Origin of the sequence: Adlercreutzia sp. ZJ242, from assembly GCF_011038995.1 — a bacterium.
GTDB lineage: Bacteria > Actinomycetota > Coriobacteriia > Coriobacteriales > Eggerthellaceae > CAAEEV01.
The window spans coordinates 1-56,309 of the sequence record NZ_JAAKEE010000013.1; the positions used below are offsets into that span (position 1 = coordinate 1).

General features: G+C 67.5%; 53 protein-coding genes (1 of these 53 running past the window's edge). 8 read left to right on the plus strand and 45 right to left on the minus strand.

The window, feature by feature from the left end; all coding sequences use genetic code 11:
* Positions 1-249 precede the first annotated feature (249 nt).
* The 14 genes from recO to G7Y49_RS04710 all read right to left on the minus strand — a co-directional run bounded on the left by recO (position 250) and on the right by G7Y49_RS04710 (position 14,318).
* Entirely contained in the window at positions 250-1,014 is a 765-nt protein-coding gene (gene recO / locus G7Y49_RS04640; RefSeq protein WP_165171539.1) for a DNA repair protein RecO, read from the minus strand.
* 6 nt (positions 1,015-1,020) lie between these two features.
* Positions 1,021-3,081 carry a PASTA domain-containing protein gene (locus G7Y49_RS04645; RefSeq protein ID WP_165171541.1) on the minus strand — a complete coding sequence of 687 codons (2,061 nt, stop codon included), beginning with the start codon at positions 3,079-3,081 and terminating at the stop codon, positions 1,021-1,023.
* A 182-nt stretch (positions 3,082-3,263) separates the two neighbouring features.
* The gene (gene era / locus G7Y49_RS04650; RefSeq protein WP_165171671.1) at positions 3,264-4,190 is read right to left on the minus strand and encodes a GTPase Era; all 927 of its coding nucleotides are present in this window, start codon (positions 4,188-4,190) and stop codon (positions 3,264-3,266) included.
* Positions 4,191-4,241: 51 nt separating this feature from the next.
* Positions 4,242-4,760: a diacylglycerol kinase family protein gene (locus G7Y49_RS04655; protein ID WP_165171543.1), complete on the minus strand. Its 519-nt coding sequence runs from the start codon at positions 4,758-4,760 to the stop codon at positions 4,242-4,244.
* Positions 4,761-4,769: 9 nt separating this feature from the next.
* Positions 4,770-5,315 (minus strand): rRNA maturation RNase YbeY, encoded by a 546-nt coding sequence (ybeY, locus tag G7Y49_RS04660; RefSeq protein ID WP_165171554.1) that lies wholly within the window; start codon positions 5,313-5,315, stop codon positions 4,770-4,772.
* Between the two features lie 21 nt (positions 5,316-5,336).
* A complete protein-coding gene (locus tag G7Y49_RS04665) occupies positions 5,337-6,302 on the minus strand; it encodes a PhoH family protein (protein WP_165171556.1) in 966 nt (321 codons plus the stop codon).
* A gap of 228 nt (positions 6,303-6,530) precedes the next feature.
* Positions 6,531-7,799, minus strand: coding sequence for a tRNA (N(6)-L-threonylcarbamoyladenosine(37)-C(2))-methylthiotransferase MtaB (mtaB, locus tag G7Y49_RS04675; RefSeq protein ID WP_165171558.1), 1,269 nt, complete (start codon positions 7,797-7,799; stop codon positions 6,531-6,533).
* A complete protein-coding gene (locus tag G7Y49_RS04680) occupies positions 7,799-8,638 on the minus strand; it encodes a 16S rRNA (uracil(1498)-N(3))-methyltransferase (RefSeq protein WP_165171560.1) in 840 nt (279 codons plus the stop codon). The genes mtaB and G7Y49_RS04680 overlap by 1 nt, the downstream gene beginning before the upstream one ends.
* 70 nt (positions 8,639-8,708) lie before the next feature.
* Positions 8,709-9,848 carry a molecular chaperone DnaJ gene (dnaJ, locus tag G7Y49_RS04685; RefSeq protein WP_165171562.1) on the minus strand — a complete coding sequence of 380 codons (1,140 nt, stop codon included), beginning with the start codon at positions 9,846-9,848 and terminating at the stop codon, positions 8,709-8,711.
* A 119-nt stretch (positions 9,849-9,967) separates the two neighbouring features.
* Positions 9,968-11,017: a heat-inducible transcriptional repressor HrcA gene (gene hrcA, locus G7Y49_RS04690; protein WP_165171564.1), complete on the minus strand. Its 1,050-nt coding sequence runs from the start codon at positions 11,015-11,017 to the stop codon at positions 9,968-9,970.
* A 239-nt stretch (positions 11,018-11,256) separates the two neighbouring features.
* Positions 11,257-12,369, minus strand: coding sequence for a radical SAM family heme chaperone HemW (gene hemW, locus G7Y49_RS04695; RefSeq protein ID WP_165171566.1), 1,113 nt, complete (start codon positions 12,367-12,369; stop codon positions 11,257-11,259).
* Positions 12,359-13,330, minus strand: coding sequence for a tRNA dihydrouridine synthase DusB (dusB, locus tag G7Y49_RS04700; protein ID WP_165171568.1), 972 nt, complete (start codon positions 13,328-13,330; stop codon positions 12,359-12,361). Before dusB ends, hemW begins: the two co-directional genes overlap by 11 nt.
* 9 nt (positions 13,331-13,339) lie before the next feature.
* Positions 13,340-13,537: a hypothetical protein gene (locus G7Y49_RS04705; protein WP_165171570.1), complete on the minus strand. Its 198-nt coding sequence runs from the start codon at positions 13,535-13,537 to the stop codon at positions 13,340-13,342.
* Positions 13,538-13,652: 115 nt separating this feature from the next.
* Positions 13,653-14,318, minus strand: a complete 666-nt coding sequence (locus G7Y49_RS04710; RefSeq protein ID WP_165171673.1) for a DNA-3-methyladenine glycosylase — start codon at positions 14,316-14,318, stop codon at positions 13,653-13,655.
* Between the two features lie 252 nt (positions 14,319-14,570).
* Between G7Y49_RS04710 and G7Y49_RS04715 the strand changes: the two genes are divergently transcribed.
* Positions 14,571-15,212 carry a flavodoxin family protein gene (locus G7Y49_RS04715; RefSeq protein ID WP_165171572.1) on the plus strand — a complete coding sequence of 214 codons (642 nt, stop codon included), beginning with the start codon at positions 14,571-14,573 and terminating at the stop codon, positions 15,210-15,212.
* 249 nt (positions 15,213-15,461) lie between these two features.
* Here the strand turns inward: G7Y49_RS04715 and lepA are convergent, their stop codons facing one another.
* Positions 15,462-17,270: a translation elongation factor 4 gene (gene lepA / locus G7Y49_RS04725; protein ID WP_165171574.1), complete on the minus strand. Its 1,809-nt coding sequence runs from the start codon at positions 17,268-17,270 to the stop codon at positions 15,462-15,464.
* Positions 17,271-17,707: 437 nt separating this feature from the next.
* Between lepA and rpsT the strand changes: the two genes are divergently transcribed.
* Positions 17,708-18,208, plus strand: a complete 501-nt coding sequence (gene rpsT / locus G7Y49_RS04730) for a 30S ribosomal protein S20 (protein WP_165171576.1) — start codon at positions 17,708-17,710, stop codon at positions 18,206-18,208.
* 198 nt (positions 18,209-18,406) lie between these two features.
* Here rpsT and holA read toward each other — a convergent pair whose 3' ends face one another.
* The 19 genes from holA to G7Y49_RS04825 all read right to left on the minus strand — a co-directional run bounded on the left by holA (position 18,407) and on the right by G7Y49_RS04825 (position 40,403).
* Positions 18,407-19,375, minus strand: coding sequence for a DNA polymerase III subunit delta (gene holA / locus G7Y49_RS04735; protein WP_165171578.1), 969 nt, complete (start codon positions 19,373-19,375; stop codon positions 18,407-18,409).
* 125 nt (positions 19,376-19,500) lie between these two features.
* A complete protein-coding gene (locus tag G7Y49_RS04740; protein WP_206214555.1) occupies positions 19,501-21,798 on the minus strand; it encodes a DNA internalization-related competence protein ComEC/Rec2 in 2,298 nt (765 codons plus the stop codon).
* A 155-nt stretch (positions 21,799-21,953) separates the two neighbouring features.
* Positions 21,954-22,631, minus strand: a complete 678-nt coding sequence (locus tag G7Y49_RS04745) for a ComEA family DNA-binding protein (RefSeq protein WP_165171582.1) — start codon at positions 22,629-22,631, stop codon at positions 21,954-21,956.
* A gap of 319 nt (positions 22,632-22,950) precedes the next feature.
* On the minus strand, positions 22,951-24,186 hold the full coding sequence (thiI, locus tag G7Y49_RS04750) for a tRNA uracil 4-sulfurtransferase ThiI (protein ID WP_165171584.1): 1,236 nt from the start codon (positions 24,184-24,186) through the stop codon (positions 22,951-22,953).
* Positions 24,187-24,389: 203 nt separating this feature from the next.
* A complete protein-coding gene (locus G7Y49_RS04755; RefSeq protein WP_165055942.1) occupies positions 24,390-24,650 on the minus strand; it encodes a DNA-directed RNA polymerase subunit omega in 261 nt (86 codons plus the stop codon).
* A gap of 6 nt (positions 24,651-24,656) precedes the next feature.
* Entirely contained in the window at positions 24,657-25,229 is a 573-nt protein-coding gene (gmk, locus tag G7Y49_RS04760; RefSeq protein WP_165171586.1) for a guanylate kinase, read from the minus strand.
* A 3-nt stretch (positions 25,230-25,232) separates the two neighbouring features.
* Positions 25,233-25,541, minus strand: coding sequence for an integration host factor, actinobacterial type (mihF, locus tag G7Y49_RS04765; RefSeq protein WP_165171588.1), 309 nt, complete (start codon positions 25,539-25,541; stop codon positions 25,233-25,235).
* A gap of 304 nt (positions 25,542-25,845) precedes the next feature.
* Positions 25,846-26,595 carry an orotidine-5'-phosphate decarboxylase gene (gene pyrF / locus G7Y49_RS04770; RefSeq protein WP_165171590.1) on the minus strand — a complete coding sequence of 250 codons (750 nt, stop codon included), beginning with the start codon at positions 26,593-26,595 and terminating at the stop codon, positions 25,846-25,848.
* Positions 26,589-27,545 (minus strand): dihydroorotate dehydrogenase, encoded by a 957-nt coding sequence (locus G7Y49_RS04775; RefSeq protein ID WP_165171592.1) that lies wholly within the window; start codon positions 27,543-27,545, stop codon positions 26,589-26,591. Before G7Y49_RS04775 ends, pyrF begins: the two co-directional genes overlap by 7 nt.
* A complete protein-coding gene (locus G7Y49_RS04780; protein WP_165171594.1) occupies positions 27,545-28,360 on the minus strand; it encodes a dihydroorotate dehydrogenase electron transfer subunit in 816 nt (271 codons plus the stop codon). Before G7Y49_RS04780 ends, G7Y49_RS04775 begins: the two co-directional genes overlap by 1 nt.
* 4 nt (positions 28,361-28,364) lie before the next feature.
* Positions 28,365-31,592, minus strand: a complete 3,228-nt coding sequence (gene carB / locus G7Y49_RS04785; RefSeq protein WP_165171605.1) for a carbamoyl-phosphate synthase large subunit — start codon at positions 31,590-31,592, stop codon at positions 28,365-28,367.
* Complete coding sequence (carA, locus tag G7Y49_RS04790; protein WP_165171613.1) at positions 31,592-32,968, minus strand: glutamine-hydrolyzing carbamoyl-phosphate synthase small subunit; 1,377 nt, start codon at positions 32,966-32,968, stop codon at positions 31,592-31,594. The genes carB and carA overlap by 1 nt, the downstream gene beginning before the upstream one ends.
* Positions 32,969-33,072: 104 nt before the next feature.
* The gene (locus G7Y49_RS04795) at positions 33,073-34,365 is read right to left on the minus strand and encodes a dihydroorotase (protein WP_165171615.1); all 1,293 of its coding nucleotides are present in this window, start codon (positions 34,363-34,365) and stop codon (positions 33,073-33,075) included.
* The gene (locus G7Y49_RS04800; protein WP_165171617.1) at positions 34,349-35,293 is read right to left on the minus strand and encodes an aspartate carbamoyltransferase catalytic subunit; all 945 of its coding nucleotides are present in this window, start codon (positions 35,291-35,293) and stop codon (positions 34,349-34,351) included. The genes G7Y49_RS04795 and G7Y49_RS04800 overlap by 17 nt, the downstream gene beginning before the upstream one ends.
* A gap of 3 nt (positions 35,294-35,296) precedes the next feature.
* Positions 35,297-35,884, minus strand: a complete 588-nt coding sequence (gene pyrR / locus G7Y49_RS04805; protein WP_165171619.1) for a bifunctional pyr operon transcriptional regulator/uracil phosphoribosyltransferase PyrR — start codon at positions 35,882-35,884, stop codon at positions 35,297-35,299.
* 520 nt (positions 35,885-36,404) lie between these two features.
* Positions 36,405-37,229 (minus strand): hypothetical protein, encoded by an 825-nt coding sequence (locus G7Y49_RS04810; RefSeq protein ID WP_165171621.1) that lies wholly within the window; start codon positions 37,227-37,229, stop codon positions 36,405-36,407.
* 675 nt (positions 37,230-37,904) lie between these two features.
* The gene (locus G7Y49_RS04815) at positions 37,905-38,336 is read right to left on the minus strand and encodes a VOC family protein (protein WP_165171623.1); all 432 of its coding nucleotides are present in this window, start codon (positions 38,334-38,336) and stop codon (positions 37,905-37,907) included.
* 74 nt (positions 38,337-38,410) lie between these two features.
* On the minus strand, positions 38,411-39,214 hold the full coding sequence (locus G7Y49_RS04820; RefSeq protein WP_165171625.1) for an SDR family NAD(P)-dependent oxidoreductase: 804 nt from the start codon (positions 39,212-39,214) through the stop codon (positions 38,411-38,413).
* Between the two features lie 229 nt (positions 39,215-39,443).
* On the minus strand, positions 39,444-40,403 hold the full coding sequence (locus tag G7Y49_RS04825; RefSeq protein ID WP_206214556.1) for a LysR family transcriptional regulator: 960 nt from the start codon (positions 40,401-40,403) through the stop codon (positions 39,444-39,446).
* Positions 40,404-40,757: 354 nt separating this feature from the next.
* Between G7Y49_RS04825 and G7Y49_RS04830 the strand changes: the two genes are divergently transcribed.
* The 4 genes from G7Y49_RS04830 (at position 40,758) to G7Y49_RS04845 (ending at position 46,838) form a co-directional block, all read left to right on the plus strand.
* Positions 40,758-43,337 carry a molybdopterin-dependent oxidoreductase gene (locus G7Y49_RS04830; RefSeq protein WP_165171629.1) on the plus strand — a complete coding sequence of 860 codons (2,580 nt, stop codon included), beginning with the start codon at positions 40,758-40,760 and terminating at the stop codon, positions 43,335-43,337.
* A 2-nt stretch (positions 43,338-43,339) separates the two neighbouring features.
* The gene (locus G7Y49_RS04835) at positions 43,340-44,089 is read left to right on the plus strand and encodes a 4Fe-4S dicluster domain-containing protein (protein WP_165171631.1); all 750 of its coding nucleotides are present in this window, start codon (positions 43,340-43,342) and stop codon (positions 44,087-44,089) included.
* 303 nt (positions 44,090-44,392) lie between these two features.
* Positions 44,393-44,875 carry an NAD(P)H-dependent oxidoreductase subunit E gene (locus tag G7Y49_RS04840; RefSeq protein ID WP_165171633.1) on the plus strand — a complete coding sequence of 161 codons (483 nt, stop codon included), beginning with the start codon at positions 44,393-44,395 and terminating at the stop codon, positions 44,873-44,875.
* Positions 44,868-46,838, plus strand: a complete 1,971-nt coding sequence (locus tag G7Y49_RS04845; protein ID WP_165171635.1) for an NADH-ubiquinone oxidoreductase-F iron-sulfur binding region domain-containing protein — start codon at positions 44,868-44,870, stop codon at positions 46,836-46,838. The genes G7Y49_RS04840 and G7Y49_RS04845 overlap by 8 nt, the downstream gene beginning before the upstream one ends.
* A gap of 306 nt (positions 46,839-47,144) precedes the next feature.
* Here G7Y49_RS04845 and G7Y49_RS04850 read toward each other — a convergent pair whose 3' ends face one another.
* The 3 genes from G7Y49_RS04850 to G7Y49_RS04860 form a co-directional block, all read right to left on the minus strand.
* Positions 47,145-47,630, minus strand: a complete 486-nt coding sequence (locus G7Y49_RS04850; RefSeq protein ID WP_165171637.1) for a hypothetical protein — start codon at positions 47,628-47,630, stop codon at positions 47,145-47,147.
* Positions 47,630-48,139 (minus strand): DUF3990 domain-containing protein, encoded by a 510-nt coding sequence (locus tag G7Y49_RS04855; protein WP_165171638.1) that lies wholly within the window; start codon positions 48,137-48,139, stop codon positions 47,630-47,632. Before G7Y49_RS04855 ends, G7Y49_RS04850 begins: the two co-directional genes overlap by 1 nt.
* Before the next feature lie 127 nt (positions 48,140-48,266).
* Positions 48,267-48,455 (minus strand): hypothetical protein, encoded by a 189-nt coding sequence (locus G7Y49_RS04860; protein WP_165171640.1) that lies wholly within the window; start codon positions 48,453-48,455, stop codon positions 48,267-48,269.
* Between the two features lie 428 nt (positions 48,456-48,883).
* Here G7Y49_RS04860 and G7Y49_RS04865 point away from each other — a divergent pair, with 428 nt between their 5' ends.
* The gene (locus G7Y49_RS04865; protein ID WP_165171642.1) at positions 48,884-49,198 is read left to right on the plus strand and encodes a type II toxin-antitoxin system RelB/DinJ family antitoxin; all 315 of its coding nucleotides are present in this window, start codon (positions 48,884-48,886) and stop codon (positions 49,196-49,198) included.
* Positions 49,195-49,509 carry a hypothetical protein gene (locus G7Y49_RS04870; protein WP_165171644.1) on the plus strand — a complete coding sequence of 105 codons (315 nt, stop codon included), beginning with the start codon at positions 49,195-49,197 and terminating at the stop codon, positions 49,507-49,509. The genes G7Y49_RS04865 and G7Y49_RS04870 overlap by 4 nt, the downstream gene beginning before the upstream one ends.
* A 115-nt stretch (positions 49,510-49,624) precedes the next feature.
* Here the strand turns inward: G7Y49_RS04870 and G7Y49_RS04875 are convergent, their stop codons facing one another.
* The 8 genes from G7Y49_RS04875 to G7Y49_RS04910 form a co-directional block, all read right to left on the minus strand.
* Positions 49,625-51,298 carry an AMP-binding protein gene (locus G7Y49_RS04875; protein WP_165171646.1) on the minus strand — a complete coding sequence of 558 codons (1,674 nt, stop codon included), beginning with the start codon at positions 51,296-51,298 and terminating at the stop codon, positions 49,625-49,627.
* 335 nt (positions 51,299-51,633) lie between these two features.
* Entirely contained in the window at positions 51,634-52,182 is a 549-nt protein-coding gene (locus G7Y49_RS04880; protein ID WP_165171648.1) for a helix-turn-helix domain-containing protein, read from the minus strand.
* 2 nt (positions 52,183-52,184) lie between these two features.
* A complete protein-coding gene (locus tag G7Y49_RS04885; RefSeq protein WP_165171650.1) occupies positions 52,185-52,721 on the minus strand; it encodes a 2-oxoacid:acceptor oxidoreductase family protein in 537 nt (178 codons plus the stop codon).
* On the minus strand, positions 52,718-53,572 hold the full coding sequence (locus G7Y49_RS04890; RefSeq protein ID WP_165171652.1) for a thiamine pyrophosphate-dependent enzyme: 855 nt from the start codon (positions 53,570-53,572) through the stop codon (positions 52,718-52,720). The genes G7Y49_RS04885 and G7Y49_RS04890 overlap by 4 nt, the downstream gene beginning before the upstream one ends.
* Positions 53,573-53,574: 2 nt before the next feature.
* The gene (locus tag G7Y49_RS04895; RefSeq protein WP_165171655.1) at positions 53,575-54,645 is read right to left on the minus strand and encodes a 3-methyl-2-oxobutanoate dehydrogenase subunit VorB; all 1,071 of its coding nucleotides are present in this window, start codon (positions 54,643-54,645) and stop codon (positions 53,575-53,577) included.
* 6 nt (positions 54,646-54,651) lie between these two features.
* A complete protein-coding gene (locus tag G7Y49_RS04900; RefSeq protein WP_165171657.1) occupies positions 54,652-54,858 on the minus strand; it encodes a 4Fe-4S binding protein in 207 nt (68 codons plus the stop codon).
* 82 nt (positions 54,859-54,940) lie between these two features.
* Entirely contained in the window at positions 54,941-55,939 is a 999-nt protein-coding gene (locus G7Y49_RS04905) for a ParA family protein (RefSeq protein ID WP_165171659.1), read from the minus strand.
* Between the two features lies 1 nt (position 55,940).
* On the minus strand, positions 55,941-56,309 hold the 3' end of the coding sequence (locus tag G7Y49_RS04910) for an AMP-binding protein (RefSeq protein WP_165171661.1). 1,416 nt of this gene lie beyond the right edge of the window; only the last 369 of its 1,785 coding nucleotides appear in the window; the start codon falls outside the window, past its right edge — the gene reads right to left on this strand; it ends in the stop codon at positions 55,941-55,943.

Sequence of the window (56,309 nt, forward strand, 5' to 3'; positions counted from 1 at the left end):
AGTGCTCACAGCCGCGCACAGCGCCAAGGTAAAAAGTACCAAAGGGTAAACCTGTCTGAATCCCAGCTAACAGGCCTGTTAGCTGGGGATATGAAGTCGACTACCGTTCGCCGGTGTCAAAGACGGGAGTATACGATAGCGACACCTCAAAAGCAAGGGGAAATCGAAGGGATCGGAGCGGGAGTCTCGCCCGAAGTCGCCCGAAGTCGCGCCGTCCCTCCCCGAAGACGCCACGCCGCGAGAACAGGCTCAGAGCAGGCCGCAGGTGAGGAGGAACTGGACCGACTTGAGGCGAACGCCGAGGTGGGCGGCGGCCCAGGCCTGGCAGAGCTGGAGCAGGTCGACGCCGGCCTGCGCGGGCGCGTCCATCTGCTCGATCTGGGCGAAGGTGGAGGCGATGAGCGCGCACGCCCAGGCGCGGGTCTGCTCGGGCAGAAGCGTCGTCTGGACGCGGGACGCGCAGCGCGCGCACACCACGCCGCCGTCGGGGGCCGAGAAGCGCACCTGCCCCGCCGCCGGCTCCGCCGGGCTCCCGCACGCCACGCACGCCTCCAAGCTCGGACGCAGGCCGGCGAGGGAGAACGCCTTCAGCAGGTGGGCCGCCGTGATGACGGGGACCTGCGCCACACCGGCGCGCGCGAGCGAGTCGAGCGCCACGCCGGTGGCGGCGAAGAGGCGCGGCGCGCAGACGTGCTCGAGCGACACGCGCTCGACGAGCTCGGAGGCGCACGCGGCCCCGGCAGCGCGCTCGACGCTCGTGCGCAGCGCGTCGCGGGCCTTGGCAAGGCGCGCCTCCTTCACGATGTCGAGGCTCCTGCCCCGCGCGCACAGGAGGTCAACCTCGCTGTAGAGCTCGAGGCGGCTCGCGAACGAGCTGCGCGGCTTGCGCGCGCCCTTCGCCACCGCGCGCAGCTGGCTGCCGTCCTCGGCGAGCAGCGTGAGGATGAGGTCGCTCTCCCCCAGCTTCGTCTTGCGCAGGACGAGCGCGCGGGCGCGGTAGGTGGGCGCGGCCACGGCCGATCAGGCGCCCTGCTTCATCACGGGGGTCGTCGACACGATGCTGTCGTCATCGTCCCAGGTGATGGAGCCTTTGAGCGTGGCCTTCCCGCTTGGGTTCTCCACGGCGATGCCGAAGATGAACCCGACCTCGACGCCCTGGATGCTGAAGCTCACCGTGTCGTCGCCGACGTAGGCCAGCTCGAGCGTGTTCGGCTTGGTGTTGTAGACCTTGCCCGCATAGGTGATCACCGGCGAGTCGGTGAAGAAGTTGCGCGTGTACTCGATGAGGTCGGTCGAGCGGTTGTGCGCCACGTAGAGCGTGACCGCCGAGCCCGAGGGGAGCTTCGTGCCCGCCGCCGGGTCGGTGGAGACGGCCGTGCCCTCGGGGATGTCCTCGGTGTTGTACGGAGCCGTGGTCACCTCGTAGCCCTCAGCCTCGAGCGCGCTCGTCGCGTCGGCGGTAGACAGGTCCTTCACCTCGGGAACCGTGTAGGACTGCGCGATCTCCACCGTGACGGGCTCGCCCGCCTTCGCGCGCGTGCCCGGCTCAGGCGTGACCGACAGCGCCGTGCCCTCAGGTTCGTTCGACTTCACGAGCGCGTACTCGACGCGCTCGAAGCCCTCGGCGGCCATGAGCTTCTCCACCTCGGCCTGCGGCTTGCCGACGACCTCGGGAACGATGCGCGCCGTGGCGATGCGCAGCGTGATCTCGCTGCCCTTGCTCGCACGCTCGCCCGCCGCCGGATCGGTCTCGAGCACGAGGCCCTCGACCTCGTCGGACTTCACCTGCGTGGCCAGGGTGGCGAAGCCCTTCTCCTCGAGCAGGTAGCGCGCGTCAGCCTGCGACTTGCCGGCGACGTCGGGGATGACCTTGCCGCCCCAGAGCTCGGCGTTGTAGGTGAGAAGCGCAACGGCCGCGCAGGCGACGACGCAGGCGATGACGATGCCGGCGATGGCCGCCTTGCGGGGACGAGGGCGGGCGGGCTTGTCAGAATCGTCAGCGCGGTCGGCGGATTCGGCGAAGCTGCGGGACGTGGACGGCTGGTCAGCCTGCTCGGCGGATTCGGCGCGCTCAGGCTCAGGAGAAGGCGCGGATGCGGCCTCGATCGGGGTTCCGGGCGCTTCTTCCGCCTTGACCTCAGGCGCGAGCGCAGCTTCGGGTGCAGCCTTGGCCTCAGGTGCGGGCTCGGGCTCTATGACGGGCAGGTCCTCGAGCGCGTGGTGCGTCCCCGGCGCTGCGACGACTCCCTGCTTCTGCAACTCCCTGGCGCGCTTCGTCTGCTCGCGTTCGAGCTTGCGCTGCGCCCTCTTCTGCCGGCGCGCCTCCTTGCGGTCGACCTCGGCGCGGAAGGAGGTGGCGCGCGGCACCGGGTCCTCCTCGATGCGCGGGAGCTCCATGGTGTCGCCGGCGCGACCCGACGACGAGGGCGGCACGTAGCTCGAGTCGACGAGGCGCTCGAGCCCCGAGAGGTCGGCGGTCACCTCGGCCGAGATGCCCTTGGGGCCGAACATCGCGCGCGCCTCGGCGAAGGGGGTGTCGGGACGGGGCTCGATGGCCTCGGGCTTCTTGGCGTCTGCGCCGCGCGCCTCCTCGGCAGCGGGCTTCGCGGGCTTGTCAACCGAAGGGATGTCAAGCTTCGCAGGCGTCGCAGGCGCGGGAGCGCCATCGGGGTCAGCGGTCTCCTTCGGAGCCTCGTCGTCCTCAGCAGGCGCTGATGATGCCTTCGCGGGCTCCGACGCACCCAGCTCGGACGCGTCCTCAGGTGCAATGTCGGGTACCGACACGATGGACGGCACCTTGATGACGGGCGGCACGGCGTCGCGCAGCGCGCGCACCTCGCCGAGCGCCTCGGCGATCACCTGGTTGGGGGCCGCGTCAGCCGGCGCCGATGCATCGGGCGCAGCCTCGGGCGCATCGGGCGTGCTTTTCCCGGCGCAGGCGGCCTGCGCGCTCGCGTCGGCCGCGGCAGACTCCTCTGAGGCGGCCGCGGCTTCAGCAGCCATCGTGCGCAGGTCGAACCCGCACTCGTCGCAGAACTTGGCCTCGGCGCGATTCTCGGTTTTGCAGTTAGGGCATATCATGAAAGGGTTCTCCTCGTTACGGCTGCGCCCATTATAGCCAAAAAGAAACCCCACATGAATTTCGTTGCCAATTCACATCAAGTTCACCTGCGAAAAGGACGCCCGAGGACGGCGCTCGGCAGCGGGAGAGTCCCGCGGCGCCGCACCGCCGTCGAGCGCCGCGCGCCGAGCGGAGGGCGCGCTTACAGCCCCTCGCCGTAGCCGAAGCGGCGGATCTGGTTGGCGTCGCGCCGCCAGTTCTTCTTCACCTTCACGCGCAGGTCCAAGAACACGCGCGTGCCCAGGAGCTGCTCGAGGTCGCGCCGCGCCTCGGTGCCGATCTGTTTGAGGGCGCTCCCCCGCTTGCCGATGATGATGCCCTTCTGGCTGTCGCGCTCCACGTAGACGATGGCGTAGATGCGCGTCAGGTCGGTCTTGCGCACGTACTCCATCTCCTCGACCACCACGCCGATGGCGTGCGGCACCTCGTCGTGGAAGCCCCGCAGGATCTTCTCGCGGACGAACTCGGCGATCATGACCTCGAGGGGCTGGTCGGTCTCCATGTCGGGCGGGAACCACGCGGGGCCCTCCGGCAGGAAGTACGTGACCTCCTCCACGAACGCCTCCACGTTGTAGCCCGTCTCCGACGACAGCGCCACCATGGCGTCCCAGTCGGCGAGCCCCTCGGCGGCCTCGCGCTGGGCGGCGATCTGCGCCTCGGTCGCCAGGTCGCACTTCGACAGCACGCAGATCTTCCTCGCGCCGCGCGCCGCGCGCACCTGCTCGGCCACCCACGCGTCGCCGCGCCCGATCGGCGCCGAGGCGTCGATGAGCATGGCTGCCACGTCGACGTCCTCGAGCGCCTTGATGGCCGAGGTGTTGAGCTCCTCGCCGAGCGCGTCGTGCGGCTTGTGCAGGCCGGGCGTGTCCACGATGATCATCTGGAAGCCCTCGCGCGTGAGCACGGCGCGGAAGCGGTGGCGCGTGGTCTGCGCGGTGTCCGAGGTGATGGCGATCTTCTTGCCCATGACGGCGTTCAGAAGCGTCGACTTGCCCGCGTTCGGGCGGCCGACGAGCGTGACGAAGCCCGACTTGAAGCCGTCGGGCAGGGCGTCGGGCGTGCCGCCCATGGGGTTCTCGGCGAAGAAGGCGTCCAGGTCCATGTCAGTTCTCGTTTCTCGTTAGAGGATGAGCGCGCAGAGGCGCGGCAGGAACACGATCGCGGCCACGACGAGCGAGGCGCCCGCCGCGAGGTACACCGCCCCGGCGGCGCAGTCCTTCGCGCGCTTGGCGAGCTCGTTCCACTCGGGCGACACCAGGTCGACCACCGACTCGACGGCCGTGTTCACCACCTCGAGCGCCATGACGAGCGCGATGCAGACCACCACGGAGAGCCAGCCGGCCTCCGAGATGCGAAGCGCGAAGCCGAGCGCCACGGCGAGCACGGCGAACGCGCTGTGGATCTTGAGGTTGCGCTGCGAGGTGAAGGCGTAGGCGATGCCCTCCCACGCGCAGGAGAACGCGCGGAAGAGCGTGAAGCGCGCGTGCGCGCTGGCGCGGCTGTCGGCGGCGTGGCGCACGAAGCGCGCCTCGTCGGGGGCGCTGTCGCGCGCTGGCGCGGCCTGCGCGGTGGACGTCTCGGATGCGCCCGCGCGGGAAGGCGCGCCCGGCGCGTCAGGTATGTTCGGCTGGCGGGACATGCGCGCTCCTCAGTGCTCGCCGCGGGCGCGGATGGTGTCGTCGCGCACGTGGCGCACGCCCTCGTGCCCCGCATCGGCCCACAGCCCCAGGATCTCGCGCTCGCGCGCCTCCATCTCCTCCGCCTCGTCGTCGGCGATGTGGTCGAAGCCGGCGAGGTGGAGCAGGCCGTGCACGAGCAGGAGCGTGACCTCGCCCTCGAAGGTGGTCCCGTACAGGTCGGTCTGGCGGCGCGCCACGTCGGGGGCTATGACCACGTCGCCGAGCTCGAAGGGAAGCTCGTCGCATGCGGCGCCCGTCGCGCCGTCAGGCGGAAGCAGGGCCTCGTCGAACGCGTCGTCCGCGCCGTCGCACTCGAACGACAGCACGTCGGTGGGGCCGGCCTTGCCGCGGAACTCCTCGTTCAGCGCGGCGATGGCCTCGTCGGTGACGAAGCTCACGGACACCTCGGTGCTCTCGGGCATCTCCTCGGCTTCGAGCACGAAGCGCACGAGGTCCTCGACGGGCAGCGCGCGCAGCTCGTCAGCGCGATGCGCGTAGTCGACGTAGATCTCCATGGGGCTCCTCTCCACCTTGCCTCAGGACCGACTCGCCGCGGAGGCCGCCCGGTCGTAGGCCGCCACGATGGCGGCCACGAGCGAGTGGCGCACGACGTCCTTGCCGGTGAACGTGCAGAACGCGATGTCGTCGACGCCCTCGAGGATGCTGCGCGCCCGCGTGAGGCCCGAGGCCCCGCGCGGCAGGTCAATCTGCGAGGCGTCGCCGGTGATGACCATCTTCGAGCCGAAGCCCAGGCGCGTGAGGAACATCTTCATCTGCTCGGGGGTGGTGTTCTGCGCCTCGTCGAGGATGATGAAGCTGTCGTTCAAGGTGCGCCCGCGCATGAAGGCGAGCGGCGCGATCTCGATGGTGCCCGCCTCGATGAGCTGGTTCACGCGCTCGGCGTCGCACATGTCGAAGAGCGCGTCGTAGAGCGGGCGGATGTAGGGGTCGACCTTCTCGGTGAGGGTGCCGGGCAGGAAGCCGAGGCTCTCCCCCGCCTCCACGATGGGGCGCGTGAGGATGATGCGGCCGACCTCCTTGCGCTTCAGCGCCGCGACCGCCATGGCCATGGCCAAGTATGTCTTGCCCGTGCCGGCCGGCCCCATGCCGAAGGTGATGGTATGCGCGCGGATGGCGTCGACGTAGCGCTTCTGCCCGGTGGTCTTCGGGCGCACCGCGCGCCCGCGGTACGTGAGCAGGACGTCCTCGCGCAGCGCCGTGGGCGAGAACTCCGCCGTGCGCATGAGGTCGAGCGCGTGGCGCACGTACGCGGCGTCGGGCACGTCGCCGCCCTTCACGAGCTTGACGAGGTCGGAGAAGATGGCGGTGAGCGACTGCACCTCGACGGGGTCGCCGACGAGCGAGATGGCGTTGCCGCGCACGGTGATGCGCGCCTCGTAGGAGTCCTGCAGCGTGCGCAGGATCTCGTCGGCCTCGCCGACCACGAGCGCCATGCTCACGCTGTCGGGGATGGTGAGGGTAATCTGTGTCTGATCGGTCATGCGGCTATTGTAGCAGAGCGTAGAGTCGTACGGTCCCGGGTAGCGCCTCGGGAGCCCGGGCAGAGCTCAGTCGCTCGGACAGTCCTGCTCGCACGGAAGCGCCGCTGGCGCTTCCGGCTCGTGCGGAACTCGCTTGGTGAGCACCGCCCGAGCTCCCGAGGCGCCGGACCCCCTGCGACATCACTAAAACCAAGGGATATAAGAAGAACCTTTTTGGACTGCATGATGTTAGAGCTTCACTTGGATCAGGGCGCCGGGCTTTGCGTTGGCGGGGGCGGTTGCCTCGTGGTAGCTCTCGGTCATGGCGCGGCCGGATTCCTCCACGAGCGCGAGCTCGCTGGTGCCGGCGCGACGCGCCCGGTCGGCGGCGCGCAGCTCGTCGGAGAGCGCGCGCAGGCGGGCGGCGCGCGCTGCCTTCACGGGCGGCGGCACCTGGTCGGCGCGCGCGGCGGCAGGCGTGCCTGCGCGCTGCGAATAGGGGAACACGTGGATCTTGCTGAACGCGCAGGCGCGAGCGACCTCGAGCGTCTCGGCGAACTCCCCCTCCGTCTCGCCGGGGAACCCCACGATGACGTCAGTGGTGAGCGAGAGCGCGGGCACCTGCGCGCGCAGGCGGCCCACGAGGCCCTTGAACTCCTCGGCGGTGTACGGGCGGTCCATCTCGCGGAGCACCTTGGTGCTGCCCGACTGCAGGGGCAGGTGCAGGTGGCGGCAGACGCGCCCGTCGGCGCGGGCGAGCAGGCTCGCGAAGTCGTCGTCGACGTCCATGGGCTCGACGGAGCTCACGCGGAAGCGGCACGGCGGCTCGCCGGGCTCATGCAGGCGCGCGGTGGCGGCGAGGAGCTCTTCGAGCAGCGCGGCCAGGCCCTTGCCCTCCCAGCGATACGAGCCGAGGTTGATGCCCGAGAGCACGACCTCGCGCACGCCCGAGGCGGCGAGCGCCACGGCCTCGGCGAGGACCTCGGGCGCCGGCCGGCTCGTCGCGCGCCCGCGCGCCACGTGCACGATGCAGTAGGTGCACGCGTTGTCGCAGCCGTCCTGCACCTTCACGCCCACGCGCGTGCGCGACGAGAAGAGCGCGAGGCCAGGCTCGCAGGCCGTGGGTGTCTCCGCGGCGGCGGCGCCCGCGCCCGCACGTGGGGCCTCGTCCGCCGCAGGCCCCGTCTCCGCGCGAGCGGCGTCGGCGAGCCACAGGCCCATGCCGGCCTTGGGGACCACGCTCACGCGCGCGTCCATGGACGAGAAGGCGTCCTCGTCCATGGCCGCGGCGCAGCCGGTGACCGCCACGCGGGCCGACGCGTTGGCCCGCAGCGCATGGCGGACGGCCTTGCGCGTCTTCTTGTCGGCCTCGGCGGTGACCGTGCACGTGTTCACCACGATGAGGTCGGCCTCCTCCTGCGGGGCCTCCACGCCGCCCGCCGCCAGAAGGAGCCGCTCGAAGCCGTCCGACTCCACGCGGTTCACCTTGCACCCCAGGTTGACCACGGCGAACCGCATCAGAGGCCCCCCGCCCCGAGCGCCTCAGACGCCCCGAGCGCGCCGCCCGCGTTGCCCATGCCGCCGAGCTCGTAGAGGACGAGCGCCGGCGCCACGACGCCGGCCGTCTCGGTGCGCAGGATGGACGGCCCGAGCGACACGAGACGCGCGCGGGGGTTGCACGAGAGCAGGCGCTCCACCTCCTCGGGGGCAAGGCCGCCCTCGGGGCCCACCACCACGGCCACGCGCGCGTCGGCCGCCACGGCGCAGCCCGCATGCGCCAGCGCGTCGGAAAGCGCCGCGCGCATCGTCGCCGTTTGGGGCGCCTCCTCCCAGCACACGAGCACGGCGGTGGCGTTCGCCACAAGCTCGCACGCCTCGGGCAGGCCCAGAGGCTCGCTCACCTCGGGCACCGCGCGGCGTCCCGCCTGCATGGCGGCGCTCTTCGCGACGGCCTGCCAGCGGCTCCGCTTCGCAGCGGCCTTCTTGGCGTCCACCTTCATCACCGAGCGCGCGCACTTCAAGGGCACGAACGCCTCGACGCCCACCTCGGTGGCATGGCGGATGACCGTCTCCATCTTGTCGCCCTTGGCGAGCCCCTGGAGCAGGATCACGCGCGGGCCGTCGTCAGGCGCGTCGAGGCGGCGCGCGATGCGCACGAGCGGCACCGCGTCGTCGAAGGAGACGACCTCGCACTCGAAGTAGTCGCGCGCCGCGTCCACCACGGCGACGTGCTCGCCGGGCGCGAGGCGCAGCACGCGGGCGTGGCGCGCGTCGTCGGGCGCGAGGCGCAGCGGGAACACCGCGGCGCCTTCGCCGGCGAGCACCTGGTCATCCAGGAAGAACTGGTGGAGGGACAAGGAGTCTCCTTTGCAACGGGAGGAAGGCGAGCGCCGTCGGCGAGGCCAGCGGCGGCCGGGGTCCTTCAGGCTAGAACATGTCGCGGAGCTTCTGCAGGGGCGAGCGGGCCTCCGAGACGTCCTCGCCCATCTCGTCGGCGAGCTCCTCGAGGATCTCGCGCTCGCGCTTCGAGAGGCGGCGGGGGATCTCCACCTCCACGTGCACGTACAGATCCCCGCGCGCGTCCGAGCGCAGGCGCGGCATGCCGAAGCCCTTGCAGCGGATGACCTGGCCGTTCTGCGTCCCCTCGGGGATGCGCACCGGCACTTCCTCGTCGTCGAAGATGCCGTCGACCTCGATCTCGGCGCCGAGCGCCGCCTGGACCATGGGCACGCTCACCTGCACGTGCAGGTCCTCGCCGTCGCGCTCGTAGAACTCATGCGGCTGGATGCGCACGGTGACGATGAGGTCGCCCGCCGCCGCGCCCTGCATGCCGGCCTCGCCGAAGCCCGACACGCGCAGCTGCTGGCCGTCGCGGACGCCCGCGGGCACCTCGACCGACACCTTCTGGCGGTCGGGCACGCGGCCCTGGCCCTCGCACTCCGGGCAGGGGTTCTCGATGGACGAGCCCGTGCCGTGGCACTTCGGGCACGTGGAGGACGACTGCATGTCGCCGAGGAAGGTGCGCTGCACGGTGACCACGCGGCCCTTGCCACTGCACTCCGGGCACGTGACCTCGCGGCCGCCCTCGCCGAGGCCCGAGCCGTCGCAGTCGGGGCACGGCGCCAGGCGGTCGTACACGATCTCCTTCTTCACGCCGCGCGCGACCTCCTCGAGCGTCAGGCGCAGCCCGATGCCCATGTCGCGGCCCTCCTTGCGCACCGTGCGCCCGCCCCCGGCGCTCCCGCCGAAGAAGGTGGAGAAGATGTCGCCCATGCCGCCGAAGCCGCCGCCGAAGAGGTCCTCGAAGTCGACGTAGCCGCTGCCGCCGCCGTACGGGCTCGAGCCCGCGGCGCCCGGGATGGTGCCGAAGCGGTCGTACTGCGCGCGCTTGTTCGCGTCGGAGAGCACGTCGTACGCCTCGTTGAGCTCCTTGAACTGGTCCTCCGCGTTGGGAGCCTTGTTCACGTCGGGGTGCAGCTCGCGCGCCTTGTGGCGAAACGCCTTCTTGATCTCAGCCTCAGAGGCGTCCCGCGAAACGCCGAGCACCTCGTACAAGTCTTTAGCCATGGGTTCGTAATGCCTTTCTGTCACCTATCTCGAACGCGCGGCCCCGAAACCGGCCGCGCCTTGTTACCTTGCTGCCTCGAGGGGTCTCCCCCGCCGTCGCTCTCGCCCGCGCCTTCGCCTCACTCGTCCCTCAGCACGTGCTGGGCCGCGCGCACGGCGCGGATGACGCGCGTGTAGTCCATGCGCGTCGGGCCGATGACGGCGACGATGCCCTCGCCCTCGCCGCGGCCGTAGGTGCTTGCGATCACCGACACGCCGGAGAGCTCGACGGCCGCGTTCTCGCGCCCGATGCGCACCATCACGTGCTCCCCCTCCGCGCCGGGCGCGTCGTCAGGCGCCTGCGCGGGCTCCGCGGGCGCGGACGCCTCGTCGAACACGTGCAGGAGCACGGAGTCGTCCTCGAGCACCTGCACGAGGGGAAGGAGGGCGCTCGAGCTGCTGAACTCGGGCTTGCGCAGAAGCGAGCTCATGCCGAGCCGGTGCGCCCGCCCGATGTTGTTCTCCTGCAGACACGCGATCACCTCGTCGAGGATGAGCTGCACGAGCGGGTCGCGCAGGGCCTCGTAGGTCGGCGCGTCGAACCCCTCGCGCAGCTCACGCACCGACTTCCCGGCGAACAGGCGCCCGAGCAGGTTCTGCACGCCGGCGAGCTCGTCAGGCGTGACCTCCTCGGCGAACGCGACGCTGCGGTTCGCCACGCGGCCGTCCTCGGCCACGATCACGATGAGCGCGCGGTAGTTCGACAGCGAGATGAGCGAGAGCTGGCGGATGTGCGCGGAGAACGACGGCGCCATCACGATGGAGAGGCAGTCGGTGAGGCGCGCGAGCGCGGCCGAGGTCTGCTCCATGAGCGCGTCGAGCTCGCTGGCGCTTGCGCGCAGCTCGTCGACGATGTCGCGGTGGGGGTGCTCCTCGGCGGCGAGGCCGTGGCTCAGAAGCTCGTCGACGAAGGCGCGGTAGCCCGCGTCGGTGGGGATGCGGCCGGCGGAGGTGTGGGGCTGCGTGATGTAGCCCGCGTCCTCGAGGGCGGACAGGTCGTTGCGCACGGTGGCCGGGCTCACGCCGAGCTGATAGCGCTCGGTGAGCGTGCGCGACCCCACGGGCATCGCCCGCTCGACGTACTCCTCGATGAGCGCGCTCAACACGCGCTGCCGCCTGTCGGATAGCACGGCACTCCTCCTTCGGCGCTTGGCCGCCTTCCGGCCTTCTGCCTTCTCCTCTCCTGCCTGCGGGCACGTGGACGCAGGCCGCGCAGCGCAAGCTCTCGCAGCATTTTAGCAGCCTCGGCCCCCGAGTGCTAAACGATTGGAGGGAACCGCCGAAAATTCAACGCAAGCGCCATAATGCGCAGGCGCGCGGCGCCTCGGCGCAGACGTGTACGCGGCACGGCGCCTCGGGTGCGCCTGCGCTACGGGGCGAGGTCGAAGATCCGCCCGTAGAGCTCGTTGCCGCACAGCCAGCCGCGGCTCGTGGGACGCCAGCGACCGCCTTCGTGCACGGCCAGGCCGTCGCGCGCAAGGCCCTCGAACACGCCGCGCGCGGCGGGCAGGAGCGCCGAGGCGCGCGCCAAAAGCTCGTCGCTCACGCCGCGCGACATGCGCATGCCGAGCATGAGGTCCTCGGCGAGCATCTGCGCGGGGTTCAGGTCGTCGGTCACCTGGCCGTCCTGGCGCCGCATGCGGCGCGTGGCGTTCTGCGTCATCGTGGCGGCCGACAGCCCGAGCCCGAGGTAGGGCTTCCCCGTCCAGTAGGCGGTGTTGTGCCTGCTCTCGAAGCCCTCCCGCGCGTAGCTCGCCACCTCGTAGCGGTGAAGCCCCGCGCCTTCGAGCACCTCCGCGGCGGCCTCCATGTGCTCGGCCTCCACGTCGTCGTCGGGCTCCATGAGCTCGCCGCGCATCACCATGCGCGCGAACGGCGTGTGGTCCTCGATGGTGAGCGGGTACACGCTCACGTGCGTGACGCCGAGGCGCACGGCCTCCTCCGCGCTCGCGCGAACGTCCTCGGCGGACTGCCCGGGCAGGCCGCACATCACGTCCACGCTCACGTTCTCGAAGCGCGTGAGCGCGGCGTCGACGGCGCGTCGGGCCTCGTCAGCCGTGTGCGCGCGGCCGAGCACGCGCAGCAGGCGGTCGTCGAAGCTCTGCACGCCGATGGACAGCCGGTTCGCGCCGAGCGCCCACATGTCGCGCACGAGGCGCTCGTCAAGGCTCTCGGGGTTGCACTCGACGGTGCACTCCATCTCAGGCGTGAGGTGCATCGACAGCCCGAGCGCGTAGAGCAGCTGCGAGAGGTGGCGCGACCCCACGTGGCTCGGCGTGCCGCCGCCGACGTACACCGTCTCCACGCCCGCGAGCTCGCCCTGCTTGCCCGCGCGGCGGATCTGCATCACGAGGTCCTCCACGTAGCGCGTGATCTGAGGGTCGTCGGCGGGCACGGCGCGCGTGGCGAAGTCGCAGTACAGGCAGCGGCTCACGCAGAACGGCACGTGGAGGTAGAGCGCCTGGTACGGGTCATGAGGCATGTTCGCTCGCAATCTGCTCGAGCTCGTCGAACACGCGGCCGAAGTCCTCGAGCGTGGTGCAGTAGTTGATCTTGCCGCGCGCGGCCGCGGCGCCGGGAAGCCCCGCCACGTACCACATGGCGTGCTTGCGCATGCGCACGATGTTGCGCCCCTCGCGGCACGCGAGCAGCGCGGCATGGCGCCTCGCCATGGACAGGCGCGCCGCCACGTCGGGGCACGCGGGCTCCGCCTCCCCCGCCAGCGCGGCCTTCACCTGGGAGAACAGCCACGGGTTGCCCTCGGCGCCGCGGGCGATCATCACCGCGTCACAGCCGGTGGCCGCGCGCATGCGCACCGCGTCGGCGCCTGAGCGGATGTCGCCGTTGCCCACCACGGGGATGGACACGGCCTCCCTCACGCGCGCGATCGCGCCCCACTCGGCGCTGCCACGGTAGAGCTGGGCGGCGTAGCGCCCGTGCACGCAGACGGCGTCGGCGCCGGCGTCCTCCATGCGCCGCGCGAACTCGGGCGCGGTCTCCTCGCCTTCGCTCCAGCCGCGGCGGAACTTGCAGGTGACGGGGTGCGCCACCGCGGCCTTCACCGCGCGCACGATACGGGCCGCCACGTCCGGGGCCTTCATGAGCGCGCTGCCGTCGCCCTTGCTCACGATCTTGCGCGCGGGGCAGCCCATGTTGATGTCGAGGTACGCGAGCGCCTCGCCGAGCTCGTCCTCCACCCAGGCGGCCTGGCTCGCCATGGTGTCGGGCTCGTGGCCGAACAGCTGCACGCCCACGCTCCTCTCGCCTGCGGCCAGCGCGAGCAGATGCCGCGTCTTCTCGTTGGCGTACGAGAGCCCCTTCGCCGACACCATCTCGGTGAAGGCCAGGTCAGCCCCCTGCTCCAGGCACAGCGTGCGAAACGCGACGTCGCTCACGCCCGCCATCGGCGCCAGCAGCACCTCGTATTTGCCGAACAGAGCCATGCGGGCGCCCTAGATCGAGGCGCCGCTGCCGATTGAGCCGACGATCACCACGAACACGGCTACGAGCACCACGGCGATGGCGACGACGACCGCGAGCGCGCACCCCGCGCCGCGCATGCCGCGGGAGCGGGCGCGGTCAAGCTCCTCGGCGCACTTCTTCTCGTCGAAGGGGTCGTTGAGCCAGTCGTATTCCCGGGTGCTCTTCATGGGTCTCCTTGTCGCTTTCGCCGTCGGTTTCACCAGAGACTGTCAGGGTACCCCAAATCGCGTCCTCCGTGCCGAACCTGCGCAGAATCACCCCGAAACACCGCTTGCTGGCGCGTCAGCGCCCCTTCGGGGCGTAGTCGCGGTCGTATCCGGGGACGTCCATGTGCGATATCTGCCAGAAGTACAGGCTCGCGACGGTGCAGTAGGGGCTGAAGCGCCGGCGGTACCTCTCGAACAGCTCCCTGCTGACGTCGCGGTGGTGGTAGACCATGCGGATCCCGCGGTGTATGCCGACGTCGTCAAAGGCGAACACGTTCATCCTGTTCATGCTGAAGATCAGGACCATCTCCGCCGTCCACCTCCCGACGCCCCTCAGCGACGTGAGCGCCTTGACGGCCTCCTCGTCGCCCATGCGCGCCAGCGCGTCGAGGTCGAACTCGCCTGATCGGACCGCGTCGGCGAAGGACTTGATGTAGCCCGCCTTGCGAAACGTCATGCCGCAGCTCTGGAGGGCGTCAACGCTCAGGGCGCCGACGGCCTCGGGCGTCACGGGGTCGCCGGCCTTCACCGCGAGGCGGCCGAGGACGGTCTTGAGCGCCGACGTCGAGATCTGCTGGCCGACGATGCTCTTCACGACCGAGGCGAACACGTCCCCGTCTGCGGGACGGCGGATGCTGCCGACGGCCTCGATGGCCCGCGCCAGCTTCCTGTCCTTCGACATCAGGTACGCGGTTGCCGCGGCGTCGTATCGGACGAAGCCCGGCTCATCGCAGCTGTACATCACGCGCCCTCCCCTCAAGATGAGACAAGGGTAGTTTACGCGCCCCTTTGCGCAGAAGCCAGGCAGCGCGGGGAATCCGGCTCGCCGAAGAAGCGAGAGGCGGCCACGGCGTCAGACAGGCGGCATGCTCCTCCGATGAGCCCGCTTCTGCGCCGCAGCATGGCATCGCAGCTGACAGCCTCTGCTCCGAACTGGCTGCGCAAGCGCTACAATGGCGCTTGGACGAAACAGCGACGAGAGACGAGGAGACGCATGAAGGTCCTGCTCATCAACGGAAGCCCGCGCCGGGAGGGCAACACGAACCGCACGCTCGAGGAGGCGGCCGCCGCGCTGCGCGCCGAGGGCGTCGAGGCCGAGATCGCCTGGATCGGCAGCAAGCCGGTCCGCGGCTGCATCGCCTGCGGCGCCTGCGCGCGCAGCGGGGAGAGCCGCTGCGCGTTCGACGACGACTGCTGCAACGAGCTCATCGGGAAGGCCGCGGCGGCTGACGGCATCATCGTCGGCTCGCCCGTGTACTACGCGGGGGCCGCGGGCTCGCTCATCGCGCTGCTCGACCGCATGTTCTACGCCGGCGGGTCGCTCCTGCGCTTCAAGCCGGCCGCGGGCGTGGGCGTGGCGCGGCGCGCCGGCGCCGTGGAGGCGGCCGACCAGATCAACAAGTACTTCCAGATCAACTGCATGCCGGTGGTCTCGAGCACCTACTGGGGCCTCGCCTACGGGCGCACCCCCGGCGAGGCGGAGCGCGACGGCGAGGGCCTGCACACCATGCGCCAGCTCGGCCGCAACATGGCCTGGATGCTGAAGAGCCTCGAAGCGGCGCGCGAGGCCGGCATCACGCCGCCCGAGATCGAGCCGAAGGTGATGACGCACTTCGTGAGGGACGACCTCGCCTAGCGCGAAACCGCATCCCCTCGCAGGGTGCGGCGGGAGCCCGGGCGGTGCTCACCAAGCGAGTTCCGCACGAGCCGGAAGCGCCGGCGGCGCTTCCGTGCGAGCAGGACTGTCCGAGCGACTGAGCTCTGCCCGGGCTCCCGCCGCACCTCCCGGGACTGCCCGAGCGATCGAATACCACCCAGACCCCCGACGCGACGCGCGGAGCTGTTCGGCGTCCCAAGCCGCCAGCGGGCGACGCCAGCTCGCAGGCTACTCGTCCACCTTCAGGATGGCCATGAACGCCTCCTGCGGCACCTCGACGCTGCCGATGGCCTTCATGCGCTTCTTGCCGGCCTTCTGCTTCTCGAGCAGCTTGCGCTTGCGCGAGATGTCGCCGCCGTAGCACTTCGCGAGCACGTCCTTGCGCTTCGCCTTCACGGTCTGGCGCGCGAGCACGCGCCCGCCGATGGCGGCCTGGATGGGCACCTCGAACATCTGGCGCGGGATGATCTCCTTGAGCTTCTCGCAGAGCACGCGCCCGCGGTCGTACGCCTTGTCGCGGTGCACGATGAACGACAGCGCGTCGATGGGCTTGCCCGACAGCAGGATGTCGAGCTTCACGAGGTCAGAGGGCTTGTAGCCCAGAAACTCGTAGTCGAGGCTCGCATACCCCTTCGTGTTGGACTTCAGCTTGTCGAAGAAGTCCATGATGAGCTCGGACAGGGGTATCTCCCAGAGCATCTCCACCGTGGTCGGCGACAGGTAGTTCATGGTGACGAAGGTGCCGCGGCGGGCCACCGTGAGGTCCATCACCGCGCCCACGTAGTCGGGCGGGATGAGCACCTTGGCCTTGAGGTAGGGCTCCTCGATGCGGTCGAGCTCGCCGGGGTCGGGCATCTCCTGCGGCGAGTGCAGCGACACGCACGCGCCCGTCCCCTTCCGAAACGCGTGGTACTCCACCGAGGGCGCCGTGGCCAGAAGGTCGAGGCCGAACTCGCGCTCGAGGCGCTCCTTGATGACCTCCATGTGGAGCAGGCCGAGGAAGCCCACGCGGAAGCCGAAGCCGAGGGCGTGCGACTTCTCGGGCTCCCAGATGAGCGCCGGATCGTTGAGCGAGAGCTTCTCGAGCGCCTCCTTCAGGGGCTCGTACTGGTCGCCGTCGATGGGGAACAGGCCCGTGTACACCATGGGCTTGGCCTCGCGGTAGCCCGGCAGCGGCTCGTCCACGCCGCCCTCCATGAGCGTGATGGTGTCGCCCACCTTCACCTGGCGCACGTCCTTGAGGCCCGTGACCAAGTACCCCACCTCGCCGACGGAGAGGTCGGGCAGGGGCGTCTCCGCGGGACGGCGCGCGCCCACCTCCTCCACGAGCACCTCGGTGCCCGTTGCCATCATGCGGATGCGGTCGCCCTTCCGCATGGAGCCGTCGACCACGCGCACGAGCGCCACCACGCCGCGGTAGGGGTCGAAGTAGCTGTCGAAGATGAGCGCGCGCAGGGGCGCCGCGGCGTCGCCCACGGGCGCGGGGATGTTGTACACCACGGCCTCGAGCAGGTCGTGCACGCCCTCCCCCGTCTTGCCGCTGGCCAGAACCGCGTCGTCGGCAGGGATCGCCAGGCCGTCCTCGATCTCGGCGCGCACGCGCTCGGGGTCGGCGGCGGGCAGGTCGATCTTGTTGATGAGCGGGATGATCTCCAGGTCGGCGTTCATGGCCATCATGGCGTTGGCCACCGTCTGCGCCTCGACGCCCTGCGTGGCGTCCACCACGAGCACCGCGCCGTCGCACGCCGCCAGCGAGCGCGACACCTCGTAGGTGAAGTCGACGTGCCCCGGGGTGTCGATGAGGTTGAGCTGGTAGGTCTCGCCGTCGTCGGCCGTGTAGTTCACGCGCACGGCCTGGCTCTTGATGGTGATGCCGCGCTCGCGCTCGATGTCCATCGAGTCGAGCAGCTGCTCCTGCATGTCGCGCGCCGAGACCGTGCCCGTAAGCTCCAGGATGCGGTCGGACAGCGTGGACTTGCCGTGGTCGATGTGCGCGATGATGGAGAAGTTCCTGATGTGGGAGGGGTCGAAGCTCATGTATCTTCCTCTGGCGTGTTCCTCATGTAGGCGCGGGCTCGCTGCGCGCCTCGCCTGTCTCTTATGTCAGTCGAGACGCTATTGTATCGTGACATGCGCGATTTTTTTCACATTCTTCGTGCCTGCGCGCAATTTCTCTGGTATTCTACTGCCTTGCGTATTCAGCGATACGTGCGGGCATGCCGAAGCGTGCCCCATCCGCAGACGTGGCTGCACATGAGGATTCGAGTCGCTGGATGACCAAACGGTCGCAAGGCAGAAAATCCCGCCTGCCTTGAGCACGCTCCCTCTCTCTGAGCGAGCGTGCACTTGCGCGCCTCTTCGCGCGCCCGTTGGCATCCCGCCCCGGAATCCTCACGTGCACCCACCTCCTGCAGCGCTGATGCGCCCGGTCGCTGACCACCTGCTCAACGCGTTGATTCACAAGGAGGATCGAAATGGCAAACATCAAGTCGCAGAAGAAGCGCATCATCACCAACGAGAAGGCGCGCATGCGCAATCGCGCCGTCAAGGCCGAGCTGAAGACGGCCACCCGCCACGTCAAGGACGCCGTGGCCGAGGGCAACGGCGCCGAGGCGTACGCCCGCGCGCTGGCCGCCTGCCGCCTCATGGACAAGGCCGTCTCCAAGGGCGTCATCCACAAGAACCAGGCCGCGAACCGCAAGAGCGGCATCATGGCGCTCGCCAACACCATCGTGACCGACGCCGACCGCGCCGCCTACGTGAAGCCCGAGCCCAAGAAGCAGGAGAAGACGGGCAGCAAGAAGGCCGCCGCGAAGGCCGCCCGCAAGGAGGCCATGGCCGCCGCTTCCGCCGAGAAGGCGAAGCGCCGCGAGGCCCACATGAAGGCCGTCAAGGCTGCCGAGGCCCGCAAGGCCAAGGAGGCCGAGGAGGCTGCCAAGGCCGAGGCCGCCGAGGCTGATGAAGCGGCTGAGTAGCTTCATCGCGCCGGGCGGCACGCGCCCGCAGCAAGGCTGACGCAGGGCCCGCGACCATGAGTCGCGGGCCCTGCTTCGTTTGGGGAGCTCATGCGAGCGAGGGGCGCTCGTGCGGGCGGACGCGTGGGATGGCGCAGGTGGGCGCGTGGGATGGCGTGCGAAGGGGCGTGCGGCGCAAGCGCGCTCGCAAGCTGCCGCCTAGCGCTTGAGGGTGGCGACGAGCCAGTCGCAGAAGGCCGCGTCCGGGTCGGCGCCGCTCTTCATGGCGCGCTCGGCGTCGCGGGCGGTGCAGATGGCGCGGCGCAGCTCGGAGGACGTGAACTGGCGCGCCCACGTGGCGTGGTGCTTGCACTTCCAGTCGGGCATGCCGAGCGCGCGGGGAAGCTGCGCCACCGAGCCGCGGCGCATGAGCGACTGCGCGCAGAGGAGCTCGCGCGTGCGGTTCACGCACATGGCGATGAGCGCGTGGGGCGACGCCGACTCCATCATCTGCAGGTAGCGCAGGCACTTCTCGAGGTCGCGCGCGGCGAACGCGTCGACGAGCTCCCACGGCTTCACCTCGGCTGTGCGCGCGACGAGCGAGATCACCTCGTTCTCGTTGACGGCGTCGCGGCCGCGGTGCGCCAGCGCGATCTTCTTGATCTCGTTGTCGAGGTGCACCGTGCTCTCGCCGACGAGCTCCACGAGCTTCGAGGCGGCGCCCTCGGTGAAGGTGACGCCGTGTGCGGTGGCCATGGCGCGCACCTGGCGCGGCAGCTCGTAGCGCTTCGGCGGCGTGCAGTCGATGACCGCGCTCTTGCCGACTGCGGCGACCGCCTTGTACAGGCGCGTGTTCTTCGCAAGCTTCTCGGCCTCCATCGCGAGCACCGTGGTGGGGCTCGGCGCCTTGAGGTAGGCCACCACCGCCTCGGAGTCGGCCTTCTTGAGCTTGTCGGCGTTGCGCACGTAGACGAGGCGCTTCTCGCTGGCGAAGGGCATGGTGTTGCACGCCGTGACGACATCGGCGCCCGCGACCGCCTCGCCGTTGAGGTCCTCGGAGTTGAAGGAGAGGTCGCCGTACGCCTCCATGCGCGTGCGCAGGCGCGCGAGCACCGCCGCGCGCTTCAGCGCGTCCTCCCCCACCACCAGGTAGGCGGGGAGCAGCTCGGTGTTCTTCGGGGTTGTCATGCATCCCATTGTACCCGAAGCGCGGCGCCGTCCCGCAGGACAACGGCGAGGAACCTGAGAGGTGGCGGACGGGGCGGCAGAGGCCCGGCTCTTGCCGCGGGAAGCGAGCCGAACCTCACCGCTTCTCATCCAGGGCGCTCGGTGGTGACGCGGAGGGAGCCCTTGGCGAAGGAGAGCCGGGCGTCACCCGTCTGGTCGGTCCTGATGATGCGCGCGCCTGCGGCCCCAAGGCGCGTGAGGGCCTCCTCGCTCGGATGGCCGTAGCGGTTGTGGGCGCCGCAGCTGATGAGCGCCACGCGCGGAGCGAGCGCGGCGGCGAGCTTCTCGGTGAGCGCGACGCGGGCGCCGTGGTGGCCCACCTTGAGGACGTCGACGCCGCGCAGGCCCTGCTCGTCCACGATGCGCTCCACTTGCTCGGACTCGGCGTCGCCGCAGAAGAGCGCCGTCCAGTCAGCCGCGCCGTCCCCGTCGGCGTCGAGCGAGGCGAGCACGCAGAGGCTGTCGGCGTTGCCGCCCTCGTCGGCAAACGCATGCGGCCAGACGGCCTTGAGCGTGAACCTCCCCACCTCCAGGGCGTCCCCCGGCTCCATGCCGCACACGCCCTGCGCGCCTGCGAGGCGCTCCGCCTGCAGGCGCAGGCGCTCGCAGGAAACGCAGGGACACGTGAGCACGCCCGCGGCGACGCACACGCGCCTCGTGTGCGCGACGCCCTCGAGCACTCCCATGCTGCCGCAGTGGTCGTCGTCGGCGTGCGACACGATGAGCGCGTCGACGCCGTAGACCCCGTTGCGCCCGAGCGCCCTGCGCAGGAGCGCGTCCTGGTTCCCCGTGTCCACGAGCACGGACGCGCCGCCGCTGCGCACGACGAAGGCGTCGCCCTGGCCGACGTCGAGCATGATGATCTCGTCACCCCGGAAGGAGGGCGCCACCACCAAGGCGAGCGCGAGCGCTGCGGCGAGGACGCCGCCGCCTGCGGCAAGCGTGCGCAGGCGCGGCTGGGGCCAGGCGATCCAAAGCGCCGCGCACGCCGCGGCCGAGAGCGCGACGGCAGGTGCCAGGGAGAGGTCCACGGCGACGCAGGCGTAGGGCAGGCGCGCCAAGAGGGCTACGAGCGCCTCGAGTGGCAGGCACGCCGCGCGCGCCGCCCCGACGGCGAGGGGCGCCGCCGCGGGAAACGCGCACGAGACGACGCCCGCGATGAGGCTCGCCACGCAGCCGAGCGTGAAGAGCGGTGCCGCGAGCACGTTGGCCACGAGCCCGACGAGGGGAAGCTGCGCGAAGAGCGCCGCTGAGAAGGGCTGCGTGACCAGGTTCGACGCCGCGGCGAGTGCCAGGGGCTGCGCGAGCGGGCCCTGCAGGGCGCGCGGAAGCGGGGCGAGCCACGAGCGGAAGAGCCCCGCGAACAGCACGATGCCGAGCACGGAGCCCGCCGAGAGGAAGAGCGACGCCGAGACAGACGCGGAGGGATCGAGCGCGACGAAGGCCATGATGCTCAGCGCGAGCGCGTTGAGCGAGGAGGCGCGCCGCCCTGCCGCAGGCGCGACGAGGGCGAGCAGCACCATGGCCGCGGCGCGCAGGGCTGAGAGCGGCACGCCCGCGAGCACGAGGTAGGCGCCCACCACGCCCGCGCTCAGCGCCAGGCGCGCAGGGCGGGGCGCATGCAGGGCGCCGAGCACCCATCCGAGCAGGGCGACGACGAGGGAGAGGTGCGCGCCCGACACCGCCACCAGATGCGCGAGCCCTGCCGCCTGGTAGCGCGCGTAGGCGCCTGAGTCCCTGACGGTGTCGCGGTACCCGCACGCGAGTGCCTGCAGGATGCCCGCCTGCGCGCCGCCGTAGGCCCCGAGCGCCCCGATGGCCTGCATGCGCAGGGCGCGGACGGGCGCGAGCGGGCCTCTGTCCTCGAGCATCCGAGGCGACCTCGCGCGCGCCGTGGCGCACGCGCCCTCGCCCCAGAGGAAGGCTTGGCGCTCCTCGGGAGCCTCCTCGAGGGCGCACGTGGCCTCGAGCCTGCTGCCAGCGAGGAGCATCCCGGCATCCTCGCCGAGCATGAGGCTCACCTTCACGCGCGCGCCCGCATCATCCTGCGCCCACGCGAGCGCCTGCGCGCCGAAGGAGCCCGAGCGCGCGTCCTCGGCCAGCGTGAACGTCCACGTGCGCGCATTCCCGACGAGAGGCTCGGACGCAGCCCGCACGGCGTACGCGCCGCATCCGGCGCAGCAGGCGCCCAGGCAGAGCCCGAGCAGGACGCACCATATCGCCGCCCGGCGCCGACGCGCCAGAAGCACGCCGCAGGCGGCGGAGAGCGCGGCGCCCGCCACGCCGAAGGCGCCCGCCGCCGGCTTCGGAAGCGAGCCGAGCAGCGTGTAGGCGCCCGCGCAGGCGGCCCACAGCGCGAGCGCGACCACGAGCAGCGGAGGCACGCTCGGCCTGGGCGGCACGCAACCCGCTGCTTCCGATCTGGGCGCCTTGTTATCCGCCTGATCCGCCGCCCCCGGCCCGGGCGTCCCAAAACCCGCAGCCCCCAAGCCGGGCGCCTCATGGTCCGCCGCCCCCGGCTCGGGGGCCTCGCGGCCCGCTACCCCACGCATATGCGGTCTTTGAGGCCCTCGAACTTCTTGTCGCCGATGCCGGAGACGCGCTTGAGGTCCTCGATGGTCTTGAAGGGGCCGTTCGCCTCGCGGTCCTTGACGATCTTGAGCGCCGTGGCCTCGCCGACGCCGTCGAGCGTCACCAGCTGCGCCACGTCGGCCGTGTTGATGTTGACGCGCCCTCCCGCCGCGCTTGAGGGCGCGCCGCCCGCGCCCCCCGCATCGGCGCTCGGGCTCGCGACGGCAGCCGCCTGGTCAGCCGAGGGCACGATGATCTGCTCGCCGTCGCTGAGCACGCGTGCGAGGTTCACCGCGTCATGCGCCGCGCCGTCGGCGAACCCGCCCGCCGCCTCGACGGCCTCGGCGACGCGCGCCCCCGCGGGCAGGTAGCACACGCCGGGGTGCGCCACGCACCCGCCCACGTGCACGCAGATCTGCGGCGCCTCCTCTGCGGCAGCCGACGCGGAGGAGGCGGCCTCGGAGGCTGAGGCGTCCGCTGAGCCCTTGACGATCTCGAAGGATGAGCCGCTTGCGCCAAGGGCGCCGAAGGCCGCGCAGAGCACGATGAGCAGCGCGGACGCAAGAACGCCCGCGATGACCGCGGGCTTCGCCCCTCCCAGATGCAGGCGCGCACGCCACGAGTAAGCTGAGTCCTGGAATCCCATGCGCTCCCCTTCCCTCGTCTCCCAAGGACAGGGTAGCGGCGCCGTCGGGCAGAAAGACGGCGGAAACGTGGCGGGGCCCTCACGCGAGGGCCCCGCTCATCGGGCATGATCCAGGCGCGCCTGACGCGTCATGGTCGCACGCACACCGCACGTCGCTCGCGCTTCAACCGCGCGCATCTAACGTACGTGCCGCACCACAGCCGCATGCATCTGGCGCACTTGACGCGCCACGACCGCGCGCAGCTGACGCGCCTGCCGCATCGCGGCCGCATGCGCCGAGCGCGCCGGCCGCGTCGCCACCTCACGCGTCAGCCATACGTCAAGCGCAGCTGACGTGCGCTGACGCCTCCTTCTTGCGGCGCTTGTAGGCCGCGCACGCGTAGTCGTGCGCCTCGGCGGCCTCGGCGAGCTCCTCGACCCACTGCTCGATCGGCAGCTGCGCCTCGGCGGCCTCGACGTCGGCGAGCTTCGCATGCGTCTCGGGCGCGCGCGGCATGAACAGCGTGCAGCAGTCGGGCGCGTCCTGCGAGGATATCTCGAAGGTGCCCAAGCGCTGCGCCTGCTCGATGATCTCGATCTTGTCAGTGCCGATGAGCGGGCGGAACACCGGCAGGTCGACCGCGGCGTCGGTGGCGCGGATGTTGTCGAGCGTCTGCGAGGCCACCTGCCCCAGGCTCTCCCCCGTGACGAGCGCCCCGGCGCGCTCGCGGCGCGCCAGGCGCTCGGCCACCTTGAACATGAGGCGGCGGTACAGGATGATGCGCAGCGACGGCGGCGCGAGCACGGAGATCTCGCGCTGGCAGTCGCCGAAGGGCACCACGTACACGCGCGCGATGCAGCCCGTCTTCTCGAGCACGCGCGCGATGTCGTCGACGAGGAACTCCGAGGCGTCGGAGGTCTGCGGGCGCCCCGAGAAGTGCACGCCGACGCACACCGCGCCGCGTCGCGCCATGCGCCACAGGGCCACCGGCGAGTCGATGCCCGAGGACAGGAGGCTCACCACCACGCCCGAGCTCCCCACGGGCAGCCCGCCGATGCCGCGCACGCTGCGCGCGTACACGTACGCGGCGTTCTGCACCACCTCGACGCCGACCGTGACGTCGGGGTCCTTCATGCGCACCTTCTTATCGGGGAACGCCTCGCACAGAACCGAGCCGATCTCGCGGTTCATGCACATGGAGTCGATGGCGAAGTCGGTGTGGTTGCGCCGCGCGCTCACCTTGAAGCTCTCGAAGCTGCCGGCCTCGGAGAGCGCCTCCCGCGCCGCCGTCCCCATGACGTCGAGGTCGCGCTCGCACTTGAAGCCGCACGACACGCGCGCCACGCCCGGCACGCCGAGGATGGCGTCGGCGCACGCGTTCGCCGTGTCGTGGCTCGTGCCCTCCTTGAGGAACACGAGCAGGCGCCCGGCGATGCGGTGGATGGTCACCACGGGGAACGCGCCGAGCAGCGACTCGAGGTTGCGCAGAAGGCGCATCTCGAAGCTCGCGCGGTTGTGCCCCTTGAGGCCGATCTCGTGGTAGTGGACCAGGACGATGCGTTGGAATTCCGGCATGTTGCACCTCGCAAAGGAAGAGAAGGAGGGAAAAGCGTCAGCCAAGCCAGCGCGAGGGCCCCTGACCGCTCAGATGTCGCGGAAGCGCTTCGATCGCATAAGCTGTGCGCGAAGCGCTCAAGGCGAGCAGCTGGGCGGTCAGGGGCCCTCGCAGCGTCGAGCGGCTTCGCTGCCTCGTCAGCAGCGAAGCCGGCTAGCGGTTGCTAGTGGTTCTTGGCGTCGATGGACTCGGGGTCGTAGGAGACCTCTTCGCGGGCGATCTCGGTGAAGGCCATCGAGAGCGGCTTCTTGTCCGCCGCGCGCGCGATCTCCACGGCGGTCTGCAGCTGGATGGCGCGATCGCGCTGCCCGCGCATCATGTCGTTGATGTCATGCGCGCGCTTGGAGGCCAAGGCGCACAGCAGGAAGCGGTCGTTCTCGGTTTCGTTCAGCAGAACGTCGATCTCAGGTTCGATAATGCTCATAGACTGTTATCCTCGCGGGTTGTCGGCTTGCTCGTTCACATATGCGACCAGCTCGCCCAAGGCAAGCTCAAGGTCGTCGTTTACCAGCCGTATATCATACTCCATTTTGCGGGAAAGCTCCACCACGGCCGCGTCAAGGCGTGATTTGACCGCCTCTTCGGCCTCGGTGCCGCGCCCGCGCAGGCGCTGCTCGAGCACCTCGAGCGAGGGCGGCTCGATGAACACGAGGTGCGCGGAGGGCATCTTCTCGCGCACCTGGAAGGCCCCCTGCACGTCGATCTCAAGGATGACCTGGTCGCCCGCGGCCATGTGCTCCTCGACCGAGGCGCGCGGCGTGCCGTAGCAGTTGCCTGCGTAGCGCGCCCACTCCAGAAGCCCGCCCTCGCGCGCGAGCCGCATGAACTCGTCCTCGGACTTGAAGAAGTAGTGCACGCCCTCTGCTTCCCCGTCGCGCGGGGCGCGCGTGGTGGCCGAGACGGACACCCACGCGTCAGGCACGACGTCGAGCAGGCGGGCCACCAGCGTGCCCTTGCCGGCACCTGACGGCCCTGAGATGACGAAGAGGTTGCCGCGCCGCATGAACTAGCCCAGGCGCTCCAGCAGGGCAGTGCGCTGACGGTCGCCCAAGCCGCGCAGGCGGCGGCTCTCGGCGATCTGGAGCTCCCTCATGACCTTCTCAGCCTTGGCCTTGCCGTAGCCCGGAAGCGTCTCGATGAGCGTGGACACCTTCATGCGGCCCACGATGGGGTCCTCCTTCATGTCGAGCACCTGCTCGATCGTGAGCTTGCCCGACTTCAGGTCCTCGCGGACCTCGGCGCGCTTGATGCGGGCGGCCTTCGCCTTCTCAAGGGCTTCCGCACGTGCTTCAGGGCTGAGTTGGGGGATAGCCATGAATCTGTCTCCTTCTTCTTTCACCAAACTCGGATTGCAGGTTACGTGGTCCCGGCGGGCGCACGTCAGTACGTGAAATGCCTGCTTGAGGCCGCTTAGTGCGCCACGTGCGCGCCCCTGGGCAACTCAAGCGCCCATATTATGGATGAATCAGGTGTTGAACTGGGAAAATTAACATTTCCATCACAAATCCTCTACAGGTGGAGCCCTCCTGCGCGAAAAGGAGCCCCGCGCGGGAGGGCAGGCCCTCGTCCCGCGCGGGGCTCAGCAGGCGAGAAGGCGCGATCAGCGTCGAGGGAGGCGCCTAGCCCTCGAGCTCGGCGGCGATGGCGTCGAAGGCCGCGGCGGGGTCGGGCGCCTGCGTGATGGGGCGGCCGACGACGATGTGCGACGCGCCCGCGGCGAACGCCTCGGCCGGCGTGGCCACGCGGCTCTGGTCCCCCAGCGCGGCGCCGGCGGGGCGCACGCCGGGCGTGACGATGAACGCGTCCGGGCCCAGAAGCTCGCGCAGGGCCGCCGCCTCCTGCGGCGAGGCCACCACGCCGGAGATGCCGGCGTTGCGCGCGAGGTCGGCCAGGGCGAGCACCTGGTCGCGCAGGGGGCGCGTCACGCCCGTGGAGGCAAGGGCCTCGTCGTCCATCGAGGTCAGCACCGTGATGCCGAGCGTCGCCGGCACGGAGGCGCCGATCTCGGCCGCGCCCGCCACCGCGCCGCGCTGAGCCGCCTGCATCATGGCCAGGCCGCCCACCGTGTGCATGGTGATCATGTCGGCGCCGCTCGCCGCAGCCGAGCGCGCCGCGCCCTCGATCTGGTGCGGGATGTCGTGGAACTTGAGGTCCAGGAACACTTTGAAGCCGCGGCGCTTGAACATCTGGATGATGGCCGGGCCCTCGGCGTAGTACAGCGTCATGCCCACCTTGACCCAGGACGCCTTCCCCACCAGGGCGTCGGCCATGACGATGGCCTCCCAGGCGGCGTTGCAGTCGAGCGCGACGATGACGCGGTCGCGCTGGGGCAGCTCGCGGAAGTTGGGGTTGAGGTCGTTCGTTAGCATTGAAGCGCTCCTATCAGCTCGTTGACGTCCGAAACGCCCTGCTCTTCGCAGTAGTCGATGATGCCGTCGATCACGTCGACGGTCGCGCGCGGGTTCATGAAGTTCGCCGTGCCCACCGCCACCGCCGTGGCGCCGGCCAGCATGAACTCCACGGCGTCGGTCCCGGTGGTGACGCCGCCCATGCCGAGGATCGGCACCTTCACGGCGTTGTGGCACTGCCACACCATGCGCAGGGCCACGGGCTTCACGGCCGGGCCCGAGAAGCCGCCCACCACGCGCGCGAGCTGCGGGCGGCGCCGGCGCGCGTCGATCGCCATGCCGAGCAGCGTGTTGATGAGCGAGATGGCGTCCGCGCCCGCCGCCTCGGCCGCGCGGGCGATCTCGGTGACGTCCGTGACGTTCGGCGTGAGCTTCACGATGAGCGGGCGGGCCGTCGCCGCGCGGCAGAGCGACACCACCTTCTCGACGCTCGGCACGTGGCAGCCCATGGTCATGCCGCCCGCGTCCACGTTCGGGCACGAGATGTTCACCTCGTACGCGTCCACCGGCGCGTCCTCGAGCGCCTCGATCACGGACACGTACTCGTCGAAGCTGTGCCCCGACACGTTCACGATGGTGGTGGCGCCCACCTCGGCGAGCCACGGCAGCTCATGCTCCTTGAGGTGCGCCACGCCGGGGTTCTGCAGCCCGATGGAGTTGAGCATGCCCGAGGGCACCTCGGCGATGCGCGGGGAGGCGTTGCCCTCCCAGCCGTGCAGCGACACGCCCTTCGTGGTGACGGCGCCGAGCGACGCCACGTCCACGAAGTCGTGGTACTCGCGCCCCGCGGCGAACGTGCCGGAGGCCGTGGTCACGGGGTTTCTCATGTCGAGCCCGCCCAGGTTGACGGCCAGGCTCATGCTCGTGGCGCGCGGGGTGCGCGCCGCCTTCTGCTCGTTTCGCTCGTCCATTACCACATCAGCTCCTCTGCGGGAAACACCGGGCCGTCGACGCAGGAGCGCTTCTTCCCCGCGCGCGTGTCCACCACGCACGACAGGCACGCGCCGATGCCGCAGGCCATGCGCTTCTCCATGGACACCTCGCAGGGCACGCCGGATTGGGCCGCCATGCCCGCCACGATCCTCATGAGCGGCTCGGGGCCGCATACGGCCGCGTAGTCGTAGGGCTCGCCCGCCGCGTCCGCCTCGGCGAGGGCCTCCTCGACGAGCGACGTGCAGAAGCCCGCGCGCCCGAAGCTGCCGTCGTCGGTGGCGCAGCGCGCGCCCGCGCACCCGCAGGACGCGCCGGTTGCGAGCAGCTCCTCGTAGCGCCCGCGGCACGCGAGCGCCGACTCCGTCTGCGCGCCCAGGACCACGTCGGTGCGCACGCCGGCGCCCACGAGCTGCTCGGCCAGCATGAACAGGGGCGCCGCCCCCACGCCGCCGCCGACCAGGAGGGCGCGCCGGGCCGAGGCGGGCGGCTGCCAGCCGCGCCCGACCGGGCCCATGAGCTCGCAGGCGAGGTCTGCCCTAAGCGTGGTCATGTGATCGGTGCCGGCGCCCACCACCTGGTAGAGCACCTCCACCGTGCCCGCCTGCGCGTCGCGCGCGTAGATCGAGAACGGGCGGCGCAGGATGCGCTCGGGCATGAGCGGCACCCTCATGTGCACGAACTGCCCCGGCTCGACCGTCGCGGCGATCGCGGGCGCCTCGAGCTCCATGAGCCACAGCCGCGGCCCCACGCACGCGTTCGCCAGGATGCGCGCCTTCTCATTCACCAAGGTCATGTCGTTATCCTCTCCACTGGGGAAGGTCCTGCAGCGCGATCACGTCGAGGCCGGAGTGGCGCATGAACTCCATGCCGGCGACCATGGCCTGCGCCCCGGCGAGCGTGGTCACGTAGGTGACGCCGTGGCGCACGGCGGCCGCGCGCATCTCGTAGCCGTCGCCGCGCGTGGCGGTGCCGAACGGCGTGTTGATGAGCAGCGACACCTCGCCGGCGGCGATGCGGTCGATGATCGACGTGCCGCCCTCGTGGATCTTGCCCACCTCCTCGCACTCGATGCCCACGGCGCGCAGCGCCCGCGCCGTGCCGGTGGTGGCCACGATCTCGAAGCCCAAGCGCGCGATGTCGCGGGCGATGGGCACCATGTTGCGCTTGTCGCGGTCGTTCACCGAGATGAACGCGACGCCGTCCTGGGGCAGCTCGTAGCTGATGGCGAGCTGGGTCTTGGTGTAGGCGGCCGGGAAGTTGCGGGCGATGCCCATGACCTCGCCGGTCGACTTCATCTCGGGGCCCAAGACCACGTCGGCGCCGGGGAAGCGGCCGAACGGCATGACGGCCTCCTTCACGCTGAAGTGGTCGAGCCGGCGGTCGTCGGCCGGCAGGCCCAGGTCGGCGAGCTTCTCCCCCGCCATGATGCGCGCAGCCGCCTTCGCGAGCGGCACGCCCGTGGCCTTCGACACGAACGGCACCGTGCGGCTCGCGCGCGGGTTCGCCTCGATCACGTAGATCACCGTGTCCTTGATGGCGAACTGGATGTTGATGAGGCCCACCACGCCGAGGCGCAGCGCGAGCTGGCGCGCGATGGAGCGCAGGCGCGCCTGCACGGCCTCGGACAGGGCGAACGGCGGCGTGCAGCAGGCCGAGTCGCCCGAGTGGATGCCGGCCATCTCGATGTGCTCGAGGATGCCGCCCACGAAGACCTCCTCGCCGTCGCAGAGCGCGTCGAGGTCGAGCTCGACGGCGCCCTCGAGGAAACGGTCGAGGTACACCGGGTGGTCAGGCGAGATCTTCGCGGCCTCGCCCATGTACTTCTCCAGCTGCGCGCCGTCGTACACGATGGCCATGCCGCGGCCGCCGAGCACGTAGGAGGGGCGCACGAGCAGCGGGAACCCGATCTGGTCGGCCACGGCGCACGCCTCCTCGAACGTGGAGGCCATGCCCGCCGCCGGGTACGTGATGCCCAGCTCGTCGAGGATGGCGGAGAAGCGGTCGCGGTCCTCGGCGAGGTCGATGGCCTCGGGCGAGGTGCCCATCACGTGCACGCCCGCCGCCTCGAGGGCGCGCGCGAGCTTCAAGGGCGTCTGGCCGCCGAGCGTGACCACCACGCCGTCGGGCTGCTCCACGTCGATGATGTCCATGACGTCCTCGAAGGTGAGCGGCTCGAAGTAGAGCTTGTCGGAGGTGTCGTAGTCGGTCGAGACGGTCTCGGGGTTGCAGTTCACCATGATCGTCTCGAAGCCCGCCTCGGCGAGCGCGTAGGACGCGTGCACGCAGCAGTAGTCGAACTCGATGCCCTGGCCGATGCGGTTCGGGCCCGCGCCCAGGATCATCGCGCGCTTGCGCGTCTTCGGCGCCACCTCGGACTCGTCGGCGTCGTAGGTCTTGTAGTGGTAGGCCGTGGAGCTGGCGAACTCGGCCGCGCAGGTGTCGACCGTCTTGAACGCCGGGCGCACGCCGAGCATCTTGCGGCAGGTGCGCACCGTGAGCTCGTCGGAGCCGGTGAGGTGGGCGATCTGGGCGTCCGAGACGCCGTAGCGCTTCGCCACGCGGAACGCGTCAGCGTCGAGCTCGTCGAGCCTCATGCCGCGCAGGGCCTCCTGCACGGCGACCATGTCGGCGATGCGCGCGATGAAGAAGGGGTCGATGCGCGTGACCTCGCAGACGCGCTCGGCGCTCCAGCCGCGGCGCAGCGCCTCGGCGACGAAGAAGATGCGCTCGGCCGTGGGGCGGTGCACCAGGTCCTCGAAGTCGTCGAAGGAGCCGCCCTCGATGCCCTTGCCGTCGTCGCCGAGGCCGGCGCGGCTGTTCTCGAGCGAGCGCATGGCCTTGCCGAGCGCCTCCTCGAAGGTGCGGCCGATGGCCATGATCTCGCCGACCGCCTTCATGCGGGTGGACAGCGTGTCGTCGGTGCCGGCGAACTTCTCGAACGCGAAGCGCGGCACCTTCACGACGCAGTAGTCGATGGAGGGCTCGAAGCACGCGGGCGTGGCCTTCGTGATGTCGTTGGTGATCTCGTCGAGCGTGTAGCCCACGGCGAGCTTCGCCGCCGCCTTCGCGATGGGGAACCCGGTGGCCTTCGACGCGAGCGCCGAGGAGCGCGACACGCGCGGGTTCATCTCGATGATGACCATGCGGCCGTTTCGCGGGTTGACGGCGAACTGCACGTTCGAGCCGCCCGTCTCCACGCCGATCTTCTCCAGGATGGCGAGCGACGCCACGCGCATGCGCTGGTACTCCACGTCGGAGAGCGTCTGGGCCGGCGCCACCGTGATGGAGTCGCCCGTGTGCACGCCCATGGGGTCGAAGTTCTCGATGGAGCAGATGATGATGCCGTTGCCGGCCCGATCGCGCATGACCTCCATCTCGAACTCTTTCCAGCCCTCGATGGACTCCTCCACGAGCACCTCGCCCGCCGGCGAGAGCTCGAGGCCCTGGCTCACGATGAGGCGCAGCTCGTCGAGGTCGTGCGCGATGCCGCCGCCCGCGCCGCCGAGCGTGAACGAGGGGCGCAGCACCACGGGGAATCCGAGGTCGGCCACGATGGCCTCGGCGTCGGCCACCGAGTAGGCGTAGCCGCTGCGCGCGGTCTCGATGCCGAGCTCCTCCATGCACTCGTTGAAGAGCTTGCGGTCCTCGCCGCGCTCGATGGCCGCCAGGTCGCAGCCGATCATCTCGACGCCGTACTTGTCGAGCACGCCGGACTTCGCGAGCTCCACGGCCGTGTTCAGGCCGGTCTGCCCGCCGAGGGTGGGAAGCAGCGCGTCGACCTCCTCGCGCGCGATCACCTTCTCCACGAACTCGGGCGTGATGGGCTCCACGTAGGTGCGGTTGGCCAGCTCGGGGTCGGTCATGATGGTGGCCGGGTTGGAGTTCACGAGCACCACGCGGTAGCCGTCGGCCTTGAGCACCTTGCACGCCTGCGCGCCCGAGTAGTCGAACTCGCATGCCTGGCCGATGACGATGGGGCCCGATCCGATGACGAGGATGGACTTGATGTCTTCACGTTTCGGCATTACTCGCTCACCTTGCCTTCGCCTGCGTTGCCTGAGCCCTCTTCGCGCGCATCGCCCGCGAACGTCCAGCCCTCGAGGCGGTCGGCCGCGATGTCGATGTCGAGGTAGTCCTCGCGCCCGTCCATCAGGCGCGTGAACGCCGTGAACAGGTAGTGCGCGTCAGTCGGCCCGGGCGAGGCCTCGGGGTGGTACTGCACCGAGAACGCGGGGACGTCCAGAAACGCGATGCCCTCGGCGGTGCCGTCGTTGAGGTTCACGTGCGTGAGCTGGATGCGCCCGAACTTCTCGTTGCGCACCACCGGCGCGCACTGGGCGCGCGCCCAGAAGCGCAGGTCGTCCTCATGCCCCTTGAAGCCCTCGGAGAGCTCCGGCACGAGCGGCCCCAGGCTCGGCCACACCAGGCCGAAGCCGTGGTTCTGCGCCGTGATCTCCACGCGCCCCGTGCGCAGGTTCATGACCGGCTGGTTGCCGCCGCGATGCCCGAACTTGAGCTTCTCGATCGACGCGCCCGCGGCCTTCGAGATCATCTGGTGCCCCAGGCAGATGCCGAACACCGGGACCTTGCCCAGAAGCTGCTCGACCTGCGCGTACGTGCCCTCGACGGCCTCGGGGTCGCCGGGGCCGTTCGAGAGGAACACCCCGTCGGGCTCCATCGCCAGCACCTCGGGCGCCGGCGTGTCCCACGGCACCACGGTGAGGTCGCAGCCCACGCGCACGAGGTTCTCGAAGATGGAGCGCTTCGCGCCGCAGTCGTACGCCACCACGCGGTAGCGCTTGGGGGCGGGGGGCTCGACGGCGAAGGCGTGGCTGGTCGGCACCGAGTCGAAGGCGTGAACCGCCTCGCACGACACCGTGGCCGCCAGGTTCACGCCCACGATGGACGCGCTCTCGCGCACCTTGGAGAGCAGGCTCTCCGCGCTGGCGTCCTCGGTGGAGAGCACCGCGCGCTGCGCGCCGTGGTCGCGCACGTGGCGCACGAGCGCACGCGTGTCTACGCCCTCGACGGCCACCACGTCGTTCTTGGCGAGGAACTCGGGCAGGCTCATCTCGCTGCGCCAGTTGGACGGCGTGGCGCACATGTCGCGCACCACGAGCCCGCGCAGGGCGGGCGCGTCAGACTGGCAGTCGTCCAGGTTCACGCCGTAGTTGCCGATCTGCGGGTAGGTCATGGTGACGATCTGGCCCGCGTAGGACGGGTCGGTGATCACCTCGAGGTAGCCCTCGAGCGACGTGTTGAAGCAGATCTCCCCGAACACCTCCCCTCGCGCCGCGCAGGCGGTTCCCTTGAAAACCGCGCCGTCTTCCAATACGAGGAGAGCCGGCGTGCCGGCGGGCTTGGACGTGCCCGCGAGCAGTCGCTCGCTTGTCTCGCTCATGCGCTACCCTTTCCCTCTCACAGCGGGGCCGGGCTCGTGCCCGGCCCCGCCGAACTACTCATGTGCCGCCTGCCCCCATGCCGTCGGGCGCAGGCGCGCGTTGGCTACTCGACGATGGCGCCGTCCTCGAGCGTGGCGTAGCCGCCCACGTACACGTCCGTCGCGCGGCCCGTGAGCTCGGCCCCGACGAAGCCGGAGTTCTTGGCCTTCGAGGCGAAGTCGGCGACGTCGACCGTCCAGGTGACGTCGGGGTCGATCACCGTGAGGTCGGCGACGCTGCCCGGCTCGATCCGCACGGGCTCCACGCGCAGGATCTCGCGCGGGGCGACGCTCATGAGCTCCACGAGGCGCTCCCAGGTGATCCGGCCCGGCTTCACGAGGTTCGTGACCATGAGGCCGAGCGCCGTCTCCAGGCCGATCATGCCGAAGGGCGCGAGCTCGAACTCGCGGTCCTTCTCGAAGTCGGTGTGCGGCGCGTGGTCCGTGACGATGGCGTCGACGGTGCCGTCGATGACGCCCTCGACGAGCGCGGCGGCGTCAGCGGCCGTGCGCAGCGGCGGGTTCACCTTCAAGCTGGTATTGTAGTCGTCGCCGATGGCGTCCTCGGTGAGGAACAGGTGGTGCGGCGTGGCCTCGCAGGTCACGGGCAGCCCCTCGGCCTTCGCGGCGCGCACCAGGTCGAGCCCGCGCGCGGTGGAGATGTGCTGGACGTGCAGCGGGCAGCCCGTCAGGCGGCACAGCGCGATGTCGCGGGCGATCTGGAGCTCCTCGCCCTCGGCCGGCCAGCCCAAGAGCCCGAGGCGCGTGGACGCCACGCCCTCGTTCACCTGCCCCTCGCCGACGAGGTCCTCGTCCTGGCAGTGGCTCATGACCACGCGGCCGAACTGGCTCGCGTAGTCCATGACGCGGCGCATCATGCCCGCGCCCTGCACGCCGCGGCCGTCGTCGGTGAAGGCCACCGCGCCGTGGGCGACCATGTCGCCCATCTCGGAGAGCGTCTCGCCCTTGAGGCCCTGGCTGCAGGCGCCGGACACGTGCACGCGGCACTTGCCCACCGCGGCCGCGCGCGCCTTCACGTACTCCACGGCCACCGCGTTGTCCACCACCGGCTTGGTGTTGGGCATGGAGCACACGGCCGTGTAGCCGCCCTTGGCCGCCGCGCGCGTCTCGGAGGCGATGTCGCCCTTCTGCTCGAAGCCCGGCTCGCGCAGATGGACGTGCATGTCCACGAGGCCCGGGACGACCGTCTTGCCCGCCAGGTCGCGCTCGACGCCCTTCGGCATGTCGAGGTCGTGCCCGATCTCCACGATGCGGCCGTCGCGGATGAGCACGTCGGCGACTTCGTTGAGGCCGACCTGCGGGTCGACCAAGTGCGCGTTTCTAAGCAGCAATGCCATCTTCGCTCCCTCCAAGCAGCAGGTACAGGGCGGCCATGCGGGTCAGGATGCCGGCATAGACCTGGTCGAGAATGACCGAGCGCTCCGGGTGGTCGGCCATGTAGGAGTCGAGCTCGACGCCGCGGTTGATGGGGCCGGGGTGGCACACGATGGCGTCGGGCTTCATGAGGGGCTCGCGTGCCTCGGTGAGGCCGTAGAGCATGTTGTACTCGCGCAGGCTCGGGTACGGCGCCCCCTCGAGGCGCTCGCGCTGGATGCGCAGCATGTACACCACGTCGAGCTCGGGCAGGGCCTCGTCGAGGTTGCTCGTCCAGTGGTCGGCGCCGAGCACGTCGGGGCGCGCCGGCAGGAGCGTGGGCGGGGCGATGACCGTGACCTCGCAGCCCATGATCTTGAGCGCGGGGATGAGGCTGCCGCACACGCGGGAGTGCCCGATGTCGCCGACGACGCCGACGTGCAGCTTGCCGAGGTCGCCCTTGGTCTGCCAGATGGAGTACAGGTCGAGCAGGGCCTGCGTGGGGTGCTGGTGCTTGCCGTCGCCGGCGTCGATCACGTGCACGCCCGACACGTCGGCGATCTTGCGCGGCACGCCCGCGTGCTTGTCGCGGACGACGATCATGTCGACCTTGTAGGAGCACAGCGTCTCGACCGTGTCCACGAGGCTCTCGCCCTTGACCGTGGAGGTGGACGAGCCGCCGAAGTTGAGGCTGTTGGCGCTCAGGCGCTTCTCGGCCATCTCGAAGGAGGAGCGCGTGCGCGTGGAGGGCTCGTTGAACATGTTCACGACGGTGAAGCCCTTGAGCGTGGGCACCTGCTTGATGCGCCGCTCGTTGACCTCGCGGAAGCGCACCGCCGTCTCGAGGATGGTCATGATGTCGTCGGCGGAGTACTCCGTGATGTCGATCAGGTGCTTGTGGTTGAAGCCCATGCCCTACTCACCTCCCAGGGGTGCCGAGCCCGCGCGGGAGCCCGGTTCGATTGCAAGAATCTCCACGGCTGACACGCCGTCGACCTCCTCGAGGAAGAGCCGCACGCTCTCGTCGGCGGACGAGGGCACGTTCTTCCCCACGTAGTCGGCGCGGATGGGCAGCTCGCGGTGGCCGCGGTCGACGAGGACGGCGAGCTGCACGGCAGCCGGGCGGCCGATGTCCATGAGCGCGTCGAGCGCGGCGCGGATGGTGCGGCCCGTGTAGAGCACGTCGTCCACGAGGACGACCGTGATGCCGTCGATGTCGAACGCGATGTCGGTGGAGTGGACCTCGGGCGCGAAATGCGTCATGAAGTCATCGCGGTAGAAGCTGATGTCGAGCTTGCCGAGGGGCACCTTCACCCCTTCGATCTCCTCGATCTTGCAGGCGAGCTTCTTGGCAAGCAGGTCGCCGCGGGTCACGATGCCCACGAGCGCGATGCCTTGAGCTCCTTTGTTGGCCTCGAGGATCTGATGCGCAATGCGCGTGATGGATCGCTCGATCTCGCTTGCATCCATGCAAACGGATTTGACCAGGCTGTTCTCGTTCATACACACTCCCTTCTGGTTCGAGTGCGCACAGACGAAACCGAATCCCCCGCCGTCAGGCCGCTTGCGCTCGCGCTGCGCTCACGTGCCCGGGCCTGCGCCCGCCGCCCGCGCGCCTCACGCTCCTCGCTGCGCTCGCGTCCTGTCCGCCGCGTTCATCCCGCCGTCGCAGGGCAAAAAAACGAGCCCCTGCGACTGACAAAGGCTCTCCCCGCTTCGCATCTTCGCCGCGCGCGGCCGCGCGCAGGTGATGCACTTGGTTTGTACCTTGTCGGTCTCTCTGTACCGCATTTAAAGGACTGATCCAGTATGCCACGTTTCCCCCGCGTGCGTAACCCCTCGGCGCCAAGTTTTTCACGAGCGGGCGGGGCGCCATGACGACGCCACGCCCGCCCGCGTCGGACCGCACCGTACGTAGCGCCTCACGCTGGCTCGCGCGGCGCCAAAGCCCTGGCGAGACGCGTCCGTTTTGCTGGACGCGGCGTCGCGAAGGCGGAGCGCTCTTTCTGGCAGATGGCCGCCCCTACACGCCTAAGGCGGCGAGGCGGGCGCGGGCGGGCGTCACGAGGGCGAGCTTGTTGCCGTGACCCACCACGAACTCGAGGCAGGCGCGCTCGCGGGCCGCGTCGCCCAGCCGGTAGCATGCCTGCGCCTCGTCCCACGCGCGCTCGACGCGCAGGCGCAGGGGGTGGTCGGCGTTCGCGCGCACCTGCTCGCACAAGTCGAGCAGCCCCTGCGGGTCCTCGGCGACGCGCGCATCCACGAGCTCGCGCTGCGAGGCCAGATACGCGCGGCGCTGCGCGGACGCGTCATCGGCGAGCCCCTCGAGCAGCCCCTCCCCCTGCGCGATGAGCCCGAGCACGTCAGAGGGCTCGTCGAGCTTCAGCGCGAGGGGCACCATGTTCACCACGACGGCCGCCCGGGCCTCGGGCTTCTTGAGGTTCGCCACGCCGCCGAGTTGCGTCGCCTTCACGGCCTGCGCGCGCTCGACCTGGCCCGCGTCGAGCAGGGCCTGGGCGTAGTACGACATGAACCACGAGGGCAGCTCACCGCACTGCGGCTCGACGAGCTCGGCGACGGGCGCGCCCTGGTCGATGAGCGCGTTCGGGTCGCACTGCTCGTTGTAGAGCGCGAAGAGGCGCTCGGTCTCGGCCTGCGCCTTCATGCCCATGACGCGCTGCATGACGGCCATGGTGCCGAAGAACAGCACGAGCAGCGTGATGAGCCCCGGCAGGGACGCCGCCATGATCTGCCCGGTGATCAGCGGCCAGATGGTCGAGGCGACGAGGGGGACGGCGGCCGCGGCGACGCAGCAGATGATGACGTAGCGCTTGAAGTAAGGCAGCATGCGGGCTCCTTGCAAAGTGGCGTGTTTACCCCAGTATAGCAAAAGACCCGGCACGGCGATCCGTCCCGGGTCCTCTCCTAAGCCACAGCCGAGCTCCTCAACTCGAACGCTTCTCTTCGGAAAATGCGCTTCCTCTTTTGTGGCCGCTGTCCAAGTATCACGAGTCACGCCCGATCATCATTTTCGAAAGCAGCGCGAACTGCTTTGCCGCCACAGCACTTTCTCCGTCGGGATAGGCCACGACTCGCTATACGGCTAGAGTTTCTCGAAATGAGCAAAAATGAAGTCTGCAGTGCGCTTCCGCGTCCATAAAGTAAGTTAACCATACGAAACGGGGTGTCAGACAGATTTCTCTCTGCGAGCCTTGCCTCGTAGGCAGCTATTGCATTATCGAGGCGCTTCGAATGGTTGCGGAGCACAAGGGTTTTCGGGTAGATGTGTGAGAGAGTTGGTTTGCCTGTTTCGGCTGCGACCGAAAAGCAGACCAGCATGGCAAATGGCACCTAAGACGCAAAGCTACGGAGTGGAAACCCTCTCTGTTCCCACTCCGCCAAATCGAAGACAAGGTATGGGGAGCATCCGACGATCTGCTATGCGACTGCGCAAGCCTTGTCAAAGCGCATCAAGGACCGCGCTACGCGTCTTGGGGCGGAAGAGTCCTAGCAGATCCGGCTCCTAGTAGGTGGATGCGTCGATGAGCTCCACGAGGAATCCATCGTAATCGTAGACATAGGCGAATTTGTACCCTGCAACGTCGGTGAAGGGAATGCTCACCTCGATACCGGCGTCGACAAGCTTGTCGTACACTTCCTTCAGATTGTCCACGGTGAGCGCAATATGCGGACACCAATAGTCGGTGTGGCGGCACTTGTCCTCGAAGCGACGCTGTTCGGCATCGATGAATTCGAATGTCTCGAGAACCTGGTTGCCGTTTGCGTCGGCTATGAGGGTCACGCGCATCTGGCTTCCCTCGACGTTCGTCTTGATGTCGGCAGGCTGCATGCCGAAGTCAATATCGAGTTTCATGCCCAGGAGCCCGCAGTAGAACTCAAGGCAACGATCAGTGTTCTTGACAGTGAGCGCCGCATGGGCAAAATTGGTATTCATGATGATCTCCTTGCAATATGTTGCAGTTCGAAGTTTCGAGACGGATCTTGTAGCTGGTTTGGGCAGGCGGAAAGTTAGTGGCTGATCATGCCGCCGTCGACAACAATTTCAGTTCCGGTTACGAAGCGAGACTCATCCGATGCAAGATAGAGATATGCATAGGCGAGGTCGATCGGCTCCACCATCATGGTTGCCATGTGAGGCGCCAGGGGCATCGCCGCGACGAGCGCCTTCATGTAGGCCTCGAGCATTTCGGGAGTCCAAGCATCGGAGATGCCGCCAAGGGCGCCTCCTTCGAGCGCAGCGTTTGTGGGGCCCGGAATAACGGCGTTGACGCGGATATTGCTCGCTCCATAGGCGTTCGCGATGCTCTTGGTAATGGCTGTTACGCCGCCCTTTGCCGCAGCGTAGGCGCAGCTTCCGCCGTCAGCCATGCCGCCGCGTATGGCGGCTGTCGAGGCGACGTTTACGATGGAGCCGCCACCCGCCTCGATCATGGCGGGAATGGTGAACTTCATGCCGTAGAATACACCGAACAGGTCGGTTTCCACGATCTCCTCCCAGGTTTCCATCGTCATGTCAACGATGCTGGTGGGGTTGGAGGCGATACCTGCGTTGTTGACGAGGACGTTGACCTTTCCGAATTTTGACACGGCCTGCTCGACGACTTCCGGCCAGCCCGCTGCGTCTCGGACATCGAACACCACAGAAGCGAGGTCGGGCGAGTCAATGACCTCAAGGTTTTCCCTGACCGTATCTGCGTTGATGTCAAGGGCGAGCACTTTGCAGCCTTCCTTGAGGAAAAGCTTGGTTGCCGCGAGGCCCATGCCGTGGGCTGCTCCGGTGATGATGGCGACTTTGCCGTCCAATCGACCCATGATAGTCTCCTTTCGCGCCGCGTCGTCTGACTCGGCGATGAACTCCGGCTGGATGTTTCGAGGAAAAAGGAGGCTGCTTTGGTATGCATTATAGAAGACGGCTTTCCTGTCACCGCTCCACGAAATGCTTGTGCACGCCCAAGGAACTCATTGGCCGACCACATGGGAGCAGATGACGGCCTGATTCGCATCGTTTCGTCGTCTGCTCCCAAGACTCGTCTCGTCAGGATCAGCAGATCTCTTCCGGGTGCGTATAGTACGGAGTTTCGCGCTGCTGCTCTATGTAGTCGAGGAAGATGCGGAAGGCACGATTTTCGTTTTCCTCCAGATAGGCAATGTGCAGTAGGCTTTCGCTGAAGCGCCCCTCAACGGATACGAGGACGCGATTTGGAAACGTTTCAAAGGATCGGTATCCCTCGAAGCCGTTGTCGAGGAGCATGATCTCGTCTTTCTTGAGAGCCCGCAGGTAACCCCAGCCGAAATCGGGCACCGTGCGAGACTCGAGCTTGATTCCGAGCTTTGCGCAAAGATCCCGCGCGTTTGTTGAGACGATTCTCTGCTCTATCGAGAAGGCCATTTTGACAGCATCGATCTCATCCCATGTGACGCTGCCCTTCTTCGCCAATGGATGAGATTTGTCACACCAGAGCCTGAAGCGCCCGTTCACGAAGTTCGGTGCGGCAACGAACTTAACGCCTTTCGCGACGTCCTCGGCCGGTGGGAAATAGTTTACTGCCACGCAATCGGCCTCTCCGCTCGAGAGCGTACGGTAAGCCGAACTCTCGTCCCATATGACATCACGTATATAGATACCCGGCTTCTCCTTGATGAAGCCGGAAAGGAGGATGTCAAAATTGTCCTCATTGCTGCTTCTTGTGCCGTGGTTGCGGGCGATGGTCAAAGTGCCGCCGTTTGCGTCCGCATCTCGGCACTTCTCGATGATGGCATCATGCAGCATGAGCAGCTGCGGGGCGTCTACGGCAAGCGCCCTTCCCGCGCTGGTAAGGGTGAACGTCGAACCGCGTTTCAGCAAAGGAACGCCCAGCTCGTTTTCGAGTGAGGCTATGTGATTGCTTAGGGCCGGCTGCGATATAAAGAGCTCTTTCGCCGCAGCGGTGAAGTTCAAATGCTGTTGGAACACGAGGAATTCCCTCAGGTATCGGATGTTCACACTATCCCTCTCTCTCAATGCTCCGATTATACAGGGAAAGTAGCGAATCAGAAGTTTGCCCGAGCGCAAAGTGTCAGAGCAAAAGAGATAGCTTGTTTATCCATAGCAAAGATAATTGATGCCACAGAAAAGGAAAGCATCGACAACGATCACAAATGGCACGAAAACAAAAGAAAGAATCCACAAGCGGCGTCATAGCGTGGGTATGAGGAAATCATGGGGTCGCCACTTCTTTTCGTAGGGGGGACACACCCCCAAATCAACCGTAAGATCCAATGCGAGGCTGCTTTATCCAGAGGGCTGTCGGCGTAGAGGAGCGTCGAGACCCTGGCGGGATCCCCCGCCGCGAGTACTTCTGAGAAGGAGGTTAGAATGGCACAAACAGAGAACAGATGGGCACCAGCTGCAGGTCAACTCGAGCGCGTGCAGGCCGAAATAGTAGCCAAACATGACGGCGACGAGATCATGTACGCAAGCTGCTCACAGAACGGCTGCTTCGATGGCTGCCCTCTTCGCGTTCACATGCGCGATGGTAGGTGCATAAGCATCGAGACCGACAACACGATCCACCCCAACAAGGGTCGCGAGGATGCCTATATGACTGAGGAAGAGGTCTACCAAGGCATGTACCAAAAGCGCGCTTGTACGCGCGGCCGCGGCGTGCGCGGTGACATCCAGACCGAGAGCCGCATCCTCTACCCGATGCGCCGAGTCGGACCGAAGGGCACGCTTGAGTTCGAGCGCATTAGCTGGGATGAGGCGACTACTATCATCGCCGAGAAGATTCTCGAGGCACGTGAGAAATATGGGCCTCTCTCGGTTTACGGCGACGGCATGCTCCAGAGCTCGTTTGACCCGTTCTCCAAGTACTTGCCCGGCGGAGGCATCGCCTGCTGGGGAGAGGACTCCTACGAGCCGCACAACTTCGCCGACTCCATGACTTTTGGCCAGGGCAACGACCTCGCGTCGTTCTACAACGGCTCTGCAAATGGAAACGTTGAGAACCAGTCCTACCTCGATGCGAAAATGATCCTCTTCTTCGGCTTCGATCCGGCGATCAACTACACCGAGCAGATCTATTACATCCTGTTGGCAAAGGAAAAGGGCATCCCTGTCATCGTCATCGATCCGCGCTTTACCTGGACCGCCCAGGCCCTCGCCACCCAGTACATCCCCATCCGACCCGACACCGACAAGGCCATGATTCTCGCCATGTGCCACACTCTGTTCGAGGAGGATATCTACGATCACGAGTTCGTGGAGGAGTGGGTTGAGCCCACGGGACTGGAGAAGTTCCGCCAGTACGTCATGGGCGAGACCTACGACGAGCAGCCCAAGACCCCCGAGTGGGCCGAGGTTATTTGCGGCGTGCCCGCAGAGACCATTCGCGAACTCACCCGCATGATGGCCGACAACCAACCATGCTTCTGCCGTATGGTGTGGGCCGTTGGTCGCAAGATCTACGGCAAGGATGCTCCGCGCCTCATCAATTACCTGAACTCCTTGACCGGCAACATCGGCAAGAAGGGCACTGCCGGCATGAGCTGTGCGCATGGATCTGGCGCCGGCGATCCTATGCCGTCCCCGTATGTCTACCTCGGAAGCGCGATGCCCGCGCCTTACCAGGACACCGTCTGCATGGAGGCCGAGCGCTTCAGCGCCGCAATCAACAACCGGCGCAAGATGGAGGCTGGCGAGATGACCATGGAGGAGTACAAGGCGTCCATCGGCTGCCCATCCGATGCCGAGGCTCCCAACATCAAGGTCATCCACCTGCTGAACATGGTGCGCACCTTCCCGACGGGCTGGTACGACTCCAATGATCGCATCAAGGCCCTCATGGATCCCGACGTGTTCTTCATAGTAGGACACTGGAATTGGCAAAATCCGAATCTGCGCTATGCGGACATCGTGCTGCCCTACGCCTCCCACTTCCTTGAGGGCATCAAGTGGACCACTTCCACTGCCGACACCGGTTCGCACGGCTGGTCTCCGGCTTATGGCTGCATGAACTACTTCGCGTATTACAACGCGACGTGCACCCCTCCGGGCGAAGCAAAGCACCCCATTCTCGCAATGCGCCTCATCGCGAAGAAGCTCGGCATCGGCGATATGTGGGCGCCGTTCCTGGGCGATGCAGAGACTACTGAAGAATTCAACGCCGCGATCGACCAAATCGCCGAGGGCACGTACAATCACTGGCGCACCAACACCCCGGGCGTCATCGAGCGCCTCAATCCGCCAGAGTCGTGGACGGAGTTCAAGAAAGAGCCGATCTGCCGTTGGCCCATGAACGACTATTGGGTGTGGCGCGAGCGCGAGATCAAGGAGAAGATCCCGTTCAACACCCCGTCCGGTAAGATTGAGTTCTATTGCGACTTTCTAGCTGATGCCGACCTCAAGAAGTCGGTTCACCACATCGGCCAGAAGACGTTTGGCGGGTCTGGCCGCATCGACCCCATGGCGAAGTATCGCGTATCGCCAACGAGCATGTTCTCAGCGCGCGTCAACAAGTATCCGCTCAACTTGCTCACTCCGCACTCCTTCTACCGTCACCACACCGGCCTCGACGGAGTCAAGTGGTTCCGCGATGAGTTCCGCAACTCCGTGTGGCTGAGCGCCTCTGATGCCAAGCGTCGTGGCATCAAGGATAACGACTTGGTGCGCGTCTTCAACGATGCAGGCGAAATTGTGGTTCCTGCGTACGTCACGTCCCGCATGACCCCTGGCGTTACCTGTGTTATCTTCGGCCGCTGGCAGGAGCACACCAAGCACAAGACCGAGCTCTCCCCGCAGGGAGTCGACACACGAGGAAACTGCAACTTCCTGATCAAGGACGAGTTCTACGATGACATCCTGGGCGCGTTGCTGTGCTCCGACCTCGTTGAGATTGAGAAGGTGGAGTACACCGAGATTGACGCCCCTAAAGAGTTGATGATGGAGGTGAAGTAACCATGACCCAATACGGTTTCTTCTTCGACCAGAGCCGCTGCACCAACTGCCATGCGTGCTCTGTCGCCTGCCGCGACTGGAACGACATCGAGGCGGGCACGCCCGTCAAGTGGCTGCGCATGATGCAGTGGGAGAAGGGCGCCTTCCCGCAGCCTCGCGTGCACGTTCTGTTCGCGACGTGCTACCACTGCGAGAACCCGGTATGCGCCGACGCGTGCGACCACAAAGCCATCTTCAAAGAAGACAAGTTCGGTGCTGTTCTGGTTGATTCGGACCTGTGCGAGGGTGACCGCAAGTGCTGGCAGGCATGCCCGTACGGCGCGCCCCAGTACGAGGACAACGCCCCTGGGACGCCCATGTCAAAATGCAACATGTGCTACGACAAGCTGCTTGCGGGTGAGCTGCCCATCTGCGTAGCGTCCTGCCCGCAGCGTGCGCTCGATTTCGGCCCGCTCGACGAGATGATTGAGAAATATGGCGACGTTCGCGCTCTCGAGGACATGCCCCTTGGCAATGTCGTAAAGCCCGCGGCCGTGTTCAAGCCCATGACGCCGCACGTGAAGCATGTCCCCTACGACGAAAAGCGTGCGCTTGAGCTGCACGGCCCGAGAACTCCCGAGCTGCCCAACGTATACGATGACCCCTCCGAAGTCACCGATGACATCGACAGCATCCTCGCCTATCACACGTTGGTGATGAAGGCGCCGACGGTTGAAGAGAATCTTGCCCGCTCGAAGAACGAGGACGGGTGAGTCGGTCGGGTGAACCCCGAATTGCAAGGAAGGGGCCGCTCTTCGCAGGCGGCCCCTTCCTTAGTTCAACTGATCGAGGAAGTAAGGAGATCTCTATGTGTTTTCGACCACCTGAAGTTGGCGAAGCAAAATGCGCTTCATGCGGTTCTACCCTTCCCTTTGGTATGAGCGAGTGCCCTATCTGCGGCTTCTCGGAAGGCGACGGCGCAGCAACCGCAGCAACCGCACCGTCCGCTCCGCGCGCGCCTGCTGCTCCCGCTGCGCCGCAGGCACCCAAGTCGCCGAGCGCCTAGGTGAATTCGCATGATCGACCTTCCAGATGATATCGCCCTCGTCGATGCTGTGGACGAGGCGCTGGCGTTGCATCCCGACCCAACCGGCCAGGTCTTGGGCGTCCTTAACTACCTCCAGAAGAGGTTCCGCTACGTTCCCGACGGCGCCCTCGAGGAGCTGTCTCGCCAGACGGGCGTTGGCCTCGTACGCCTTCGCGAGGTCAGGTCCTTCTTCCATGAGTACTCCGAGGAGCCGGTGGGCGAGCACCTCGTGCTGGTCTGCGACGGGACAGCCTGCCATGCAGGAGGATCGCGGAGCATCATCCAGGCACTGGAGGGAGCCTTGGGAATCAATGTCGGCCAGACGACGGCGGACGGTTTGTTTACGCTGAGAAAGGTCGGCTGCCTGGGGTCGTGCGGCTCGGCGCCTGTCATGGTGGTCGACGCGAAGACGTATGCCCGGGTCCGGCTGACGGATGCTTCGCAGATTGCGAGGTTGATCGAGCATGCCTAGAACCGTCTCCGGGATAGTCGACAGACTGAGACGAGAGGGGGAGGTGAGGCTGCGCCCCCCTCACCTCCGCATATCCGTCGGAATGGGAACTTGCGGTCGTGCCGCCGGGTCCGAGGAGGTGTTCCTCGCGCTTTGCGACGGGATCGACAGACTTGGCCTTAGCGCCGATGTTGTCCAGGTCGGATGTAGGGGCGCATGCTGGGCGGAGCCACTCGTCGAGGTGTTCGTCCCTGGTGCGGGCAGGGCTGTATACGGCCCAGTCTATTCTTCGAGAGTCGATGAACTCCTGAAGCCCCTCGCGAAAGGTGCGCTTCCCGAATGGCTCCCTCTCAGCACGTCGTCGTCGGATGACCGCCCACTGCTCGGCGACTCTGTCCCGTCGGGAGCGTCTTCGTTCGTCGCAGCCCCCGACGACTCCCTCGATCGCATTCAAGAGAAGCGTATCTTGGGGAAATGCGGGCTCATCGTCCCCTCTTCGGCTTCCGAATATGCCGCCTGCGGCGGTTATGCGGCGCTTGTGCGGGCTTTGGACGACCTTGCTCCCACAGATGTCATTACGATGATAGAGAAGTCGGGCCTTCGCGGTCGCGGCGGTGCGGGGTTTCCGACGGGACGCAAATGGCAGCTCGCCCATGACGCTCCGTCCGAGGAGAAATACGTCATCGCAAACGGCGACGAGGGGGATCCGGGAGCGTTCATGGACCGCGGGATCATGGAAGGCGACCCCCACGCGCTCATCGAGGGCATGTTGATCTCTGGCTACGCCATCGGTGCTGCCAAGGGCTACGTGTTCACCAGATCCGAGTACCCGCAGGCCTGCGAAACGCTTCAATCAGCGCTATCCGAGGCCCGCGCAACAGGACTTCTCGGATCCGACATTGGCGGAACCGGCTTTTCGTTCGATATCTCCGTCATCCGCAGCGCGGGAGCCTACGTGTGCGGCGAGGGCACGGCAATGGTCGCCGCGATGGAAGGATATCCCGGCAGGCCGCGCAGGCGCCCCCCGCATCTGAGCGAGCGCGGGCTGTGGGGCCTACCCACCTGCATGAACAACGTGGAGACGTTGGCGAACGTGCCCTTCGTCGTCTGCCGCGGTCCTGAATGGTTTCGCTCGATCGGGACGCCCGAAAGCCCTGGTACGAAAGTGTTCTCAATCGCGGGAAACGTCGCAAGGCCCGGGTTGGTTGAGGTTCCCATGGGGGTGCCCATGAAAAAGCTCGCCTGCGCCCTGGGAAGCGCAGGATCGGATTCGGGCAAGAAGCCGTGCGAGGCAGGCGGCGAAGTTGAAGCGAAAGCATACCAAGTGGGCGGCCCTTCCGGCGTGCTCCTCCCCGCCCACCTTGACTTCAACCTTGACTTCGAGTCATTGGGCGAGGCGGGCGGCTCCATAGGATCGGGCGGCATCGTCTTCCTAGGCGAACGCTCGTGCGTCGTGGACACAGTGCGATATCTGACCGAATTCTCAAGGGACGAGTCTTGCGGCCGCTGTCCGGCGTGCAGGGACGGCCTCGCTCGAGCGGCATCCCTTCTTGAGGACATCACGTCAGGCAATGCTTCGTTGGAAAGCCTGGAGAAACTGGCAGAGACGGCACAGCACATCGAGAAAAACTCGCTTTGCGGCTTGGGCCGCCTTTCGACCAGACCCATCGTCAGCTCTCTGCGTTATTTCAGAGATGAATACGCCGCGCATGTTGAGAGATGCTGTCCCGGACTTACGTGCCAAAGCCTTATCCGCTACGAGATCGACTCCGCAATATGCACGGGTTGTCGGTGCTGCAAGCTGACGTGCCCGGCCAACGCCATCAGGGGCCGTTACGGGAAGCCGTCGACCATCGTCGAGCGTCTGTGTCTGAAGTGCGGAATGTGCACAGCGACCTGTCCCTACGCCGCGGTTGTTACCGAGTCAAACGGAGCAATTGCTCACGCTTTGCCCTCTCTCGCCTCTCACTGCAGCAAAGTCTGACGATAAGAGGAGTGTATCCGCAGCTCAGGCGCGAATACACTCCTCTTCAACTGTCAAGCCCAGGATATACGAACAAGAGATATGCAGGAAACGACGGGGAAAGCCACCGCGTCAGACGCGATCGCTTGCGTGCGTTTGGTAAACAGATGCGATTGGTTCCCCTTTCTTGCGCGCAATCGATAGCGTTTGGCACCTCATGGCGGACGCCGCACGGCGACCGTTGATATTCTGTTGGTATTTCATCGATTTACGCAAAGCGCAGCAGTGGCAATTGAGGATCTTCCCAGACCAGGATGAAGCGCCTCGCTAGGCGGCTGTCATGTCGGCAACGAGCGCGATTCGCTCGCTGGCAACCTGGTTGAGGGGGACGGGCAGCCTTCTGAAGTCGTCGCTGCCCAGCCAGTCGAGCGTGCCGTCGCACATGAGCCCGTAGAGCGCCGCGGGCTCATCGAGCTCGCTGTTGAACGATACGAGCTCCACCAGAAGAGCGGGCATCTCCGCCTCGCCCTCGACGGAGCCATAGGAGGGAATCGGAGCCGCGTCGGCGCACGCGCCGAAGCGCAGGAGCATCTCGCCGACGGCAGCCTCGAACGGAAGGGCATGGTTGCAGGGGGCGTCATCGATCAGATCAGCGATGTCGTCGTCCCCCAAGCAAAGGAGGTCGACGAGCTCCCTCAGGGTCGCTCCCATGCCCCGCGCCATTGCGAGGAGCACGGCAACCGTGTAGCGCACATCGTCGAACTCGAACCTCTTGACAACGGTCGAGCGGGTGAGGACAGGATAGGTGATCATCATCGCTCCTCAACGTCGTACGATTCCGCGAAATGAAGGAAGGGAAGAGCCTCGTCCGCGAGCATTACCTGATGGGTGGGGTAGCTGAACCGCGCCTTCCTCCAGAACTCGTCGCGCCCGATGGTTCCCGCGAGAAAGGACTCCACGAAGTTGTATACCTTGTCGTCGGCCATAGGGCCCTCGACATAGGCAAAGCCATGGGGCACTCCGCCTCGGCATGAGGCGACGAAATCGAGCCACTCGTCGCTCATCTGCGGGAACAGCAGCGAGGGGCAATTTTTCACAGCGTGGCTCTTCTCGAAGCGATAGACGGTGACGATGGGGCGAGCCTCAGGGTTTGTGCGCCTGAGGTTTCGGAACTTCCTCAGCGCCCATCGTTCCGCCTGCTCCTGCAGAAGCGTGAGATAGAAGCCTTCGCCAAAGTCTTTCGCATAGGCTCCCGCTGTGACGCGCGGCTCCCTCACCGGCAGATAGCTGCCGTGAAACAGCAGCTTGACGTCTTCAACCATCGATCTCACCTCGCTTAGGATAGTATGCCTGATGTTGATGCTTGCCGATTCCGTTTCGGAGGGCAGGCCGTAGAACCCGGCCGAGAAAGCGGAACATCGTCTTGAACAGGATCGTCTTGGCTACATCTTAAGCGGCCCTCTTCCCGATGGCAACACTCTTGTCCTTGGCCATCTCGATTACGGTTGCGGCCTTCTTGGCGATCTCCCCGACGTCGCACGCCTCCGGCTCGGGCTCGGGCCGCTCGAAGGCCTTCGCCATCGACGGGCCGCTGAAGCACCTCCTCGCCGACCAGCCCTCGCCCTGGTCCGCGAGCACCGCCTCGACGAGGCGAACGAGCGACGCCGTCGAGGGTAAGAAGAGGAAGCCAGAAGCAAACTAGACAAATTCGAGCAGGAGCACGGCGGAAATGAGGTCAAATACTTTTTCGGCGAAGACAGGCTCAACCATCAGCTGCAGACCACAATGCATAGGCTCAAGGAAGCGAGAGAGCCTTTTTCCCTCTTACCTCAAGATCTTCTATACCGTGATGTTGAGTTCAACTTCGGCGGAGTTCCGTCGCCGGATAAAGATTTTTGATCGCAACAACGTAGCAAGTTGCAATACGGCAAATCGTTATTGCGCATAGATGGTTGTTCCCTAGCAAGCAACCCCTGCTTCCATACCTATGCAGCGATACGATTACGAAGAAAGAGCAGCATGCTATAATGAAAATCCAATGGAATCCCATAGCAAAGGAGACCCGTATGTCCCTCATTCAGATCACGGTGGACGATGACGTGAGGGCGCGCGCAGACGCCGCCTTCGCGCGCAACGGCATCACCACGCCGATGGCGATGAAGATGATGGTGACGCAGGTGGCCAACGAGGGCCGCACCCCCTTCGACGGCGTGTTCACCGGGCGAGCTGCTGCTGAGCTCGCCGAGAACGTGCGCCGCGACATGGTGTACGCCGAGGCGCAGGAGCTCGGCCTCATTCCCGACGATGCCGGAGATGCCCTGCATATACCAGACGACGTCCTGGCTGCTTTGGGGATCTCCCCCGACGAGGTGGGTCAATGAGCCGCTACCTCGTCAAAGCGTCCGATCGCTTCTGGCTCGGGCTGAAGCCGCTGCGCCGGAAGTACACGCGCGAGCAGATCATCGAGATCATCGGCATCGTGAAAGACGCCATCCGCGAGCTCGCGGACAAGGGTTACGTTGATGAGGCGGGATGGGACGACCATCCGCTCGTTCACCGACCCTTCGCCGACGGATGCCACTTCGAGTTCCACATCTACGATGACGACGTGCTCGTCGTCTACTTCAAGCGCGAGAGCAAGCGAATAATCCGCATGGTGGGCATCTACGACCACGACACCCTGCCCGGCTGAACGCCATCTCACATCTCGGACGACGCGAAAAGATCGCATGCCGTAGCAGAACGGAGGGGCGCCCGCAGTTCACGGGCGCCCCTCCGACGCTCTTTGAATACGGTTGACTTCGGCGCTAGTCCACCACGCCGTCGTTCGTGCGGATGAGCTTGCGCTTGATCTTGCCGCCGATGGTCTTGGGCAGCTCGTCGGTGAACTCGACGATGCGCGGGTACTTGTACGGCGCCGTCGTCTTCTTCACGTGGTTCTGCAGCTCCTTGACCAGCTCGTCGGAGGGCTCGTACCCGCGCGCGAGCACGATGGTCGCCTTCACCACCTTGCCGCGGATGGGGTCGGGCGCGGCCGTCACCGCGCACTCCACCACGGCCGGGTGCTCCACGAGCGCGCTCTCCACCTCGAAGGGCCCGATGCGGTAGCCCGAGCACTTGATGACGTCGTCGTTGCGCCCCACGAAGAAGCAGTAGCCGTCGGAGTCGCGCCACGCCATGTCATGCAGGTTGTAGTACTCCCCGCCCACGGCCTCGCGCGTGCGCTCCTCGTCGCGGTAGTAGCCCACGAACAGGCCCGGCGGGTAGGCCTCCTTCAGGCCCGTGACGCAGATGGCGCCCTCCTCGCCGTCCTCCACCTCGACGCCGTCGTCGTCGAGCAGCTTGATGTTGAGCAGGGGCGACGGCTTGCCCATGGAGCCGGGGCGCGGCTCGACCCAGGGGAAGGTGGCCAGGAGCACCGGTCCCTCGGTCTGTCCGAAGCCCTCGCGGATCTTCTTGCCCGTGAGGCGCTCCCACTGGATGGTGACCTCGGCGTTCAGCGGCTCGCCCGCCGTGGCGAAGTTCTGCACGCTCGACAGGTCATAGGCCGCCACGTCCTCCTGCAGCATGAAGCGGTACATGGTCGGCGGCGCGCAGAACGTGGTGAGCTTGTAGTCCTGGATCTTCTGCAGCAGCTTGGTGGGCACGAACTTCATCATGTCGTACACGAACACCGTGGCGCCCGCGATCCACTGGCCGTAGATCTTGCCCCAGCCGAACTTGGCCCAGCCCGAGTCGGTCACGCTCATGTGCAGCTCGTTCTCATGCACCTGCTGCCAGTACTTGGCCGTGATGATGTGGCCCAGAGGATGCGCGAAGTTGTGGCACACCGCCTTCGCGTTGCCCGTGGTGCCGCTCGTGAAGTAGATGAGCATGATGTCCTTGCTCGTGACGCCCGCCTCGCCGGTGGGGCGCTCGAAGGCGTCGGGCTCGTCGGCGATCAGCTCGTCGAAGCTCGTCCAGCCTTCGCGCCCTCCCGCCACGACCACGCGGTTGGTGATGGTCGGCGCGTCAGGCAGCGCGAGCTCGGTCTGGGTGCACACGTAGTCGTCGTCCACGCACACCATCATCTTCACGTTCGCGCTGTTCGCGCGGTACACGATGTCCTTCTTGGTGAGCTGCAGCGACGCCGGGATGATGGTCGCGCCCAGCTTGCACAGCGCCGTGGCCACCACCCAGTACTCCCAGCGGCGGCGCAGGATGCACATGACGACGTCGCCCTTGCCGATGCCCATCTTGCGGAAGGCGTTGGCCGTCTTGTTCGACAGGCGGGAGATGTCGGTGAAGGTGAAGGTGCGCTCCTCCCCCGCGTCGTCGCACCACAGAAGCGCGCGCTTGCCGGGCTCGACGCGCGCCCACTCGTCCACCACGTCGTAGCCGAAGTTGAACACCTCGGGCACGTCGATGCGGAAGTTGGCGTAGAAGTCCTCGTACGAGTCGAACTCGATGCGGGGGCAGTATTTCTTCAAGATGTAATCCATGAGGTTCCTTGCTTCTCCTGTCCCTCCGCGTCAAAGCGCGCAGCAATGCTCAGTCGCTCAGACAGTCCTGCTCGCGCGAAATGCCCAGAGGGCATTTCGGCTCGTGCGGAACTCGCTTGGTGAGCACAGCTGTGCGTTTTGACGCTTCCTATCCTTGTGCCGAAGCACGCATAATCCCTTCGCGTCGAGGGCGTGTGGCAATGCTCAGTCGCTCAGACAGTCCTGCTCGCGCGAAATGCTTAGCAAGCATTTCGGCTCGTGCGGAACTCGCTTGGTGAGCACAGCCGCACGCCCTCGACGCTGCACACCGCGGCTCGGCGCGGACGAGCGGGCGGCTATTCGGCGATGATCGTGATGAACTTCGCGGTCTTGTCGCCGTGGCAGCGCTGGCCGTGCGGGTGCGTGGGGTTGAAGTAGATGCTGTCCCACTCGTCAAGCACGATCTCCTTGTCGTCGAAGGTCACCACGATGGAGCCCTCGATGACGAAGTTGAACTCCTGCCCCTGGTGAGAGACGAGCTTCGCCGGCTCGTCAGAGGGGTCGAGCACCACCACGAGCGGCTGCATGATCTTGTTGGAGTAGCGCCACGCCATGTCGTCGTAGTGGTAGCCCGGGTAGCGGTCGACTTCCTTGCCCTGCCCGCGGCGCACCACGTGGTAGGTGTCGAGCTTCGCCGCCGTCCCCGTGAGGATCTCGGTGAGGTCGACGCCGAACTCGTGCGCCATGTGGTAGATGGCCGAGATAGGGACGTCAGCCCCCGTCTCCTCCCAGCTCAGGTACTGCTCGACGCTCACTTCCAGCTCGCGCGCCATCTCCTCGGGCGTCATGTCGCACGCCTCGCGCAGACCCTGGATGCGCAGGCCGATCTCCTTCAGCTCGTCCATGCTCATGCCTCGATTCCCAGGCCGATGGCCTGCTTGTTCTTGTCGATGAGCGCTGCCTTGCGCGGCGGGACGCACTTCTCGATGGCCGCGTCAACGGTGGCGCGCTCGCAGAACTGCGTCTCGGCCCAGAGCTTGCCGAGCAGCACGATGTTGCCGAGGCCCTTGAGCCCCGCTCCCTCGGCGAGCGAGGTGGCGGGGACGCCCACGACCTTCACGCCCTCGCGCTCCTTGAGCTCGGGCACCATGTCGGTGTCGGCGATGACCACGCCGCCTTCGCGCACCACGTCGATGAACTTGTCGAACGACGGCTGGTTCATGGCGACGAGCACGTCGGGCGTGGTCACGAGCGGGCTGCCGATGGGCTCGTCAGACAGCGTGACCGAGCAGTTCGCCGTGCCGCCGCGCATCTCGGGGCCGTAGGAGGGCAGCCACGACAGCTCGCGGTTCTCGATGAGGCCCGCGTACGCCATCACCTTGCCGGCGAAGAGCACGCCCTGCCCGCCGAAGCCGGCGAGCACGATCTGAAGCTCGCGACTCATCGCGCACCTCCTTCCGCCATCGCCTCGGGGTGTGCGATGGGACATGCGGCGCTGCGGGCCGCGGCGGCCTCGGCGGCGTTCGCGAAGCCGTCGGCCACCACGTCCTTGTAGACGCCGAGCGGGTAGTACGGCAGCATGTTCTCGCGCATCCACGCAAACGCGTCCTGCGGCGTCATGCCCCAGTTCGTGGGGCAGGTGGAGACCACCTCGACGAGCGAGTAGCCGCGGCCCTCGACCTGCGTCTGGAACGCCTTCTTGATCGCGCGCTTGGCCTTGCGCACGTTCTTCGGCGTGTCCACGGTCACGCGCTCGAGGTACGCCACGCCGTCGAGCGAGCTCAGAAGCTCGCACACGCGCACGGGATAGCCCGCCGTGGCCACGTCGCGGCCGTAGGGCGAGGTCTGCGTCACCTGGTTCGGCAGCGACGTGGGGGCCATCTGGCCGCCCGTCATGCCGTAGATGGCGTTGTTGATGAAGATGATGGTGATGTTCTCGCCGCGCGTGGCCGCGTGCACCGTCTCGGCCATGCCGATGGAGGCCAAGTCACCGTCGCCCTGGTAGGCGAACACCACGTTGCCGGGGTGGACGCGCTTCACGGCGGTGGCCACCGCCGGGGCGCGCCCGTGCGCAGCCTCGATCATGTCGCAGCCGTAGAAGTCGTACGCCATGACCGAGCAGCCCACCGGCGCGATGCCGACCGTGCGCCCCTCGACGTCAAGCTCGTCGAGGGTCTCGGCCACCAGGCGCTGCACGATGCCGTGCGCGCAGCCCGGGCAGTAGTTCGTCACCACGGGAAGCAGCGCGTGCGGGCGCTCGAAGACGACCTTCGCTTCCTTCTTTTCCTCGGTCATGCTTACTCACCGACCTTCTCGCTCAGCGCGCAGATGCGCTCCAGTACCTCGTCAGGCGTGGGGATCACGCCGCCCGTGCGGCCGTAGAAGTCAACCGGCGCCCGCCCGCTGACGGCCAGGCGCACGTCGTCGACCATCTGGCCCATGTTCATCTCGACGCTCAAGTATGCCTTGGCGGTGGGGATCGTCTCCTCGAGGACGCGCTTGGGGAACGGCCACAGCGTCACGGGACGCAGGAGCCCCGCCTTCACGCCGCGCTCGCGGGCGGCGTTCACGGCGCTGCGCGCCACGCGGCTCGCCGCGCCGAAGGCGACGACCACCACGTCGGCGTCCTCGGTCAGGTAGGTCTCCGCGCACTGCTCGTCGCGCTCGATCACCGCGTAGCGCTCGTAGCGCTCGAAGTTGAGCTTCTCGAGCTCGTCGGCGGTGAGGTACAGCGAGTTGATCACGTTGTGCGGGCGCTGGTGCGCATGCCCGGTGGTCGCCCAGGGCTTCTCGGGCAGCGTCGCCGGGTCGATGGGCTCGGGCAGCACCACGGGCTCCATCATCTGGCCGAGCATGCCGTCGCCGAGGATCATCACGGGCGTGCGGTACTTGTCGGCCACGTCGAAGGCGCTGTAAGCCAGATCGGCCATCTCCTGCACGGTCGAGGGCGCGTACACCACGATGTGGAAGTCGCCGTGGCCGAGCGCGCGCGTGGCCTGCCAGTAGTCGGACTGCGAGGGCTGGATGCCGCCGAGGCCCGGGCCGCCGCGCTGGATGTTGATGATGACGCCCGGCAGGTCGGCGCCCGCCATGTAGGACACGCCCTCGCCCTTGAGCGAGACGCCCGGGCTCGAGGACGACGTCATCACGCGCGCGCCGGCAGCCGCGGCGCCGTAGACCATGTTGATGGCCGCCACCTCGCTCTCGGCCTGCAGGTAGGTGCCCCCCACCTTCGGCATGCGCTTGGACATGTACGCCGCGAGCTCGGTCTGCGGCGTGATGGGATAGCCGAAGAAGAAGCGGCATCCCGCGCGCATGGCGCTTTCCGCAAGGGCCTCGTTGCCCTTCATGAGAACTTTCTCTGCCACCTCAACCTACCTTTCCACCGTGATGGCCACGTCGGGGCACATGAGCGCGCAGGACGTGCAGCCCGTGCATGCTCCCTCGTCCGTGCAATGGGCCGGATGATAGCCCTTCGGCGTGATGCGCGCCGGGTCGAGCTCGATGATGTGGACCGGGCAGGCGTCAACGCACAGGCCGCAGCCCTTGCAGAAGCCCTCGTCCACGATGATTCGTGCCATGATTTACCTCTTTCTTTGCTAAAGCGCAGGGGCCGAACGTCCGAAGACGACGACCCCTGCGAGGTTAACCTATGCTGCGCCCTCATTCCCAGGGCGTCTTCACACGCAGCTCAACAGGATACAGGTTGAAGGCGCCTCGCAACGATGACAGTTCGTCGGATTCTGGCTGAGTGAGCGTTTTTGGCGCCGTAACGCACAGGAGCGGGAGCCCTGCGGCGTCGGCGACCGCTTGCGCGAACGCCGCGCCGCGCGCCACCACCTCGCCGGTGGTGTCGGCCTTGAGGTGCGCGTTGCTCACGACGCCGGTGGCGCGCAGATGCGCCGCGCGCTCGATCTCGGCGAGCACCTCGAGGGCCTCTTCGGGCTCCTGCGTCAGGTTGCGGAAGCGGTTCACCACGTAGACCAGCGCGTAGGGGCCCGCCGCCACGTGGCGCGCGAAGCGGCCGAGCGCCATGGCGCCCGCGTCGTCGCCGCCCGCGTCGATGATGACGACGGTGCGGGGCGACGGCGCGGCGTCGATGCGATCGCGTCCGCCGCCCCGGCACGGCGCAGAGCTCAGTCGCTCGAACAGTCCTGCTCGCTCGAAAGCGCCGCCGGCGCTTTCGGCTCGTGCGGAACTCGCTTGGTGAGCACCGCGCCGCGCCGGGTCGGCTTCGGAGCCGTCTTCGCTCGAGGACGCGCCCTCCGCGCCTTCCGCAACGCCCCCCGCATCCTCAGCCGCCGCGTCGGCGTAGGCGCGCTCGACGGCGGGGACGACGGCGCCCGTGAGGGACGGCACGTCGAGGCTCGACCCCGCCTCGGCGAACACGGGCGCCACCACGTCGACGCCCGCCTCCTCGAGCACGCCGCGGTACTCGGTCGAGCGGAAGTACGGGTTCACCACGTCGAGGTCGACGAGCGTGACGTCATGCCCCGCCCGCGCGGCGTCGATCGCCAGGTTGATCGCGAGGTTCGTCTTGCCCACGCCGTAATGGCCCGCCACCACGTTCACCGGGGCGAGCGCGAAGGGCACGCCGCCGGCGCGCTCCGCGCCCGCGGCGCGTGCCGCGGCGCAGGCAGAGGCGCAGGCGTCCGCGACCATGCTACACCAGCCCCTCGGGGGTCGCCTTGCCCGCGGCCTCGTCCGCCTCGCGGATGGCCACGCGGCGGATCTTCCCGTTGACGGTGCGCGGCAGCTCGTCCACGTACTCCACGATGCGCGGGTACTTGTACGGCGCCGTCTTGTTCTTCACCCACTTCTGCAGCTCGCGCGTGAGCGCCTCGGACGGCACGAACCCCTCGGCGAGGACCACGGTGGCCTTCACGGCCTTGCCGCGCACCTCGTCGGGCACGCCCGTGACGGCGCACTCGCGCACGGCGTCGTGCTCGAGCATGACGCTCTCGATCTCAAAGGGGCCGATGCGGTAGCCGCTCGACTTGATGACGTCGTCGTTGCGGCCCACGTACCAGTA

Bases quoted from the DNA above. Each gene is read 5' to 3' on its own strand.
- gmk (WP_165171586.1), bottom strand. From the start codon at position 25,229: ATGCGGCGCGGCAACCTCTTCGTCATCTCAGGGCCGTCAGGTGCCGGC.
- mtaB (WP_165171558.1), bottom strand. From the start codon at position 7,799: ATGCGGTTCGCCGTGGTCAACCTGGGGTGCAAGGTGAACCGCGTGGAG.
- hemW (WP_165171566.1), bottom strand. From the start codon at position 12,369: ATGCCTCATGACCCGTACCAGGCGCTCTACCTCCACGTGCCGTTCTGC.
- G7Y49_RS04655 (WP_165171543.1), bottom strand. From the start codon at position 4,760: ATGTCCCGCCAGCCGAACATACCTGACGCGCCGGGCGCGCCTTCCCGC.
- G7Y49_RS04715 (WP_165171572.1), top strand. From the start codon at position 14,571: ATGAAGGTCCTGCTCATCAACGGAAGCCCGCGCCGGGAGGGCAACACG.
- G7Y49_RS04820 (WP_165171625.1), bottom strand. From the start codon at position 39,214: ATGGGTCGATTGGACGGCAAAGTCGCCATCATCACCGGAGCAGCCCAC.
- dnaJ (WP_165171562.1), bottom strand. From the start codon at position 9,848: ATGGCTAAAGACTTGTACGAGGTGCTCGGCGTTTCGCGGGACGCCTCT.
- G7Y49_RS04905 (WP_165171659.1), bottom strand. From the start codon at position 55,939: ATGGTCGCGGACGCCTGCGCCTCTGCCTGCGCCGCGGCACGCGCCGCG.
- G7Y49_RS04780 (WP_165171594.1), bottom strand. From the start codon at position 28,360: ATGACCTTGGTGAATGAGAAGGCGCGCATCCTGGCGAACGCGTGCGTG.
- thiI (WP_165171584.1), bottom strand. From the start codon at position 24,186: ATGCCGGAATTCCAACGCATCGTCCTGGTCCACTACCACGAGATCGGC.
- pyrF (WP_165171590.1), bottom strand. From the start codon at position 26,595: ATGCTAACGAACGACCTCAACCCCAACTTCCGCGAGCTGCCCCAGCGC.
- lepA (WP_165171574.1), bottom strand. From the start codon at position 17,270: ATGAGCTTCGACCCCTCCCACATCAGGAACTTCTCCATCATCGCGCAC.
- pyrR (WP_165171619.1), bottom strand. From the start codon at position 35,884: ATGAACGAGAACAGCCTGGTCAAATCCGTTTGCATGGATGCAAGCGAG.
- G7Y49_RS04835 (WP_165171631.1), top strand. From the start codon at position 43,340: ATGACCCAATACGGTTTCTTCTTCGACCAGAGCCGCTGCACCAACTGC.
- G7Y49_RS04795 (WP_165171615.1), bottom strand. From the start codon at position 34,365: ATGGCATTGCTGCTTAGAAACGCGCACTTGGTCGACCCGCAGGTCGGC.
- rpsT (WP_165171576.1), top strand. From the start codon at position 17,708: ATGGCAAACATCAAGTCGCAGAAGAAGCGCATCATCACCAACGAGAAG.
- holA (WP_165171578.1), bottom strand. From the start codon at position 19,375: ATGACAACCCCGAAGAACACCGAGCTGCTCCCCGCCTACCTGGTGGTG.
- G7Y49_RS04890 (WP_165171652.1), bottom strand. From the start codon at position 53,572: ATGACCGAGGAAAAGAAGGAAGCGAAGGTCGTCTTCGAGCGCCCGCAC.
- G7Y49_RS04875 (WP_165171646.1), bottom strand. From the start codon at position 51,298: ATGGATTACATCTTGAAGAAATACTGCCCCCGCATCGAGTTCGACTCG.
- carA (WP_165171613.1), bottom strand. From the start codon at position 32,968: ATGAGCGAGACAAGCGAGCGACTGCTCGCGGGCACGTCCAAGCCCGCC.
- G7Y49_RS04710 (WP_165171673.1), bottom strand. From the start codon at position 14,318: ATGTACAGCTGCGATGAGCCGGGCTTCGTCCGATACGACGCCGCGGCA.
- G7Y49_RS04775 (WP_165171592.1), bottom strand. From the start codon at position 27,545: ATGGACGAGCGAAACGAGCAGAAGGCGGCGCGCACCCCGCGCGCCACG.
- era (WP_165171671.1), bottom strand. From the start codon at position 4,190: ATGGGCGGCACGCCCGACGCCCTGCCCGACGGCTTCAAGTCGGGCTTC.
- G7Y49_RS04870 (WP_165171644.1), top strand. From the start codon at position 49,195: ATGAGCCGCTACCTCGTCAAAGCGTCCGATCGCTTCTGGCTCGGGCTG.
- G7Y49_RS04810 (WP_165171621.1), bottom strand. From the start codon at position 37,229: ATGCTGCCTTACTTCAAGCGCTACGTCATCATCTGCTGCGTCGCCGCG.
- G7Y49_RS04855 (WP_165171638.1), bottom strand. From the start codon at position 48,139: ATGGTTGAAGACGTCAAGCTGCTGTTTCACGGCAGCTATCTGCCGGTG.
- G7Y49_RS04665 (WP_165171556.1), bottom strand. From the start codon at position 6,302: ATGACCGATCAGACACAGATTACCCTCACCATCCCCGACAGCGTGAGC.
- G7Y49_RS04755 (WP_165055942.1), bottom strand. From the start codon at position 24,650: ATGAGCATTATCGAACCTGAGATCGACGTTCTGCTGAACGAAACCGAG.
- G7Y49_RS04645 (WP_165171541.1), bottom strand. From the start codon at position 3,081: ATGATATGCCCTAACTGCAAAACCGAGAATCGCGCCGAGGCCAAGTTC.
- dusB (WP_165171568.1), bottom strand. From the start codon at position 13,330: ATGGCTCTGTTCGGCAAATACGAGGTGCTGCTGGCGCCGATGGCGGGC.
- G7Y49_RS04850 (WP_165171637.1), bottom strand. From the start codon at position 47,630: ATGATCACCTATCCTGTCCTCACCCGCTCGACCGTTGTCAAGAGGTTC.
- G7Y49_RS04745 (WP_165171582.1), bottom strand. From the start codon at position 22,631: ATGGGATTCCAGGACTCAGCTTACTCGTGGCGTGCGCGCCTGCATCTG.
- G7Y49_RS04830 (WP_165171629.1), top strand. From the start codon at position 40,758: ATGGCACAAACAGAGAACAGATGGGCACCAGCTGCAGGTCAACTCGAG.
- carB (WP_165171605.1), bottom strand. From the start codon at position 31,592: ATGCCGAAACGTGAAGACATCAAGTCCATCCTCGTCATCGGATCGGGC.
- G7Y49_RS04705 (WP_165171570.1), bottom strand. From the start codon at position 13,537: ATGAAGAGCACCCGGGAATACGACTGGCTCAACGACCCCTTCGACGAG.
- G7Y49_RS04800 (WP_165171617.1), bottom strand. From the start codon at position 35,293: ATGGGCTTCAACCACAAGCACCTGATCGACATCACGGAGTACTCCGCC.
- mihF (WP_165171588.1), bottom strand. From the start codon at position 25,541: ATGGCTATCCCCCAACTCAGCCCTGAAGCACGTGCGGAAGCCCTTGAG.
- ybeY (WP_165171554.1), bottom strand. From the start codon at position 5,315: ATGGAGATCTACGTCGACTACGCGCATCGCGCTGACGAGCTGCGCGCG.
- G7Y49_RS04900 (WP_165171657.1), bottom strand. From the start codon at position 54,858: ATGGCACGAATCATCGTGGACGAGGGCTTCTGCAAGGGCTGCGGCCTG.
- G7Y49_RS04880 (WP_165171648.1), bottom strand. From the start codon at position 52,182: ATGGACGAGCTGAAGGAGATCGGCCTGCGCATCCAGGGTCTGCGCGAG.
- G7Y49_RS04840 (WP_165171633.1), top strand. From the start codon at position 44,393: ATGATCGACCTTCCAGATGATATCGCCCTCGTCGATGCTGTGGACGAG.
- G7Y49_RS04845 (WP_165171635.1), top strand. From the start codon at position 44,868: ATGCCTAGAACCGTCTCCGGGATAGTCGACAGACTGAGACGAGAGGGG.
- G7Y49_RS04865 (WP_165171642.1), top strand. From the start codon at position 48,884: ATGTCCCTCATTCAGATCACGGTGGACGATGACGTGAGGGCGCGCGCA.
- G7Y49_RS04885 (WP_165171650.1), bottom strand. From the start codon at position 52,721: ATGAGTCGCGAGCTTCAGATCGTGCTCGCCGGCTTCGGCGGGCAGGGC.
- G7Y49_RS04815 (WP_165171623.1), bottom strand. From the start codon at position 38,336: ATGAATACCAATTTTGCCCATGCGGCGCTCACTGTCAAGAACACTGAT.